This is a genomic window from Anaeromyxobacter oryzae (assembly GCF_023169945.1).
GTDB lineage: Bacteria > Myxococcota > Myxococcia > Myxococcales > Anaeromyxobacteraceae > Anaeromyxobacter > Anaeromyxobacter oryzae.
This window is the reverse complement of record NZ_AP025591.1, coordinates 3399417-3454757: the sequence shown is the minus strand read 5'-3', so window position 1 is coordinate 3454757 and position 55341 is coordinate 3399417. Positions and strand designations below refer to the sequence as shown.

General features: G+C 74.9%; 57 protein-coding genes (2 of these 57 running past the window's edge). 26 read left to right on the top strand and 31 right to left on the bottom strand.

The annotated features are described in order from the left end of the window. A protein-coding gene (locus AMOR_RS15030) for a DUF4442 domain-containing protein (RefSeq protein ID WP_248352368.1) crosses the window boundary here: on the bottom strand, positions 1-296 show its 5' portion. It extends 220 nt beyond the left edge of the window; the window shows 296 of its 516 coding nt (coding positions 1-296); it begins with the start codon at positions 294-296; its stop codon lies beyond the left edge, outside the window. Positions 297-391: 95 nt separating this feature from the next. Here AMOR_RS15030 and AMOR_RS15025 point away from each other — a divergent pair, with 95 nt between their 5' ends. Next, complete coding sequence (locus AMOR_RS15025) at positions 392-4684, top strand: DEAD/DEAH box helicase (RefSeq protein ID WP_248352367.1); 4293 nt, start codon at positions 392-394, stop codon at positions 4682-4684. Here the strand turns inward: AMOR_RS15025 and AMOR_RS15020 are convergent. The 4 genes from AMOR_RS15020 to AMOR_RS15005 all read right to left on the bottom strand — a co-directional run bounded on the left by AMOR_RS15020 (position 4681) and on the right by AMOR_RS15005 (position 8278). Continuing rightward, a complete protein-coding gene (locus tag AMOR_RS15020) occupies positions 4681-4920 on the bottom strand; it encodes a hypothetical protein (RefSeq protein ID WP_248352366.1) in 240 nt (79 codons plus the stop codon). The two genes, AMOR_RS15025 and AMOR_RS15020, sit on opposite strands and share 4 nt — an antisense overlap. Before the next feature lie 194 nt (positions 4921-5114). Next, on the bottom strand, positions 5115-6506 hold the full coding sequence (locus tag AMOR_RS15015; RefSeq protein ID WP_248352365.1) for a POT family MFS transporter: 1392 nt from the start codon (positions 6504-6506) through the stop codon (positions 5115-5117). 18 nt (positions 6507-6524) lie between these two features. Continuing rightward, complete coding sequence (locus tag AMOR_RS15010) at positions 6525-7850, bottom strand: POT-type proton-dependent oligopeptide transporter (protein ID WP_248352364.1); 1326 nt, start codon at positions 7848-7850, stop codon at positions 6525-6527. A gap of 47 nt (positions 7851-7897) precedes the next feature. Then, positions 7898-8278 (bottom strand): DUF423 domain-containing protein, encoded by a 381-nt coding sequence (locus AMOR_RS15005; RefSeq protein ID WP_248352363.1) that lies wholly within the window; start codon positions 8276-8278, stop codon positions 7898-7900. 87 nt (positions 8279-8365) lie between these two features. Between AMOR_RS15005 and AMOR_RS15000 the strand changes: the two genes are divergently transcribed. The 5 genes from AMOR_RS15000 to AMOR_RS14980 all read left to right on the top strand — a co-directional run bounded on the left by AMOR_RS15000 (position 8366) and on the right by AMOR_RS14980 (position 13512). Further along, positions 8366-8713, top strand: coding sequence for a 4a-hydroxytetrahydrobiopterin dehydratase (locus tag AMOR_RS15000; protein WP_248352362.1), 348 nt, complete (start codon positions 8366-8368; stop codon positions 8711-8713). Between the two features lie 67 nt (positions 8714-8780). After that, positions 8781-9182, top strand: coding sequence for a hypothetical protein (locus AMOR_RS14995; RefSeq protein ID WP_248352361.1), 402 nt, complete (start codon positions 8781-8783; stop codon positions 9180-9182). Positions 9183-9328: 146 nt separating this feature from the next. Continuing rightward, positions 9329-10531: a metallophosphoesterase gene (locus AMOR_RS14990; protein WP_248352360.1), complete on the top strand. Its 1203-nt coding sequence runs from the start codon at positions 9329-9331 to the stop codon at positions 10529-10531. Between the two features lie 97 nt (positions 10532-10628). After that, positions 10629-12935 carry a carboxypeptidase regulatory-like domain-containing protein gene (locus AMOR_RS14985; protein WP_248352359.1) on the top strand — a complete coding sequence of 769 codons (2307 nt, stop codon included), beginning with the start codon at positions 10629-10631 and terminating at the stop codon, positions 12933-12935. Positions 12936-12966: 31 nt separating this feature from the next. Further along, positions 12967-13512 (top strand): gamma-glutamylcyclotransferase, encoded by a 546-nt coding sequence (locus AMOR_RS14980; protein WP_248352358.1) that lies wholly within the window; start codon positions 12967-12969, stop codon positions 13510-13512. Here AMOR_RS14980 and AMOR_RS14975 read toward each other — a convergent pair. Both AMOR_RS14975 and AMOR_RS14970 read right to left on the bottom strand, forming a co-directional pair. Continuing rightward, the gene (locus tag AMOR_RS14975) at positions 13509-14336 is read right to left on the bottom strand and encodes an SIR2 family NAD-dependent protein deacylase (protein WP_248352357.1); all 828 of its coding nucleotides are present in this window, start codon (positions 14334-14336) and stop codon (positions 13509-13511) included. The two genes, AMOR_RS14980 and AMOR_RS14975, sit on opposite strands and share 4 nt — an antisense overlap. A gap of 17 nt (positions 14337-14353) precedes the next feature. Further along, the gene (locus tag AMOR_RS14970) at positions 14354-15211 is read right to left on the bottom strand and encodes a cobalamin-binding protein (protein ID WP_248352356.1); all 858 of its coding nucleotides are present in this window, start codon (positions 15209-15211) and stop codon (positions 14354-14356) included. 50 nt (positions 15212-15261) lie between these two features. Here AMOR_RS14970 and apaG point away from each other — a divergent pair, with 50 nt between their 5' ends. Further along, complete coding sequence (apaG, locus tag AMOR_RS14965) at positions 15262-15639, top strand: Co2+/Mg2+ efflux protein ApaG (protein ID WP_248352355.1); 378 nt, start codon at positions 15262-15264, stop codon at positions 15637-15639. A gap of 24 nt (positions 15640-15663) precedes the next feature. Here apaG and AMOR_RS14960 read toward each other — a convergent pair whose 3' ends face one another. From AMOR_RS14960 to AMOR_RS14920, 9 genes are all read right to left on the bottom strand, one after another. Continuing rightward, entirely contained in the window at positions 15664-16734 is a 1071-nt protein-coding gene (locus tag AMOR_RS14960; RefSeq protein WP_248352354.1) for a GspE/PulE/PilB domain-containing protein, read from the bottom strand. 77 nt (positions 16735-16811) lie between these two features. Beyond that, complete coding sequence (locus AMOR_RS14955) at positions 16812-17267, bottom strand: ExbD/TolR family protein (RefSeq protein WP_248352353.1); 456 nt, start codon at positions 17265-17267, stop codon at positions 16812-16814. A gap of 3 nt (positions 17268-17270) precedes the next feature. Next, positions 17271-17969, bottom strand: coding sequence for a MotA/TolQ/ExbB proton channel family protein (locus AMOR_RS14950; protein WP_248352352.1), 699 nt, complete (start codon positions 17967-17969; stop codon positions 17271-17273). Positions 17970-18066: 97 nt separating this feature from the next. Then, positions 18067-18963 carry a lipoprotein insertase outer membrane protein LolB gene (locus AMOR_RS14945; protein WP_248352351.1) on the bottom strand — a complete coding sequence of 299 codons (897 nt, stop codon included), beginning with the start codon at positions 18961-18963 and terminating at the stop codon, positions 18067-18069. Positions 18964-18984: 21 nt separating this feature from the next. Continuing rightward, the gene (locus tag AMOR_RS14940; protein ID WP_248352350.1) at positions 18985-19893 is read right to left on the bottom strand and encodes a TRAP transporter TatT component family protein; all 909 of its coding nucleotides are present in this window, start codon (positions 19891-19893) and stop codon (positions 18985-18987) included. Positions 19894-19937: 44 nt separating this feature from the next. Then, on the bottom strand, positions 19938-20963 hold the full coding sequence (locus AMOR_RS14935) for a MaoC/PaaZ C-terminal domain-containing protein (protein WP_248352349.1): 1026 nt from the start codon (positions 20961-20963) through the stop codon (positions 19938-19940). A gap of 10 nt (positions 20964-20973) precedes the next feature. After that, positions 20974-21408, bottom strand: coding sequence for a MaoC family dehydratase N-terminal domain-containing protein (locus AMOR_RS14930; RefSeq protein WP_248352348.1), 435 nt, complete (start codon positions 21406-21408; stop codon positions 20974-20976). Between the two features lie 10 nt (positions 21409-21418). After that, on the bottom strand, positions 21419-22405 hold the full coding sequence (locus AMOR_RS14925; RefSeq protein WP_248352347.1) for a dihydrodipicolinate reductase: 987 nt from the start codon (positions 22403-22405) through the stop codon (positions 21419-21421). A 220-nt stretch (positions 22406-22625) separates the two neighbouring features. After that, positions 22626-23252 carry a TlpA family protein disulfide reductase gene (locus AMOR_RS14920; protein WP_248352346.1) on the bottom strand — a complete coding sequence of 209 codons (627 nt, stop codon included), beginning with the start codon at positions 23250-23252 and terminating at the stop codon, positions 22626-22628. 71 nt (positions 23253-23323) lie between these two features. Between AMOR_RS14920 and AMOR_RS14915 the strand changes: the two genes are divergently transcribed. Continuing rightward, complete coding sequence (locus tag AMOR_RS14915) at positions 23324-24436, top strand: DUF4388 domain-containing protein (RefSeq protein ID WP_248352345.1); 1113 nt, start codon at positions 23324-23326, stop codon at positions 24434-24436. A 47-nt stretch (positions 24437-24483) separates the two neighbouring features. Here AMOR_RS14915 and AMOR_RS14910 read toward each other — a convergent pair whose 3' ends face one another. The 4 genes from AMOR_RS14910 to AMOR_RS14895 all read right to left on the bottom strand — a co-directional run bounded on the left by AMOR_RS14910 (position 24484) and on the right by AMOR_RS14895 (position 30323). Continuing rightward, entirely contained in the window at positions 24484-25743 is a 1260-nt protein-coding gene (locus tag AMOR_RS14910) for a penicillin-binding transpeptidase domain-containing protein (protein WP_248352344.1), read from the bottom strand. A 174-nt stretch (positions 25744-25917) separates the two neighbouring features. Further along, a complete protein-coding gene (ppdK, locus tag AMOR_RS14905; protein WP_248352343.1) occupies positions 25918-28806 on the bottom strand; it encodes a pyruvate, phosphate dikinase in 2889 nt (962 codons plus the stop codon). Positions 28807-28986: 180 nt separating this feature from the next. Continuing rightward, complete coding sequence (locus AMOR_RS14900; protein WP_248352342.1) at positions 28987-30042, bottom strand: asparagine synthase-related protein; 1056 nt, start codon at positions 30040-30042, stop codon at positions 28987-28989. A 26-nt stretch (positions 30043-30068) separates the two neighbouring features. After that, positions 30069-30323 carry a sulfurtransferase TusA family protein gene (locus AMOR_RS14895; protein ID WP_248352341.1) on the bottom strand — a complete coding sequence of 85 codons (255 nt, stop codon included), beginning with the start codon at positions 30321-30323 and terminating at the stop codon, positions 30069-30071. An 86-nt stretch (positions 30324-30409) separates the two neighbouring features. On the opposite strand from AMOR_RS14895, the gene AMOR_RS14890 reads away from it, so the two are divergent. The 11 genes from AMOR_RS14890 to trpA all read left to right on the top strand — a co-directional run bounded on the left by AMOR_RS14890 (position 30410) and on the right by trpA (position 41513). Beyond that, entirely contained in the window at positions 30410-30907 is a 498-nt protein-coding gene (locus AMOR_RS14890) for a hypothetical protein (protein WP_248352340.1), read from the top strand. Between the two features lie 68 nt (positions 30908-30975). After that, on the top strand, positions 30976-32037 hold the full coding sequence (locus AMOR_RS14885) for a hypothetical protein (protein WP_248352339.1): 1062 nt from the start codon (positions 30976-30978) through the stop codon (positions 32035-32037). A 149-nt stretch (positions 32038-32186) separates the two neighbouring features. Continuing rightward, the gene (locus tag AMOR_RS14880; RefSeq protein ID WP_248352338.1) at positions 32187-34232 is read left to right on the top strand and encodes a DsbA family protein; all 2046 of its coding nucleotides are present in this window, start codon (positions 32187-32189) and stop codon (positions 34230-34232) included. A gap of 77 nt (positions 34233-34309) precedes the next feature. Then, complete coding sequence (gene panD, locus AMOR_RS14875; protein ID WP_248352337.1) at positions 34310-34705, top strand: aspartate 1-decarboxylase; 396 nt, start codon at positions 34310-34312, stop codon at positions 34703-34705. A gap of 27 nt (positions 34706-34732) precedes the next feature. After that, a complete protein-coding gene (trpE, locus tag AMOR_RS14870; protein WP_248352336.1) occupies positions 34733-36313 on the top strand; it encodes an anthranilate synthase component I in 1581 nt (526 codons plus the stop codon). Next, the gene (locus AMOR_RS14865) at positions 36310-36897 is read left to right on the top strand and encodes an anthranilate synthase component II (RefSeq protein WP_248352335.1); all 588 of its coding nucleotides are present in this window, start codon (positions 36310-36312) and stop codon (positions 36895-36897) included. The genes trpE and AMOR_RS14865 overlap by 4 nt, the downstream gene beginning before the upstream one ends. Before the next feature lie 16 nt (positions 36898-36913). Beyond that, positions 36914-37927, top strand: coding sequence for an anthranilate phosphoribosyltransferase (gene trpD / locus AMOR_RS14860; protein WP_248352334.1), 1014 nt, complete (start codon positions 36914-36916; stop codon positions 37925-37927). Continuing rightward, positions 37924-38703 carry an indole-3-glycerol phosphate synthase TrpC gene (trpC, locus tag AMOR_RS14855; RefSeq protein ID WP_248352333.1) on the top strand — a complete coding sequence of 260 codons (780 nt, stop codon included), beginning with the start codon at positions 37924-37926 and terminating at the stop codon, positions 38701-38703. The genes trpD and trpC overlap by 4 nt, the downstream gene beginning before the upstream one ends. A gap of 10 nt (positions 38704-38713) precedes the next feature. Beyond that, positions 38714-39331, top strand: coding sequence for a phosphoribosylanthranilate isomerase (locus AMOR_RS14850; RefSeq protein WP_248352332.1), 618 nt, complete (start codon positions 38714-38716; stop codon positions 39329-39331). Beyond that, on the top strand, positions 39328-40659 hold the full coding sequence (gene trpB / locus AMOR_RS14845) for a tryptophan synthase subunit beta (protein WP_248352331.1): 1332 nt from the start codon (positions 39328-39330) through the stop codon (positions 40657-40659). The genes AMOR_RS14850 and trpB overlap by 4 nt, the downstream gene beginning before the upstream one ends. Next, entirely contained in the window at positions 40656-41513 is an 858-nt protein-coding gene (trpA, locus tag AMOR_RS14840) for a tryptophan synthase subunit alpha (protein ID WP_248352330.1), read from the top strand. Before trpB ends, trpA begins: the two co-directional genes overlap by 4 nt. A gap of 21 nt (positions 41514-41534) precedes the next feature. On the opposite strand, the gene AMOR_RS14835 is transcribed toward trpA, so the two are convergent. From AMOR_RS14835 to aroF, 3 genes are all read right to left on the bottom strand, one after another. Beyond that, positions 41535-43265, bottom strand: a complete 1731-nt coding sequence (locus AMOR_RS14835) for an Ig-like domain-containing protein (protein WP_248352329.1) — start codon at positions 43263-43265, stop codon at positions 41535-41537. A gap of 94 nt (positions 43266-43359) precedes the next feature. Then, positions 43360-43575, bottom strand: a complete 216-nt coding sequence (locus AMOR_RS14830) for a hypothetical protein (protein WP_248352328.1) — start codon at positions 43573-43575, stop codon at positions 43360-43362. A gap of 121 nt (positions 43576-43696) precedes the next feature. Beyond that, positions 43697-44710, bottom strand: a complete 1014-nt coding sequence (gene aroF / locus AMOR_RS14825; RefSeq protein WP_248352327.1) for a 3-deoxy-7-phosphoheptulonate synthase — start codon at positions 44708-44710, stop codon at positions 43697-43699. 91 nt (positions 44711-44801) lie between these two features. Between aroF and AMOR_RS14820 the strand changes: the two genes are divergently transcribed. The 3 genes from AMOR_RS14820 (at position 44802) to AMOR_RS14810 (ending at position 46974) form a co-directional block, all read left to right on the top strand. Next, positions 44802-45512 (top strand): glutamine amidotransferase-related protein, encoded by a 711-nt coding sequence (locus AMOR_RS14820; RefSeq protein ID WP_248352326.1) that lies wholly within the window; start codon positions 44802-44804, stop codon positions 45510-45512. Positions 45513-45653: 141 nt separating this feature from the next. Further along, positions 45654-46505 (top strand): esterase/lipase family protein, encoded by an 852-nt coding sequence (locus AMOR_RS14815; protein ID WP_248352325.1) that lies wholly within the window; start codon positions 45654-45656, stop codon positions 46503-46505. Positions 46506-46527: 22 nt separating this feature from the next. Next, entirely contained in the window at positions 46528-46974 is a 447-nt protein-coding gene (locus AMOR_RS14810) for a hypothetical protein (protein ID WP_248352324.1), read from the top strand. A gap of 10 nt (positions 46975-46984) precedes the next feature. Here AMOR_RS14810 and AMOR_RS14805 read toward each other — a convergent pair whose 3' ends face one another. From AMOR_RS14805 to fsa, 3 genes are all read right to left on the bottom strand, one after another. Beyond that, positions 46985-47233 carry a hypothetical protein gene (locus AMOR_RS14805; RefSeq protein ID WP_248352323.1) on the bottom strand — a complete coding sequence of 83 codons (249 nt, stop codon included), beginning with the start codon at positions 47231-47233 and terminating at the stop codon, positions 46985-46987. Further along, positions 47230-47454, bottom strand: a complete 225-nt coding sequence (locus AMOR_RS14800; protein WP_248352322.1) for a hypothetical protein — start codon at positions 47452-47454, stop codon at positions 47230-47232. The genes AMOR_RS14805 and AMOR_RS14800 overlap by 4 nt, the downstream gene beginning before the upstream one ends. A 142-nt stretch (positions 47455-47596) precedes the next feature. Further along, the gene (gene fsa, locus AMOR_RS14795; protein WP_248352321.1) at positions 47597-48250 is read right to left on the bottom strand and encodes a fructose-6-phosphate aldolase; all 654 of its coding nucleotides are present in this window, start codon (positions 48248-48250) and stop codon (positions 47597-47599) included. A gap of 107 nt (positions 48251-48357) precedes the next feature. Between fsa and AMOR_RS14790 the strand changes: the two genes are divergently transcribed. The 4 genes from AMOR_RS14790 to AMOR_RS14775 all read left to right on the top strand — a co-directional run bounded on the left by AMOR_RS14790 (position 48358) and on the right by AMOR_RS14775 (position 51051). After that, a complete protein-coding gene (locus AMOR_RS14790; RefSeq protein ID WP_248352320.1) occupies positions 48358-49392 on the top strand; it encodes a KpsF/GutQ family sugar-phosphate isomerase in 1035 nt (344 codons plus the stop codon). 8 nt (positions 49393-49400) lie between these two features. Beyond that, positions 49401-50069 carry a class II aldolase/adducin family protein gene (locus AMOR_RS14785; RefSeq protein WP_248352319.1) on the top strand — a complete coding sequence of 223 codons (669 nt, stop codon included), beginning with the start codon at positions 49401-49403 and terminating at the stop codon, positions 50067-50069. Continuing rightward, entirely contained in the window at positions 50066-50575 is a 510-nt protein-coding gene (locus AMOR_RS14780; protein ID WP_248352318.1) for a hypothetical protein, read from the top strand. The genes AMOR_RS14785 and AMOR_RS14780 overlap by 4 nt, the downstream gene beginning before the upstream one ends. Positions 50576-50658: 83 nt before the next feature. Beyond that, positions 50659-51051, top strand: a complete 393-nt coding sequence (locus tag AMOR_RS14775) for a VOC family protein (RefSeq protein ID WP_248352317.1) — start codon at positions 50659-50661, stop codon at positions 51049-51051. Positions 51052-51285: 234 nt separating this feature from the next. Here the strand turns inward: AMOR_RS14775 and folK are convergent, their stop codons facing one another. The 5 genes from folK to lysA form a co-directional block, all read right to left on the bottom strand. After that, positions 51286-51780 (bottom strand): 2-amino-4-hydroxy-6-hydroxymethyldihydropteridine diphosphokinase, encoded by a 495-nt coding sequence (folK, locus tag AMOR_RS14770; protein ID WP_248352316.1) that lies wholly within the window; start codon positions 51778-51780, stop codon positions 51286-51288. Between the two features lie 74 nt (positions 51781-51854). Further along, positions 51855-52607, bottom strand: a complete 753-nt coding sequence (locus AMOR_RS14765; protein WP_248352315.1) for a fumarylacetoacetate hydrolase family protein — start codon at positions 52605-52607, stop codon at positions 51855-51857. Then, on the bottom strand, positions 52604-53425 hold the full coding sequence (gene dapB / locus AMOR_RS14760; protein WP_248352314.1) for a 4-hydroxy-tetrahydrodipicolinate reductase: 822 nt from the start codon (positions 53423-53425) through the stop codon (positions 52604-52606). Before dapB ends, AMOR_RS14765 begins: the two co-directional genes overlap by 4 nt. Positions 53426-53442: 17 nt before the next feature. Further along, a complete protein-coding gene (dapA, locus tag AMOR_RS14755) occupies positions 53443-54333 on the bottom strand; it encodes a 4-hydroxy-tetrahydrodipicolinate synthase (protein ID WP_248352313.1) in 891 nt (296 codons plus the stop codon). A 35-nt stretch (positions 54334-54368) separates the two neighbouring features. Then, a protein-coding gene (gene lysA / locus AMOR_RS14750; RefSeq protein ID WP_248352312.1) for a diaminopimelate decarboxylase crosses the window boundary here: on the bottom strand, positions 54369-55341 show its 3' portion. Its footprint extends 317 nt past the window's final position; the window shows 973 of its 1290 coding nt (coding positions 318-1290); its start codon lies beyond the right edge, outside the window — the gene reads right to left on this strand; its stop codon occupies positions 54369-54371.

The following is a 55341-nucleotide window of genomic DNA, read 5'->3' as shown; positions in this document are numbered from 1 at the left end:
AGCACGTCGCCGTCGGCGCGCTTCAGGAACTCGGCCTTGAGGTCGGCGAAGATCAGGTTCACGCGGCGGTGACGCGTGTAGATGAGCCGCGCGGCGGCGAGGCCGCCCGCGAGATCGGCGCCGGCGCAGAGCGCGCCGAAGTACATCGAGCCGAGGTGGTTCCGGGAGCGCCAGCCGAGCGGGATCTTCACCGCGCACCGTTCGTCGTCGAGCTCGACCACTTGCGGCCCGAGGAAGAGCAGCACCGGGATCTTGAGCGTCATGAGGCGGACGAAGGCGGTTTCCTTGAGGAGCATCCGTCGATTCTCCAATCGATCGCGCCGCACCGCATCATAAGAGCCCCACCGGTCGCGAGCGTCGCCCCGCGGGGGTCGTTATCCCAGGGCTCCTGGTGACGCCCGCCTTCCATCCCGTCGTGTCGCGCTGGTTCGAGCGCCGCTTCGGCGCGCCGACGGAGCCGCAGGCGCTCGCCTGGCCGGCGATCGCGGAGGGGAAGGACGTGCTCGTCTCCGCGCCGACGGGCTCGGGGAAGACGCTCGCGGCGTTCCTCTCCGCGATCGACGGGCTCGTGTCCGACGCCGCGGCGGGCCCGCTCCCGGACGACACGCGCGTGCTGTACGTCTCGCCGCTCCGCGCGCTCTCGAACGACATCGAGAAGAACCTGCGCGGGCCGCTCGAGGAGCTCCGCGCCGCCGCCGGCGCCGGGGACCCGTTCCCGGAGCTCCGCGTCGCCGTCCGCACCGGCGACACGCCCGCCGCGCGCCGCCAGGCGCTCCTCCGGCGCCCGCCACACCTCCTCGTCACCACGCCGGAGTCTCTCTACCTCCTCCTCACCACCGGGCGCGGCCGCGCGGCGCTCGCCGGCGTCCGGACGGTGATCGTCGACGAGATCCACGCGCTCGCCGGGAACAAGCGCGGCGCGCACCTCGCGCTCTCGCTCGAGCGCCTCGAGGCGCTCGCGGCGAGGCGCCCGCAGCGGATCGGCCTCTCCGCGACGGTCCACCCGGTCGAGGAGGTCGCGCGCTTCCTGGTCGGGACCGAGCGCGTGTCGCGCGCGGGCGTCCCGCGCTGCGCCGTCGTGGAGGTCGGCCGGCGGCGCGCGCTCGACCTCGCCGTCGAGATCCCGAGGGACGAGCTCTCCGCCATCGCCTCCGGCGCGCTCTGGGCCGAGACGTACGACCACGTGGCCGATCTCGTCCGGGCGCACCGCGCCACGATCGTGTTCGTGAACACGCGCCGCCTCGCGGAGAGAGCCGCGCACGCCCTCGCGGAGCGGCTCGGCGACGGCGCGGTCGCGGCGCACCACGGCAGCCTCTCCCGGGAGCGGCGGCTCGACGCCGAGCAGCGCCTCAAGGCGGGCGCGCTCCGCGTCATCGTCGCGACCGCGTCCCTCGAGCTCGGCATCGACGTCGGCGCGGTGGACCTCGTCGTGCAGCTCGGGAGCCCCGGCGCGCTCCACGTCGGCCTCCAGCGCGCGGGCCGCGCCGGCCACGTGCTGGGCGGGACGCCGAAGGCGCGCCTCTTCCCGACGAGCCGCGACGAGCTCCTCGAGTGCGCCGCGCTCGTCCGCGGCCTCCGCCGCGGGCGGCTCGAGGCCGTGGCGAGCCTCGACGCCCCGCGCGACGTCCTCGCGCAGCAGCTCGTCGCGGAGGCGTCCTGCGGGCCGATCCACGAGGATCGGCTCTTCGGGCTCGTCCGGCGCGCGTGGCCCTACCGCGCCCTCCCCCGCGGCGTCTTCGACGCCGTGATCGAGATGCTCGCGGAGGGCGTCGCCGGGCGGGTCGGCCGGTCCGGCGCGCACCTCCACCGGGACGGGGTGAACGGGCGCGTCAGCGGCCGCCGCGGCGCGCGCCTCGCGGCGCTCACCGGCGCGGGCGCGATCCCGGACACCGCCCAGTACGCCGTGGTCGCCGAGCCCGAGGGCGTCACCGTCGGGCAGCTCGACGAGGACTTCGCCATCGAGAGCCTCGCGGGCGACATCTTCCTCCTCGGCAACACCTCGTGGCGGATCCGCCGCGTCGAGCCCGGGACGGTCCGCGTCGAGGACGCGCGCGGCGCGCCGCCGACGGTCCCGTTCTGGAACGGCGAGGCGCCGGGGCGGAGCGCGGCGCTGTCGGCGGAGGTGGCGGCGCTCCGCGAGGAGCTCGAGCCGCGGCTCGGCGATCCCGGCGGGGCGGCCGCCTGGCTCGCAGGCGCGTGCGCGCTGCCGCCGGACGGCGCGCGCCAGGCGGTCGCGTACCTCTCGGCGTCGCGCGCCGTCCTCGGGGCGCTGCCCACGCAGCGGACCCTCGTCGCGGAGCGGTTCTTCGACGAGGCGGGCGGGATGCAGCTCGTCGTCCACGCGCCGCTCGGCGCGCGGGTGAACCGCGCCTTCGGCCTCGCGCTCCGCAAGCGCTTCTGCCGGACGTTCGACTTCGAGCTGCAGGCCGCTGCGACCGACGAGGGCGTGCTCCTGTCCCTCGGCCCGCAGCACGCGTTCCCCCTCGAGTCGATCTTCGAGCTCCTCTCCGAGGCGACCATCGACGAGGTCCTCACGCAGGCGGCGCTCCAGGCGCCGATGTTCCAGGTCCGCTGGCGGTGGGCGGCGACGCGCGCGCTCGCGATCCCGCGCCTCTTCAAGGGCCGGCGCATGCCCCCCGCCATCGCGCGGATGCGGAGCGACGATCTCCTCGCGGCGGTGTTCCCGGCGCAGGTCGCCTGCCAGGACAACGCGCCGCCCGGGCCGATCGAGGTCCCAGATCACCCGCTCGTCGCCGAGGCGCTCCGGGACTGCCTCGAGGAGGCGATGGACGCGCCGGCGCTCCGGGCCCTCGTCCGCGACATGCGGAGCGGCGCCATCCGCCTCGTCGCGGTGGACACCCCCGAGCCGTCGCCCCTCGCTCACGAGATCCTCGGCGCGCGGCCGTGGGCCTACCTCGACGACGCGCCGCTCGAGGAGCGCCGCGCCCGGGCGGTGACGCTCCGGCGGGCGCTGCCGACCGTCGAGGCGACGGGCGACGGCGCGCTCGACCCCGCGGCGATCGCGACGGTCGAGGCGCAGCTCGCGCCCGACGTGCGCGATCCGGACGAGCTGCACGACCTCCTCCTCGACGTGGGGCTCCTCCCGGCCGCGGAGGCGGCCCGGCTCGAGCCGCTCGTCGCGCCGCTCCGGGCCGCCGGGCGCGTCGCCCGCCTCGCCGGACCGGGGGCCGGGGCGCTCGTCGCCGCCGAGCGCGCCGGGCTGGCCATCGCGCTCGCGCCGGCGCTCGCGGGCGGCGACACGCCCCGCCTCGATCCGCCGCTCGCGCCGCTCCCGTCGGAGCGCGTCCCTGCCGACGCCGACGACGCGGTGCTCGCCGTCGCCCGCGGGTGGCTCCCGCGGCTCGGGCCGACCACCGCGGAACGCCTCGCCGCGCGGCTCGGGCTGCTCCCGGACCGTGTCGCCCTCGCCCTCGTCCGGCTCGAGGGCGACGGCCGCGTCCTCCGCGGCGCGTTCCTGCCCGGCGTCCCCGCCCCGCCCGACGCGCCGCACTGGTGCGAGCGGACGGTCCTCGCCCGGATCCACCGGCTCACGCTCGACCGGCTCCGGCGCGAGATCGAGCCGGTCTCCGCGGCCGGCTTCCTTCGCTTCCTGCTCCGCTGGCAGCACGTGCTCCCCGGGACGCGGCTCCACGGCGAGCGCGGCGTCGCCGAGGTCGTCGGCCAGCTGCAGGGGTTCCACGCCGCCGCGGGCGCGTGGGAGCCGGAGCTGCTCGCCGCGCGGGTCGAGGGCTACCGGCCCGACCTGCTCGACCGGCTCTGCCTCTCCGGCGAGGTCGCGTTCGGCCGCCTCGCGCCGGCCTCCGGGGGCGCCGAGCCCGCTCCCGCCGCGGACGGCGGCCGGCGCGCTGCACCCACCCGCGCCTTCCCGATCACCTTGGCCCTCCGCGAGGACCTCTCCTGGCTCCTCGAGGCCGCGCCCGGCGCGCCGCGCTGCCCCGGCCTCGACGCCCGGGCCGTCGCGGGCGCCCTCTCGGCGCGCGGCGCCTCCTTCGCAGGCGAGCTCGCCGCCGCATGCGGCCGGCCCGCGGATGCCATCGCGCCGCTCCTCCTCGAGCTCGTCGGCGCGGGCCTCGCGACGTGCGACGGGTTCGCCGGCCTCCGCGCGCTCTGGGACCGCAGCGCCGGCCGGCGCGCTCGCCCGGGCGCCGCCGGGGGCCGCTGGTCGCTCCTCAGGCCGGTGCCGGAGCCGGCGGGGGCCGCCGGCGGCGGCACGCCGGGCCCGGAGCGCGATCCCGACGGGCCGCTCGTGGAGCGGCTCGCGCAGCAGTACCTGCGGCGCTACGGCGTCGTGTTCCGGGATCTGCTCGCGCGCGAGGACGCGCCACCCTGGCGCGCCCTCGTCCGCGTCTACCGGGCCCTGGAGGCCCGCGGGACGATCCGCGGCGGCCGCTTCGTGGCGGGCTTCACGGGCGAGCAGTTCGCGCTCGCGGAGGCGGTGGATGCGCTCCGGGCGGTGCGGCGGGCGCCGCGCGCGGCCAAGGAGCGCGTGGAGCTCTCCGCCGCCGATCCGCTGAACCTGGTGGGGATCCTCACGCCGGGGCCGCGGGTGTCCGCGGGGCTCGGCCGGCGCTTGGTCTACGTGGACGGCGTCCCCGCGGCGGCGGCGCCGGCCGGCGAGACGCCGGCGGGCGTGGGCGCGGGAGCGGCCGCGCCCCCGTCCTAGCGGGCGGAGCCGCCGGAGCCGGAGAGCGGCGACTCCTCCGGGCGGGCCTGGTAGCTCACCTGCGCCGTCCGCTTCTTCGGGACGCGCTCGGTGACCTGGACCTTCGGCACCACCGAGTAGGAGCGCGCGTCCCCCGTCGCGCCCGAGGACGCGCAGCCGGCGAGGAGGGACAGCGAGACGAGCGCGAGCAGGGCGGTTCGCTTCATGACGATCGTCTCCAGCAAGTCGGTTGCCATCCGCGAACGATGCGATCCCGGCGACTTCGGGCGCCCACCGCGGCACCCGGGGTTGCTGCCAACCTAGCACGCGGACCCGAGCGCCATCCGTCGGGCGGCGAGGGGACACCTGCAGTGTACGTCAAACGTGGGGTGAAGGCTTCACCCATCGTGCGTAGGCGACCGGAGGCGCCGATGTGGGCGCCTCTGCGCTCCTATGCGGCGAGCGCGCCTCGGCGATCGTCGTCGCGGTCGTAGCGCCGCGCGACCCCGCGGAACGCGAGCGCCGCCGCGAGCATGAGCGCCGCGAAGAACCAGAAATACGCGGCGCCCTCGAGCCGGACGAGCTTCGTGACGAGCGCGGTGAGCAGGTTCCCGAGCGCGACCGTGAGGAACCAGATGGACATGATCGTGCTCCGCATCGCCCGCGGCGCCTGGGTGTAGCTGAACTCGAGCCCCGTGACGGAGACGAGCACCTCGGCCACCGTGAGCAGCACGTACTGCGGGATCTGCCAGAGGACGCTCGGCCGCGCGGCGACGAGGGCGGCCGGCGTGGCCGCCGCGCGGTCCACCAGCGTCTGGACCAGGGCGGCCGCGGCGAACGAGAGCACCGCGATGAACATCCCGGCGGTCATCTTCCGGAGCGGCGAGAGGACGATCCCGCGGCGCGCGAGGAGCGGGAACACGCCCCAGGTGAACAGCGGGATGAGGGCCATGATGAGGAAGGGGTTCAGCGCCTGGAGCTGCGCCGGCGAGAGCTCGACGCCTCCGACGAGGAGGTCCATCTGCCGCGCCTGGATCACCCACGAAGACGCCTTCTGGTCGAAGAGCGCCCAGAAGAGCGTGACGGCCGCGAACACCCCGATGATCCGGACGACCGCCCGGGCGCCCGCGATCGCCTCCGGCGGGTGGCGGTCCGCCGCGCCGTCGAGCCAGTGCGCGCCGGGGCGGCCGGTCCCGAGCCGCCGCACGGCGCGGCCGACCACGCGGAGGAAGCCGTGCGGATCGGGGCCGCTCGGGGGCGCGCGCACGTAGTGGCGCGACCCCGCCCAGAAGACCGCGAGCGAGAGCGCCATCAGCACGCCCGGGACCGCGAACGCGACGGCGGGGCCGTGCCGCGAGAGGAGCCACGGCACGAGCGCGTTCGCCGAGGCGGAGCCGAGGTTCACCGACCAGTAGAACCACCCGTACACGCGATCGAAGAGGGTCCGCTGGTCCGGCCGGAACTGGTCGCCGACGAACGCGGAGACGCAGGGCTTGATGCCGCCCGCGCCCGCCGCGATGAGCGCGAGGCCGGCGAGCAGGCCCGCCGGCGTCTCCCAGATCGCGAGCACGGCGTGACCGGCGACGTACCCGAGGCTGATCCACAGGATCGTCCGGTAGCGGCCCCACCACCGGTCGGCGATCCACCCTCCGACGAGCGGCGTGAGGTACGTCGCCATGACGAACCAGTGGAAGTACGCCTTCGCGTCGCGCTCGGCGAACACGAGGAACTGCAGCATGTAGATGGTGAGGATCGAGCGCATCCCGTAGAACGAGAAGCGCTCGCAGGCCTCGTTGCCGACGATGTACTTGATCTGCGGCGGATAGCGGACGCGCCCGGTCATGGCCTCGTTCCCCGCGGGTCAGGCGGCGGCGCGGACGGCGGTCGCGCGCTGGTCCGGGTACCACCACGCCACGCCGGTGAAGACCACCGCCGCGATCACCATCAGCCCCGCGAAGAAGACGAAGTAGGGCACGCCCTGGAAGCGGTTCACCCAGGCGACGATGGCGGTGAGGAAGGTCCCCGCCCAGATCGTCAGGTACCAGCACGCCATCACCACCGACTTGAGGTGCCTCGGCGCCTGCGAGTACGCGAACTCGAGGGCGGTGACCGAGACGAGGACCTCGCCCACGGCGAGGAAGAAGTACTGCGGGATCTGCCAGGCGACGTGGACCGGGCCGCGGGCGAGGGCGGCCTCGACGAGCGCGGCCGCGACGAACGAGAGCACGGTCACGTACATCCCGACGGTCATCTTCCGCAGCGGCGTGACCCGGACGCCGCGCCGCTCCACCGCGGGGAACACCACGATGGCGAAGAGCGGGATGAGGGTCAGGACGAACGCGGCGTCGAGGGTCTGCACGTTGCCCGCCGCGAGCTGCCCCACGACCGGCAGGACCGGCCGGACCATCCGCTCGGCCTGGAGCGTCCACGAGGAGCCGTACTGGAAGAAGAGCGCCCAGAAGATCGAGATGGGCGCGAACACCGCGAGGATCCGCAGGACGACGCGGCCGGCGGGCGCGGCCGCGGGATCGGCGCCCGGCATCGCGCGCGCGACCGCGGCGGTCGCGGGCGCTGCGCGGTGGGAGGGCGGCACGTGCACGTAGCGCCCGCGGCCCGCCCAGAAGAGCGCGAGGGCCGCCGCCATCGCGAGGCCCGGCACGCCGAAGGCGACCCGCGGGCTCACCTTGTCGAGCAGCAGCGGGATCACGATCGTCGAGGCGGTCGAGCCCAGGTTGATCATCCAGTAGTAGAGGTCGTAGAGCCGCGCGACGAGGCCCTCGTCCTCGGGCGGGATCTGGTCGCCCGCGAACGCGGAGGCGCAGGGCTTCAGCCCGCCCGCGCCGACCGCGATGAGCGCGAGCCCGACCGCGAGCCCCGCCGCGCTCTCCCACAGCGCGAGCACCGCGTGCCCGGCGACGTAGCCGAGCGAGAGCCACAGGATCGTCCGGTACCTCCCCCAGTACCGGTCGGCGAGGAACGCGCCCGCGATGGGCGTCAGGTAGACGCCCGCCGTGAACAGCTGGTACGCGGCGATCGACTGGTTCTCGGCGAACCCGAGGTTCCGCACCATGTGCAGGACCAGGATCGAGGCCATCCCGTAGTACGAGAACCGCTCGGCGGCCTCGTTCCAGGCGAGGAACTTGATCGACGGCGGGAAGCGGCGGGCGCGGGCGGCGGTGTCCGGCATGCGAGCCGCACTCTGCCATGGCTCGGGAGGGTGCGCGAGACGCGGCGCTACGGCGCGCCGCGGAGCCGGAGCGCGGCGCCGGCGAGCGCGATCCAGCCCGCGATGAAGGCGACGCCGCCGAGCGGCGTCACGGCCCCGAGGGCGCGGACGCCCGTGAGCGTGAGCGCGTAGAGGCTCCCGGAGAACAGCACCGTCCCGGCGACGAACAGCCAGCCCGCCCACGTCGCCGCGCCTCCGGGCGCCCGCGCCGCCGCCCAGCCGGCCGCGAGGAGGGCGAGCGCGTGGTACATCTGGTAGCGCGCGCCGGTCTCGAAGATCGCGAGCAGGTCGGGCGGGAGCCGGGTCCTGAGCGCGTGCGCACCGAAGGCGCCTGCCGCGACCGAGATCGCCGCCGAGATCGCGCCGAGCGCGAAGAAGATCCGTTCCATGCGGAGGCAGTATGTCCGATCCCGGACCGGGCCGCCCCGTCCCGCCTTGGCCTTGCGGCCCGGGTGCGCGGGCGCCAGAGCGGGCCCATGGACTTCGCCGACCGGAAGTGCCTTCCGTGCGAGAAGGGGACCCCGCCGATGCCGGCGGCGGACGTCGACGCCGCGCTCGGCGCGCTCGACGGGTGGGCGGCGCGCGAGGAGCGCACGCGGATCCACAAGCAGTACCGGTTCAAGGACTTCGTCGAGGCGATGCGGTTCGTGAACGCGCTCGCCGGGCTCGCGGAGGCCGAGGGGCACCATCCGGACTTCACCGTCCACTGGAACACGGTGGACGTGACGCTGTGGACGCACACGGTGGGCGGGCTGTCGGACAACGACTTCATCGTGGCCGCGAAGCTCGATCGGCTGCCCGCCGCGGCCGCCGCGCGGCGCTGACGGGTCGCTGAATATCGGCGCGGCCGGCGCGTCCCTCCGGCGGAGGGAAGCCACACCGGAGGAAGCCATGAAGACCGCGCTCAGGAACCTCGTCGTCACCGCCGCCGTCGCCGCCGCCGTCCCCACCGCCGTGTTCGCCCGGCCCTGCGACGAGGATCGGGCGGCGGCGGTCCCCGCGCCCGTGGAGTACGCGCAGTACGGGGGCGCCTGGCAGGGGCGCGAGGGCTGGCGGGACCGCGACGACCGCTGGCGCCACGAGCGGAACGAGCGGCGCGAGGCGTGGCGCGAGCAGGAGCGCGCCCGGATCCGCGGCGAGTACGCGCGCCTCGATCAGGCCCGCGCCGACTTCTACGCGGCACCGTGGCGCCGAAACCCGTGGCGCGCGGAGCGGTTCGAGCGGTGGTACGCGTCGCAGCGCGCCGAGCTCGACCGTCAGTGGAACGCGCTGAGCTGGTACGCGTCGCGGTAGCCCCGAAGCTCCCGCGAGGCGTTCCTCCCCCGCCGGCGCGGCGCCCCGCCCCCGGGCCCGCGCCGGCGGGGCGTTCGGCGCCGCGCGGGGGCCAGGCCGCGCGCCCCGAACTGGCGACCCACCCGCGCCGGCGTTAAACGAGAGCGGTGAGCCGTCCGGTCACCTCCTTCGCGATCTTCGTCCTGGTGAGCCTCGCCATCCTCGGCGGGATGCACGCGTACCTCTGGGTCCGGCTCGTACGGGACCCGGGCCTCCCCGAGCCCTGGCGGAGAACCGCGACGGTGCTCCTGGCGCTCCTCGCGCTGGCGGTGCCGGTCGGCATGTTCGCGGTCCGGCTCGGCTCGGGCTGGGTGGCGCGCGTCCTGCCCATCGCGGCGTTCACGTGGCTCGGCGCGGCGTTCCTCCTGTTCTGCGCGGTCGCCGCGCTCGACCTCGCCCGGCTCGCCGCGCAGGGGCTCGCGCTCGTGGTCGAGTGGATGCGCGCGACGCCGGACCCGCCGGACCCGGAACGTCGCGCGTTCATCGCGCGCGCCGTGGCAGGCGGCGCGGTGCTCGCGGCCGGTGGCGCGACAGGGCTCTCGTTCCGCACCGCGACGGGCCCCGCGGAGATCACCGAGGTGCCGATCCGGATCGAGCGCCTCCCGCGCGCGCTCTCCGGGCTCACCATCGCGCAGATCACGGATCTCCACGTCGGGCCGATCATCCGCGAGCGCGAGGTGCGGCGCGTCGTGGAGCAGACGAACGCGCTCCACCCCGACGTCATCGCCATCACCGGCGATCTCGTCGACGGCTCCGTCCGCGAGCTCGGCGCGGTGGTGAGCCACCTCGCGGCGCTCCGGGCCCGGCACGGCGTCTACTTCGTGACCGGCAACCACGAGTACTACTCCGGCGTCGCCCCGTGGGTGGAGGAGCTCCGGCGGCTCGGGATCCGCGTCCTCCGGAACGAGCGGGTGGCGATCGGCGACGCGGGCGCGTCGCTCGATCTCGCGGGAGTGGACGACTGGAGCGCGGGGCGGTTCGGCGGCGGGCACGGCGTCGATCTCCCGCGCGCGCTCGCCGGGCGGGATCCGGAGCGGAGCCTCGTGCTCCTCGCGCACCAGCCGCGCGGCGTCCCGGAGGCGGTGCGCTCGGGCGTCGAGCTGCAGGTCTCGGGGCACACCCACGGCGGGCAGCTGTTCCCGTTCAACTTCCTGGTGTCGGCGGCGTACCCGTACGTGAAGGGGCTCTACGCCCACGAGGAGGCGGGGCGGCGCGGGTACGTCTACGTCTCGCGCGGCACCGGCTACTGGGGTCCCCCGATGCGCCTCGGCTCGCCGCCGGAGATCGCGAAGATCGTCCTCACGACGTGAGCGGGGCGATTGACGGAAGGTGAGGACGGGCGGCCCGCCCGGGGTCCTGTCCGCGCGCCGGCTCTGGTCTACGCTTCGCGGTCCAGGGAGGCTCTCCATGCGCGTCCGGCCGATCGTGGTCCTGGGCGGCGTCCTCGTCGCCGCCGTGCTCGCCGCGGTGTTCGTCGTCGTGCAGCTGCCGCGCGAGGGGCAGGTGAGCCCGCTCGCGGCGGCGCCCGCGCCCGCGGCGCCGCCGTCGAGCCTCGCCGATCCGCCCGCCGCCGCCGGCGAGGGCGTCGCCGTGGTGCGGGTCACCGCGGGCGGCGAGCCGCAGGGGACCGCCGACGTCCGGCTCTACCGCGCGATCGGAGGCGAGGACCCCGGCTGGCGCCGGGCCGGCTCGGGCCGGACCGGCGCGGATGGGCTCGCGCGCGTGCCCTCCCGGCCCGGCGCGTACCTCGTGGCGGTCCGCGCGCCGGGGCTCGCGACCGGAGTCGCGGAGCTCATCCGCGCCCCGGGCGCCGAGGCGACGCACGTCGAGGTGGCGCTCGCGCCGCCGGCCGCCCTCGACGGCGTCGTCCGCGTGCGCGGCGCGGGGACGCCCGTGGCGGCCCGCGTGACGCTCGTCCCCGCCGGCGCCCGCGTCCTGACCGCGCTCGACGCGCCCCCCGAGGAGTCCGTGTCCGTCGTCGCGGACGGCGACGGCCGGTTCAGCGCCGAGGGCCTCGCGCCCGGCACGTGGACCGTGCTCGTCGGCGCGCCCGGTCTCCACCCGGTCCGCGTCGAGCGGGTGGCCGTGCCGCGGGCCGCGCCGCTCGCCGTCGAGCTCGAGCCGCTCGCGACCCTCTCCGGAGAGGTGGCGCTCGCGAGCGGGCGGCCCGCAACGGGCGCGACCGTCCGCGCCGTCTCCCGTGCCCACGCGGCGAGCGCGATCGCGGACGCGTCGGGGCGGTTCGTGCTGGCGGTGCCCGCGGGCGAGTACGCGCTGCTCGCGGCCGCTCCGGGGGAGGCAGGCGCGCTCGACGCGGCCGTCGCCGTCGGGCCGGGCGGGACGGCGCGCGGCCTCGCGCTCCGGCTCGGGCCGGCGGCAGTCCTCGACGGCGTCGCCGTCCGCGCCGACGGCGCGCCGGCCGCGGGCGCGGACGTCGTGCTGCTCCGCCACGACGCGGGCGGGCGCGTCGCCCGGACGGCGGCGGGCGCGGACGGGCGCTTCACGCTGCGCGACGTCGCCCCGGGCGCGTACGACCTGTCGGTCTCGGCCGCCGGCGCGAGCCCGGCGCGCCTCGGCGGCGTCACGCTCGCCGCCGGCCAGCGGTTCCCCGTGACCGCGACGCTCGCCGCGACGGGCGCCATCGAGGGCGCGGTCGCGGATCCTGCCGGCCATCCGCTCTCGGGCGCCCGCGTCCGGGTGGTGTCGCGCGGCGACGGGCTCGAGCGCACCCTCCCGCTCGAGGTGCGGAGCGACTTCGACGGCCGCTACCGGATCGACGGCCTCGAGGCCGGGCGGGCGGAGCTGGTCGCGTCGGAGGAGGGCGCGCTGGTCGGCGACGCGCGGGCGGTGCGCGTCGCGCCCGGCCGGGCGGTGCGGATGGACTTCTTCGTGGCGCCCGCGGGCGTCCTCGCCGGCCGCGTCGTGGCGGACGGGAAGCGGCCGCCGCTCGGGACGGCGGTCGTCGCCGTGCCGCTCCGGGCCGGGCTCGGCACCTCGCAGGTGGCGCGCACGCTCGCCGACGCCTCGGGCAACTATGGCCTCGTGGTCCCCGCCGGCGAGTACCGCGTCCACGCTGCGCCCTCGGAGGCCGCCTCCGCGGACCTCCGCGTCCCGCCGGCGTTCGTGCGCGTCGAGCCGCGGCTCACGACCCGCCTGGACCTCACGCTCGCGGCCGCGCCGGTGGAGGAGGGCACCGAGATCTCGATCGTGGAGCCCGGCGGAGCGCCTTCCGCTGGCGCCATCGTGACGGTATCCCGTCCCGACGACCCGAGGATCGCGCTCGCGCTCACCGCCGGCGAGGACGGCCGGGTGCGGCTCGCGCCCGGCCTGGGCCTCGGCGACCGGCCGGTGACGCTCCGGGCCCGGAACGGCGGCCGGGCCGGCGCCTACACCGGCCCCATCCCGGCCTCGGGCGAGGTCGTCGTGACGCTCGCGCCCGGCGCCGCCGTCGACGGCGTGGTCCGCGCGGGTGGGCGCGCCGTGAAGGGATTCACGCTGGAGGTGACTTCCCAGCCCACCCCGGAGGGCTGGCGCACCGTGGACGTCCACCGGTTCACCGGCGACCGCTTCGCCCTCGGCGACCTCCCGGGCGAGCCGCTGCGGCTGTCGGTGGTCGCCGACGACGGCCGGCGCGGCGAGGCGCTGGTCCGTCTGGCCGCGGGCGAGAGCCGCGGCCTCGAGATCGTCCTCTCGGGGAGCCCCGCCGGGCGGTGACGCGCGACCCGGACGGTGTTACTGAGAGCGCATGGCGCTCCCCGTGTTCGGCAAGGCGCACGAGGCCCCGGCCGGACCAGGGTTCGTGTGGTTCGTGTACGGCTCGTCGCTAGATGGCGAGGCGTTCTCGGCCTGGGCCCGCGAGCACGGCTACGACACCCCCGACCTCGGGCGCGGGCGGCCGGCGCGCCTCGCCGGGTTCCGCCTCGCGTTCGACGTGGTCTCGCGCCACTGGGGCGGCGCGGTGGCGAGCCTCGCCGAGGCGCCCGGCGAGGTCGTCGAGGGGCTCGCGGTGCCGATGCCGGGCGGCGCCCGCGGCCTCGTCGATCACAAGGAGGGCGCCCTCTCCGGCCTCTACGAACCGGTGCCGGTGAAGGTGCGGACCACGGACGGGACCGAGGTGGACGCCGTCGCGTACCGCGCCGCGACCTCCCGCCGGCTCGCGTCGGACGGGGTCCCGGCCCCGGCCTACCTCGACGCGCTCGTCCGCGGCGCCCGCGCCGCCGGGCTCTCCGCGAGCTGGATCGCACGCCTCGAGGCGTTCCGCGGCGACGCCGGCGCGGACGTCCGCGGCTAGGCGCTCGAGGACGTCGCCCCGAGCGCCGCGACGATCTCCGGCAGCCGCTCGCAGGCGCTGCCGCGCGCGAAGTGACCGAGCGGCGATCGCTCGGCCAGCTCGGAGAACGGGTTCTCCTCGGGGTTCACGTCCACCATCGCCGCGCCGCGCATGAACACCAGCTGGCCGATCTGCATCGGGAGGTTCGTGGCCCCGCTCGTCCCGACCACGAGGAGGAGATCGGCGGCGCCGGCGGCGCGCAGCGCGCTGTCCATCCGGTAGTTGGCCTCGTCGTAGCACTCGTCGAACCAGAGCACGTGCGGGCGGAGCCACCCGCCGCAGCGCGGGCAGGTGAGCTTCCGGCGCTCGTCCCCGGTGAAGGGCTGGTCCTTCGTGCGGGGCGGGAACGGAGGCAGGTCGAGGAGGCCCACGCCGCAGTCGGCCGCGCACCGGACCCAGGCCGCGTCGCCGTGGATGCAGAAGACGCGCCGCGAGCCGGCGCGCCGGTGCAGCCCGTCGATGTTCTGGGTCACGAGCGTGAAGCGATCGCCGAGGGCGCTCTCGAGGCGAACGAGCGCGTGGTGCCCCGCGTTCGGCGACGCGTCCTTGCACACGCCGAACCGGTACAGGTACCAGCGCCAGACCTCCTCCGGTGCCTCGTCGAACATCGCCCGGGTCGCCATCTCCTGCGGCATGTAGTTCCGCGACCCGACCACCCAGTACCCCTCCACGCCGCGGAAGGTGGGGATCCCGCTCTCGGCCGAGATCCCCGCGCCGGTGAGCACGACCACGCGCCCCTGCCGGCGGCGGATCTCGGAGAGGATGCCCGCGAGCTTCTCGTCCATGGGGTGGAGCATAACCTTCACGCGCCCCGGAGATCGCCGGCGCGGCGGGCCGGCAGCCGCTCGCCCCGGGCCACCGCGGCCACGATCCGGGCGAGCGCGCGGGCGCCGTCCTCGAGCGCCGCGGGGCCCGGCTGCAGGATGATCGCGCTCTTCACCTCGTACAGCTGATCGTCCCTCACCGCCCGGACCGCCGCGAACCCGGGACGGCCCGCGATGACCTCGCGCCGCGCCTTCTTCCCGCACCAGCTCGCCACGACGACGTCCGGGTCGCGCCGCGCCACCTCGAGCGGGTCCTGGATGCGGCCCCTCGCGGCGTGCGACGCGCGGCTGTCGGCGCAGACGTCCTCGCCCCCCACGAGCTCGACCAGCTCCGAGACCCAGCGGATGCCGGCGATGAGCGGATCCGGCCACTCCTCGAAGAACACGCGGGGCCGGCGGGGCAGCGCAGCCGCGCCGTCCGCGAATTCGGCGAGACCGGCGGCGAGCCGGTCCGCGAGCGCGGCCCCCTCGGCGCCCCGGCCGACCGCGGCCGTGACGAGCCGGATCGTCTGGAGGATCTCCGCGATCGAGCGCTGGTTCGTGACGAGCACCGCGACGCCGCGGCGGACGAGGTCGCGCGCGATGTCCGCCTGCAGGTCCGAGAACCCCACCACGAGGTCCGGGCGGAGCGCGACGATGGCCTCGAGGTCCGCGGACAGGAAGGACGAGACGTGCGGCTTCCGGCGCGCCTCCGGTGGACGGACTGTGAACCCGGAGACGCCCACGACGAGGTCGTCCGCCCCGATCCGGTACAGCGTCTCGGTGGTCTCCTCCGTCAGGCAGACCACGCGGCGCGGGTGCGGCGGGGCGGACGCGATCAGGGCAGGCACATCCACGGTGGGCGCTCGACGGGCGGGAGGGTGCGCGCGCGTTATAACCCCCGTGCGTGTCGAGCGCCGTGACCCAGGGGATCCGCGTCCAGGTGCGGAGCGCGTACCGGCCGGACCGGTCCGAGCCCGGCAAGTACCTCTTCACGTACACGGTGAAGATCGCCAACGACGGCGAGGCGGCCGCGCGGCTCGTGGCGCGGCACTGGATCGTCACCGACGCCAACGGCGAGCTCGAGGAGGTCGCGGGCGAGGGCGTCGTCGGCCACCAGCCCTACCTGACCGCCGGCGAGGAGTTCGAGTACACGAGCTTCTGCATCCTCGAGACGCCGCACGGCTCGATGCACGGGACCTACCGGATGGTGCGCGACGACGGGAGCTCGTTCGACGCCGAGATCGCGCCGTTTCCGCTGGTGGTGCCGGGCGCGCTCAACTGAGCGTGACGCACCGTCCCGCGGCGGTCACCTCCGCAGCAGCTCGTCCAGGAACTCCTGCTCGGTGACGAACCCGCGGCGGATCAGCAGCCGGATCATCGCCGCCATCGCCTGGGCGGGCTTCACGATGTCGGGCTCGGCGGGGGCGCCGCCGGCGAGACGGTCGAGCGCGTCGAGGATCTCGCGCTCCGCCTCGGTGAGCGGGCGCGCGGAGGGATCGCCCTCGGCGGGCTCGTCCGCGGGGGCGAGGTCGGTCGCGAGCACTGCGTCGCCCTCGAGCTCGGCCTGGAGCTCGGCCTCGAACGGATACGGCGTCAGCTCCGGCGGCTCTTCCGCAGCGACGGGCGCGGGCGGAGCGACGGGCGCCGCGGGCGCTCGGGCGGGTCGCGCCTCGACGGGCTCCGGGCGAACGGGAGCGGGAGACGGCGCGGGCGCGGCCCACGTCGCAGGCGCCGGTCCGGCGGTTCGCTCCTCGACCGGGTCGGCGCGAACGGGGGCGCGGGCGGGGGCCGGCGCGGTCGGCGCCAGCGCAGGGCCACTGCCGAAGAACGCCTCGAACGCCTCGTTCGAGCCGCCTCCGAAGGCATCCAGCACCGGCTCGCCGCCGAGATCGTCGACGTCGAGGTCGAGCGCGATGGCCTCCACCGCGCCGCCGGCCGTGGGGTAGTGCAGCTGCAGGGCCGCGGCGATCTCGCGATCTCCGCCGATGCAGACGCTCACGCGCCGTCCGGTCCGGAACCGCAGCTCGTCGACGACCGCGAGGTTCGTCGGGTCCGACATCGCCACCCGGATCGAGCTCGTGTCCGCGCCCATCGGGAACACGTTGTTGCGCGTCGCGAACTCGCGGGGGACGAGCTTCAGCGCCTGCTCGAACGCGTACGGCTCGAGCGCGTCGAGCCGGGCGACCTCGAACCCGAACTTCTTCGCGAGCGCCTCCACGATGTCGGCCTCGGTCGCGAGCTTCAGGTCGACGAGCGCCTGACCGATGCGGACGCCCCACTGGCGCTGATGGCCGAGGGCCGCCTGGAGCTGCGTCGCGTCGATGATGCCGGACTCGAGGAGGATCTCACCGAGCCGCTTCTTCGGGGCGGCGGTCATGGCGGGGCGATCCTACCTCCGCGCCGCGGACGCCGTCGAGCGACACCGGGTGCGCGCCCGAGGGGACGCGCAGGCGGTCACTGCCCGGCGCGGGTCGCGATGGCGAGGCGGGAGAGGCCGACGCCGCGCGCGAGCTCCATCACCTGCACGACCCGCCCGTGCGGGACGCCCGCGTCCGCCTGCACGAGGACGACCGTCTCCGCGTTCCGGCCGTGCGTCTCACCGAACACGCCCTTCAGCGAGTCGTCGTCGAGCACCTTCCCGCCGACCACCGCGCGGCCGTCGGCGAGGATCGCCACGGCGAGATCCTGCGGGACCGGGGCGACCTCGCCCTTCCCGCCCTTCGGCAGGTTGACCTTGAACCCACCCTTCTCCTGGCCGGCCTCCGCGATCGCGGTGGTCGTCACCATGAAGATGATGAGGAGGACGAGGAAGATGTCGGTGAGCGGGGTGATGTTGATGTCGGCGAAGATGCCGCCGCCACCGCCCTCGTCGTCGCCGCCCACGTCGCCGTTCGGACCGCCGATCGCCACGGGCTAACCCTCCTTCGCCGGCCGGAGCGGCGGCGACGCGTCGGCACCGGCGGTGCGGAGCGTCGGGAGCACCTCCTTCAGGATCTCGAGGTACTCCTCCGTGAGGAGCCGCAGCTGCAGCGCGAGCTTCTGCACGTGGACGTTCAGGAAGTTGAAGATCACGACGGCCTCGATGGCGACCGCGATGCCGCCCGCGGTCGTGACGAGGGCCTCGGAGATGCCCGCCGCGACCACCGCGAACCCGCCCTGCCCGGTCGACGCCATCTGCCGGAACGCGTGCATGATGCCGACCACGGTGCCGAAGAGGCCGACGAACGGCGCGGTGGCGCCGACGGTGCCGAGGATCCAGAGGTTCCGGCGGAGCTTCAGGTTCACCTGCTGCCGCTCGCGCTCCACCGCCGCGACGATCTTCTCGACGGGTGGCGGGCCGCGGCCCGCGCGGGGCGCGGCGGCGACGAGGCCGGCGAGGAACACGTCCGCGGCGGAGGACCCGGAGCGTTCGCACTGGGCGCGCCCGTCCTCGAGGTCACCCCGGTAGAGCGCCCGCGTCACGGCGTCGGCGAGGCTCTTCGCCCGCGCGGTGAAGCCGAACAGCGCGATCGCGCGCTCGACGGCGACGGCGAGCGCGATGACCGAGCACGCCACGATGATCCACATCGAGGCGCTCCCGGTCTTGAGGAGCGAGCTGTAGCTGAATTCCACTTGGTGTTCTCCCGGTCGAACCCGGCGAGAGGAGTGTAACGGCCGCCCGGCGAGCGCGGGGGGCCCATCGACGGCGCGAACGTACGGACGGCCGAGGTCATTCCCGGCCGGGCGGGCCACCGCCCGCCGGCGCGCTCCCGGCGGGGTCGGCGCCGGCCGGCGGAAGGAAGGGGTTCGGCGGCGTGCCGGGGAGGACCTCGTCGCCCCCGAGATCCACCACGCGGGCGCCGCGCGGGGGCTCGAGACGGAAGAGCTTCGGGTCGATCTCCCCGTTCACCTCGGCGTCCTTCCAGGCGAGGTCGAGCTTCACCTTGGGCGAATCCGCCCGGAGCGCGACCTGCCGGGGGAACCAGACGCCCGCCCGCTGCTGGAAGATCTCGAACCGGAGGTCGTAGGTCCCCGGTCCGGGCCCTCCCGCGACCCGCCGCGACGAGCGCTCCACGACGGCGTCGGACCCGACCCGGAGCGCCTGCGTGAGGGCACCCCGCGCGAGCTCGAGGGTGACGAACCCGGCGCCCGGGACGGCCGCCGTCGGCGTGCCGTCGACGAGCGGCGCCGTGCCGAGGAGGATCGCGACGAGGTCCTCGGCCGGGATCGGGACCGGGAGCAGCCGCGCGAGGTTCTCCGGCGTGGCGGCCCCGCGGTACAGCACCTTCTCGCGCGCGTCGTAGAGCGCGAAGCGCCCCTCGCCCGCCACGAGGACGACCGTCACGTTGCCGAAGAAGTCGAGCACCTCGAGGTGCACCCGATCCGGCCGCTCCGCCGCGACGAACTGCGAGACGGTGCCGGACCCCCCGGGCGCGTCGACGCCGACGCGCGCCGTCCCCGACACGCTCCGGAGGCGCGCCTGGGAGCGGAGGACCTGGTCCCGGAGCGCCGCGGCGTCGAGCGACAGATCCGGCGGCGGCGTCCGCGGCGGGCGGCAGGCAGCGAGCGCCAGCGCCGCCGCGAGGGCGAGGCGCGCGGGCGCGCGGAGGGGGCGGACGTTGGGCAAGGTCGGTCTCGGTCCCGGCGCCTAGAACAGGCGCGCCTTCCGCTCGAGGAGCTCCTGCGCGGACCGGCGAGCGATCCGGTTCTCCGGCGCGCGGCCGGGGTCGCGGGCCGGATCCGCAGCGAGGACGTCCGCGAGGAGCCGGTCGAAGAGCGCCTCGTCCTGCACCAGCACCGCGTACGTCTCCGCCTCGGCCACCGGCCCGAGGAGATCGTCCGGCGCGAGGGCGCGGGCGCGCTCGAAGTGGGCGCGGCTCGCCGCCGCGCCGCCGCCCGCGGCGACCGGGAGCGCGGCCCGCCACGCGCCGAGGGCGCGGTGCGGCCCGGCGGCGTCGACCCGCTCGTCCAGCTCCGCCGCGCGCGTCATCATCCCGAGCGCCGCGTCCTTCACCGCGAGCACCGCCGCGTACCCGGTCGCCTGCGCCGCGCGCATCGTGCCGAGCGCGAGCCAGTAGAGGGCCTCGGCCCCTCCGGCGTCGACCCGCGCCGCCGCGGCCGCGGGATCCTCGCCCGCGTCGATCGCCTTCGCCCAGCCCGGCGCGAGCGTCCGGAGGGCGCGCTCGGCGGCCCGGGCCGACGCTTCCCAGCCCTCGCGGGCGCGGCCCGGATCCGCCGCGGCGCGCCCGCGGAACGCCTCGGCGCGCGCGATCCGCAGCTCGATGGCGGGATCGCCGGGTCGAAGCCCCGCGGCGCGCCCGTACGCGGCGAGCGCCGCCACCACTCGACCGGGATCTCCGCGCTCGAGGAACGCCCGATCGCCCTCGGCGACGGCGGCGTCGGCCTGCACCACGGCCGGCGCGCGCGCCGGCTCCGCGAGCGCGGTCGGACCGTCCGCCGCGCGGCGGCAGCCCGGCGCCGCGAGCGCGAGCGCGAGCGCGAGCGGCGCGAGCGGGCCGGGCGCGAGGAGCGGGTGCGGAGCGCGTCTCGGGGACAAGGGGGTGCGGGACCGGCGCCGGGAGACCGGCGACCGCCCGCCTCCTACCGCCGCTTCTTCCCGGTGGGCTTCTTCGCCGCGCCGCGGGCGCGGGCGCGGGCGGCCTTGTCGCTCCGCGTCGGCCGCTTCGCCGGATGCGGGCGCGCGGCCTTGGCCTTTCCTGCGCCCGCGTGCTTCGGGGCAGGGCGCGCCGCCTTCGCCGGGCGCGCCGGGTGCGCCGGACGGGCGGGCGCTGCGGCCTTCGCGGCGGGACGGGCGGGCGCGGCCGCCGGCCGGGCCGGAGCGGCGGCCTTCGTCGCCGGGACCGGGGGCGCGGGAGGCCGCGCGGCGGCGGGCGCCGCGACCGGGCGAGCAGGCGGAGCGGCGGGCCGCGCCGGCGGGACGGCGGCGGCGGGCCGGGGCGCCGCGCCAGGCGGCGTGACCGCGGGGCGAGCGCCGGGCGGCTGAGGCGCACCGGGCCGCGCCGGCGCGGGTGGCGGCGCGAGCGGCCGCGGCGGCGCGAGGGGGCGGCCGGCGGCGACGGCGGGCCGGGGCGGCTGCGCGCGCGACAGCTTGGCGAGGCGCGCCTCCTCCTCCTCCTTCGTCACGACGAGCGGCCCGTGGCCGGCCCGCTGGCGGGCCTCGTCCTCGGCGCTGTAGTAAAGCTGGAACGTGGCGAGGCCGCGGACCACGAGCTCGCCGCGCTGGTTCTCCGCCCAGACCTCGATGTCGATCCCGTACTTCCCGCCCTCCTCGAAGCGGCGGTCGGACACGCGGCCGCGCGCGGTGAGGACGTCGCCGGGCCAGACGATCTTCACGAAGCGGGCCTGGAACTTCCGGAGGCGCGCGCCCCGGACCCACTCGACGACGAGCTCGCCGACGAAGCCCATCGCGATCATCCCGGGCGCGAGGGCGCTCGGGAACCCCGAGTTCTTCGCGAAGGGCTCGTCGATGAAGAGCGGGTTCCAGTCCTGCGCCGCGCCGACGTACCGGGCGATCTGCAGGCGATCCACGGGCGGCTTCACGAGCGGGGGCAGCTCGTCCCCCACCTTCACCGCCTCGAAGTAGAGCTGGCGTGCCGTGAGCGTCATCGTCCCCTCATCAGCGACGCAGGATGAGCGTCGCGCGCGAGCGGAACAGAAGCTCGCCCTTGTCGTCCCGGCCCTCGTCCTCGATCACGATCACGTCCGTCGGCCCGCTCGCGCCGGGGCGCTCGAGCACGTCGGCCACGCGGCTCGTCACGGTCACGCGGTCGCCCGCGACGAGCGCGCGTCCGTACTCGAACTGCTGCTCGCCGTGCAGGATCGAGCGCGTCCCGAGGTCGAGCGAATGCCGGAACCGCTCGTTCGTGGCGAGCACGATGGGGAACGTCGGCGGGGCGACGATCCCCGGGAGCCCGGCCGCGCGCGCCGCCACCTCGTCCTGGTAGATCGGGTTCGGATCGCCGAGCGCGTCCGCGAAGCGCCGGATCGCGCCCTTCTCCACGTCGTGGACGACGGGCTCGCTCTCTCGGCCGATGAGGGATCTGTCGAGCATGGTCCTCTCTTCAATGCCCCGCGGGCAGATCGAGCACGGTGACGAGCCCGCGCAGCTCCGTCACCGCGGGTACCGCGTTCACGACCGCGGCCGCGGTGGCCGCGTCGCCGGAGATGCCCCCCGGCACCACGAGCCGGAGCGGCGGGTCGGCGTCGAGCTCCACCTCGTCGCGCGGGTCCTCCGCGCCGATGGCGATCGTGAGCTCGAGCCGGACGACCTCGCGCTCGTCCGCGAACACGCGCGCGACCTGGGAGACCCCCGCGACCTGCCCGCGCCGGACCGGGATGGGGCCGTCCCAGTCCTCCTCGGCCACGAGCGGCGCCACCTCGTCGTCCACCTCGTCGATGGCGAGCCCGAGGCCGACCGCCGCGAGCGCCGCGGACTCGAGGAGGCCGAGGTGCCCCACCTCGCCCCGCTCGGCGGCGTCGTGGAACGCGTCCTCGGTCAGCCCGGCGCCGATCTTCCGCTGCAGCGCCGCGCGCCGGCGCGACGCGTCGACCACCCGGACCGCGCGCACGTGCCGGACGGGTCCGGTGACCTGGCCGAGCAGAGCGGGGAGGCGATCGAGGACGAACCCGGGGTTCACGCCGGTCCCCAGCACCGCGACGTTCCGGCTCTCCGCGAGCCGGTCGAGCGCGTTCGCCTCCTCCTCGTGCTGGAGGAAGGGGTAGGCGAGCTCCTCGCACGTGGAGACGACCGAGAGACCGGCCTTCACCACGCGCTCGAGGTCCGGGAGGAGCTCGGCGAAGCGGCTCCCGGTCGCGAGCAGGACCACCCCGCCGGCGGCGGACGCGAGCGCTCCGCGCAGATCGGGTGCGACCAGGAGATCCGGTGCGGGTGCGCCGATCACCTCGGCGAGCGAGCGGCCGGCCTTCGCGCGATCGGCATCGACCGCGGCCACCACCTGCAGGTCCGGACGTGCGAGGGCAGCTCGGGCGATGGCTCGACCGATCTCACCGAGCCCGACGAGCACGACGGGGATGCCGCTGTCTGCCACGCGCCCCTCCGGGGCGATCGCGTAAACGGGCCGACCGCCGAATCTCCGAAGATTCCCGGGCCTTTATAGTGCACGGCCTTTGCCCCTATCAAGAAAACCGGGGGCGGGGACCCGATCGACGGGACGCAACGCGCACGCGTCCACCGCTTCGACGCGGAGCGTCAAGTTAATGATATTGCGCAGGATCCGGTGGTCTGGACCCCTTTCGAGGACGCCGGCGCTAGGAGCGGATGAGCTGCTCGATATAAGCGCGGGCCACGGGGCTCGACCAGTCGAGCGGGCCCTCGAAGAACCCGACGATGCGGCCGTCCTTCGCGACGATGTAGCTCTCCGGGAACATGATCTTCGGGCACGCCCCGCGCGCGGTACAGAAGTAGGAAGCGACCGCGGTCTTACCCTCCGAGGGATCGAGCGCCACCGTGATCCCCTGCGTCGAGCCGAGGTAGGGCGGCGCGCCGAAGAACTCCTTCACGGGGCCCCACCCGTCGTCGGCGGAGACGGCGACCATCTTGAACTTGCCGGGGTAGCGCGCCTCGAGGTCCCGTCCGAGCGCGAGCATCGACGGCATCTCGTCGCGGCAGGGTGGGCACCACGTCGCCCAGAAGTTCACGAAGACGACCTGCCCCTTCACGCTGTCGAGGCTGAACCGCTTCCCGTCGAGGGTCGGCAGGTCGAGCGTGGGCGCCGGCGCGGCGGAGCTCCGGAAGATCGGGATGGAGCGGACATCCACGGGGTGCGCGGGCAGCGGCGCGGCCTGGACCGGCTTGTCGTCGCGCTGGCAGCCGGCGGCGGCGAGGGCGAGGGCGGCCGCGACGGGCGCGGCGCGGCGGAGCGTGGCGACGGTCATGGCGGCGATCTTCTTACACGACGCCCCGGCTTGCCGCCAGCGCGCGGTCCGGGGGAGACTCGCGCTCCGGAATGCGCGGCCTCATGGGCAGCTTCGCGGTGCTCCCGCTCGGCGATCTCGTCGAGCTGCTCGCGCGCCGCAGGATGTCCGGCACGCTCACGTGCGAGCGCGGCACGATCCGCAAGACGCTCCACCTCGACCAGGGCGACGCCGTCGCCGCCGCCTCCAACGACCCGCGGGAGTTCCTCGGGCAGCTCCTCATCAACTTCGGCCACCTCACCGAGGACCAGCTCTCGAAGGCGTTCCAGACGCAGGAGGAGACGAAGGTCCGCCTCGGCAAGGTCCTCACCATGGTCGGGCTCGTCCCGGTGGAGACGATCCGCGAGGTCCTCGCCATCAAGATCCGCGAGACGCTCCTCGACGCCTTCCTCTGGGACGCCGGCCTGTTCTCGTTCGACGACGGCCCGCCGCCCGCGGTGGACGAGACCGACGCGCGCGTCCCGCTCGCGGACATCGCCCGCGAGGCGGAGTTCCGGGCGACGGCCTGGGGCGCGTTCCGCGCCCAGTTCCCCGCCGGCGGCGCGACCCTCGAGATCGACGAGGCGAAGGTCCCGCCCGGCCAGGACCCGACCACCGTCGACGGCCGCCTCGTCGCGCTCGCCCGCGACGGGAAGACCATCGACGAGATCGGGCTCGCGCTGCACGCCACCGACTTCCACCTGTACCAGCGGCTCTACGCGCTCGCGCGCCAGGGCGTCGTCCGCGCGGCGCCGCCGTCCGACGCGGCCGTCGCGGCGGCGGACGCGGTACCCGCGGACCTCCTCGAGCGTGCCCGCGGGCTGCTCGCCGACGGCCGCGCCGACGACGCCGAGCTCGTCGCGGCGCGCGCGGTCGAGCTCGCGCCCGCGTCGGGCGCGGCGCGGGCGCTCCTCGCCGAGGCGGAGCGCCTCCTCGCGGACCGCCTCCGCGGCGAGCTCCTCGCCACGACGCGGACCCCGCGGCTCCGCGTGCCGGCCGCCGAGCTGGCGCGGATGCGCCTCTCCTCCGCGGACAAGTACCTGCTCTCCCGCTGCGACGGGCGGCGGAGCGTGCTGGACCTCTCGCGGATCGCGCCGCTGCGCGAGCTCGACGTGCTGAAGTCGATCCGCCGCTTCGCGGAGTCCGAGCTGGTGGAGCTCTGCTAGACGGCGCGGTTCGCGACACCGAAGGTGATCGCGCGTCGCGCTGTCGTTCAGGGCGCTGGCGCCTTCGCGGTCCGGAGCCCCGGCGCCGGTCGGGCCGGGCCCTCCGCGACGCGCACCGCGAAGAACGCCTCGAGCGCGTCCTTCGCCACCGCGGAGGCGCGGGTCCGCCAGACCGTGCCGTTCGCGATCACCGTCGCGACCGCGATCTCGGGGTGGTCCGCCGGCGCGTAGCCGACGAACCAGGAGTAGTCGCGGAACGGGGCGCGGTCGGCGAGGGAGCCGGTCTTCCCGGCCACCGCGACGCCGCGGAGCGGCCCGCGCGCGCCGTGGAACGCGCGCCGCGCGGTCCCCTCGCTGCAGGTCGACCGCATCATCTCGCCGAGCGTGCCGGCCACGGCCTCGTCCACCACGCGCCAGGGCGCGGCGGGCACCGGCGCGTCCACGCCCTCGGTCTCGTCGACGATGACGGGCGGCACGAAGACCCCGCCGTTCGCGACGATGGCGGCGAGGAGCGCGCCGTGCAGCGGCGAGAGCCGCACCGGGCCGAAGCCGGCGGCGGTGTTCGCGAGCTCGAAGCCGGAGTCCGCGATGTCCGCCTTCGAGACGTCCACCGCGCGCGGGAACGGGATCGCGTCGTTGAAGAGGAAGCGCTTCGCCTCGGCCCGGAGGAGCGCGGCGTCGAGCCCGCGGTCGGCGAGCTTCGCGAACACCACGTTCGTCGAGTGGCCGAAGGCGCGCTCGAGGGTGGCGCAGCTCCGGTCGCGGCGCGGATCGTCGGAGAGGAGCGCCGGCTGCAGCCGCCGCATCCCGCCGTGGTAGCAGACCTCCTCGTCGGGGCGGATGCCCTGCTCGAGGAGCGCCGCCGCGGTCACGATCTTGAAGATGCTCGCGGCGGGCGCGAAGGCGGTGAGCGCGAGGCCGCGGCGGCCCGGCTCCGCCTGCGAGTGCTCCGCCATGGCGAGGATCCGGCCGGTGGCGGGCTCGATGAGCACGGTCACGCCCCAGGGCACGGCGAACGACTGCAGCGTGCGCTCGAGACGCGCCTGCAGGCGCGGATCGAGGGTGAGCACCGCGCGCCCCGTCCCGAGCGGCGCCACGTAGCGGCCCAGGGCGGGATCGAGGCGGAACTCGCCCAGGACCGGCGCGGGCGCGGGCGGCGGGGCGGGTGCGCCCGCGGCGGCGTCGACGGCGACGTGCGCGGGCGCGGTGCTCGCGGACGGGACGTCGTCCGCGCGGGGAACGGCGATGCCCGCGAGGAGCAGCGCAGTCGCGGGAACGAGGAGAGCGGAGATCGGCGGGAGCTTCATCGCGCTGGGAACGTGGGACTTGACGCAGTGTGCCCGAGGAAACGTTCGGCGTCAAAGTACGCCACGCGATCCGTACGGGCACCGCCTGCGAGGGGCGCGCGACCCTCCGAAGCGCTGCGGCACAGCGACCCGAGGCCCCGCCGCGGGCGCGGCGCGCGGCCTCGGTGTGATCGATCAGGCGCGGACCTGCGCGCGCCGTCCACCGCGCTTCTTGGCGGGGCTCGCGACGGCGACGTCGCGCGTCTTCCCGTTTCGCGCGGCCTTCGCGTCGCGCGCGATCCTGCCCTCGCGCGCGCGCTTGCCGTTCGCGCCCGCCCGGCGCTTCGAGGCGGCCTCGCGCGCCTCGCGCAGCGCGGCCTGCGCCGCCGCGAGCCGCGCGATCGGGAGCCGGTACGGCGAGCAGGAGACGTAGTCGAGCCCGAGCCGGTGGCAGAAGCCGACCGACGCCGGATCGCCGCCGTGCTCGCCGCAGATCCCGATCTTGAGCTCGGGGCGCGTGGCGCGCCCGCCCGCGACCCCGAGCCGCATGAGCGCGCCCACGCCGTCCTGGTCGATGGACACGAACGGGTCGACGGCGAGGATCTCCTCCTCGAGGTAGCGCGCGAGCACGGGGCCCACGTCGTCGCGCGACAGCCCGAAGGTGGTCTGGGTGAGATCGTTCGTCCCGAACGAGAAGAACTCCGCGGTCCGGGCGATCTCCGCCGCGGTGACGGCGCCCCGCGGCACCTCGATCATGGTCCCGACGAGGTACCGCACCTTCCGGCCGCGCGCCGCGAAGACCTCCTGCGCGACGCGCCGGACCACGGCGGCCTGGTGATCCAGCTCCTTCGCCATGCCGACGAGCGGGATCATCACCTCCGGCTCGACCCGGGCGCCCGCCTCGGCCGCGTCGATCGCGGCCTCGAAGATGGCCCGGACCTGCATCTCCGTGATCTCCGGGTAGGCGATCCCGAGGCGGCAGCCGCGGTTGCCGAGCATCGGGTTCGACTCCGCGAGCTCCTCGATGCGCTCCTCCACGTGGACGACGCTCTTCCCGGTCGCCTCCGCGAGCGCGCGCATCCCCTCCTCGTCGTGCGGGAGGAACTCGTGGAGCGGCGGATCGAGCGTCCGGATCGTCACCGGCCGCCCCGCCATCTCCACGAAGAGGCCACGGAAATCCTCCCGCTGGAGCGGGAGCAGCTTCGCGAGCGCGGCGCGCCGCTCCTCCGGCGTCGCAGCGACGATCATCTCCCGCATCGGCCCGATCTTCCCCTCGCCGAAGAACATGTGCTCGGTGCGGCAGAGGCCGATGCCCTGCGCGCCGAAGGCGACGGCGACGCGCGCCTGGTCGGGCTGGTCGGCGTTGGCGCGGACCTTCAGGCGGCGCGCGCCGTCCGCCCAGGAGAGGAGCTTCGCGAAGCGCTGGTAGGTGGGTGCGCTCCGCGCGTCGCGGGTCTTCTCGACCAGCACCTCGACGACCTCGGACGGCCGCGTCTCGAGCCGGCCGTCGATCACCTCGCCCGCGAGGCCGTCAATGGAGATCCAGTGGCCCTCCTTGAGGACCACGTCGCCGCCCGCGCGCCGGGTCACGGTCATGGTCCGCGCGTGGTAGTCGAACGAGAGCGCGTCGCAGCCGACGATGGCGACCTTCCCCATCTGCCGCGCGACGAGCGCCGCGTGCGAGGTCATCCCGCCGAAGGCCGTGAGGAAGCCCTCCGCCGCGGCCATGCCGCGGATGTCCTCGGGGCTCGTCTCGTGCCGCGCGAGGACCACCTGCTCGCCCTTCGCCCGCCACGCGGCCGCGTCCTCGGCGAAGAACACGAGCCGGCCGCTCGCGGCGCCCGGCCCCGCCGGCAGCCCCTTCGCGAGGAGGCGCCCTTCCTTCACGGCGGCGGCCTTCTTGGCCTCGTCGAACACCGGCCGGAGGAGGTGGTTCAGCGCCTCCGCGTCCACCCGCAGGATCGCGTCCTCGCGCGAGATGAGCCGCTGCTCCGCCATCTCGACGGCGATGCGCACGGCGGCGAGGCCGGTGCGCTTGCCGCTGCGCGTCTGGAGCAGGTAGAGCCGGCCGCGCTCGATGGTGAACTCGATGTCCTGCATGTCGCGGTAGTGGTGCTCGAGCTTCTCGCGCGCGGCGAGGAGCTGCCGCGACACGTCCGCCCACTTCGCCTGCAGCTCGCCGATCTTCTGCGGCGTCCGGATGCCGGCCACCACGTCCTCGCCCTGCGCGTTCACGAGGAACTCGCCGTAGAACTCGTCCTCGCCGGTGGCGGGGTTGCGCGTGAAGGCGACGCCGGTGCCGGAGTCGTCGCCCATGTTGCCGAACACCATCGCCTGGACGCTCACGGCGGTGCCCCACTCGGCGGGGATGCCGTTCAGCTGGCGGTAGGCGATGGCGCGGTCGTTGTCCCAGGAGCGGAACACCGCGCCCACCGCGGCGAGGAGCTGGTCGAACGGCTCCTCGGGGAACGCGACCTTCTTCCGCCGCGAGATCTCCGCCTTGAACTCGGAGACGAGCTCCCGGAGCGCCTCGACCGGGAGGTCCGCGTCGTGAGCGGCGCCGAACGCCTCCTTCTTGGCGGTGAGGATCACCTCGAACGGATCCCGGTCCTCCTTGGTCTCCGGCTTCATCCCGAGCACGACGTCGCCGAACATCGCGACGAAGCGGCGGTAGCTGTCCCACGCGAAGCGCGGGTTCCCGCTCCGCGCCGCGAGCCCCTCGACGGTGCGGTCGTTCAGCCCGAGGTTCAGGACCGTGTCCATCATCCCCGGCATCGAGACGCGCGCACCCGAGCGGACGGACACGAGGAGCGGATCGCCGGCGTCGCCGAACCCCTTCCCGGTGAGGGCCTCGACCTTCCGGAGCGCCGCGCGGAGCTCCGGCTCGAGGGAGCGGGGCAGCTTCTTGCCGGCGCGGTAGTACTCGGTGCAGACGTCGGTCGTGATGGTGAAGCCGGGCGGGACCGGGATCCCGATGTTCGACATCTCGGCGAGCCCGGCGCCCTTCCCGCCGAGGACGTCCTTCATGTCCTTGTTGCCGTCGGCCTTGCCTCCGCCGAACGAGTAGATGCGCTTCGTGGCCATGGTCGCCTCCCGCCGAAGACGGCTCCTGTAGGTCGCCCGGTAACCGGATGGTTACATCGTCGCTCCAACGCGGACGGGCGACAACAGCCGTGACGAGGGCAGCCCACCTTCGCGGCGGGTGCGCTCCGCGCCAGGGCGGCGGGCCGAGGCGCGCGCGCGAATCTGGACCGGACCGGCCCGCTAGACGCGCAGCGCCTCGATCTTCGCCTCGTCGCGCTCGGGCTCGACCTCGTAGACCTCGACGAGGTCCCCCTCGCGCCACTCGACCTGGACCTTCGGCGCGTCCTTCGCCTTGCCGTAGCGGGCGACGATGGCGGCCGCGAGCACGCGCTCTTCCCAGGTCGGCTGCCCCTCCACGAGCGCCAGCGGGCCGAGCACGTCCCTCGCCTCGACCCGGGCGCGCCCCTCGACGTGGTGCTCGAGGAGCGCGTTCTCGACCTCGGTCCGGCCGACGATGAGCTTCGCCTTCGGGGAGAGCCGGAAGTGGCGGCCGGTCGAGAGGAGCAGGACGTCCTCGCGATCGATCCGCCGCTCCTCGCCCCGCGCCTCGCGGGCGTCGAGGACGTCGAAGAACTTCCGCGCGAAAGCCTCGTCGGTGAGGTAGCAGCACCCGCCGGCGGGCTGCGGGTACTCGGCGATGCCGAGCTGCTCCGCGAGCTTCATCTGCCGGTGGCGCGAGCGGCCGCTGATGTCCTCGAGCAGCGCCCGGTCGACGAGCCCTTCGTTCTCCGGGATCGTGGGCGGGAGGAGCTTCGCCGAGAGCGGGCGCAGCAGCCGGCCGTCGAGGCCGCTCTCGCGCTCGATGATGCGGAGGGTGTCGCGGCGCTGGCTCTTCGGGCGCTGCCCGAGCACCTCGCCGGTGAAGACGAAGTCGGCGCCCTCCGCCTCCATGATCTCCTTCGCCTTCCGCATCATGAAGACGCGGCAGTCGACGCACGGGTTCGCGTTCGCGCCGTAGCCCCAGCGCGGGTTCACGAGCATGTCGAAGTAGCCGCGCCCCGAGATGTCGACGTACTCGATGTCCACCTCGAGGTCCGCCGCGGCGCGGAGCGCCTCGTTCTGCGGCACCGTCCCGTCCGGGCGGCCGCCCTTCCGCCGCTGCGTCTCGGTGATGCAGAACCCGGTGTAGAAGTTGATGGCCTTCACCTCGACGCCCTGCCGGCGCACGAGCGCCAGCGCGAGCGTCGAGTCGAGCCCGCCGGAGATCATCGCGATCGCCTTCGCCTGCCGCTTCATGTCGGACCTTCTTCTCGCGTGTGCCGTCAGCGGGGGCGCTTCCGGACGAAGCTCTTCCAGGCGGCGCCGTCGCGGAACGTGCCGAGGTGCTCGTTGCGCGTCGCCTTGCACCACATCGGCATGTCGGTGGCGATGCCTGGATCGGTGGCGATGACGAGGAGCACCGCGCCGGCGTCGAGCCCCTTCACGATCTTCGCGGTCTCGACGATCGGGAAGGGGCAGAGCTGCCCCGAGGTGTCGAGGGTCCGCGAGGGTGGGGGCATGTGCTCGAGCGGCGTCACCGGGCTCTCCCTTTAGCCGCTCCCCCGCGCGGCGGCAACGGCCGGTGCCTTGCCCGCCGGTCCGGACGTGCCGTACCCTCCCCCGGATGCCCCGCCTCCATGCGCTCGTCCTCTCCGCCGCCGCGCTGGCGCTCGCCGGCGGCCGTGCCACCGCCCAGGAGGGCGGCCACCCCACCCTGTTCACCGCGTCCGCCTCGATCGCCGGCGGGTCCGAGCTGGGGCTCGACCACGGCAAGCCTGGCCTCGGCGAGGCAGAGGTCGCGGCCGGGCTCGAGTCCGCGGACCTCGGCCTCCGCGGCGAGCTCGCCGCCACGCTCGGCTTCGCGCCGGACTCGCACGTCGCGCTCCGCCCCGGCATCCGCTACCGGCTCCCCGGCATGCCGATCCAGCTCCGCGCCGCGCTCGACGCCGCGGACTCGCGCGGCCACGGCTTCCGCTGGCGGTGGCTCCTCGTCGGCGTCGCGACCGAGCTGCGCGTGACGAGCCTCATGGGGCTGTACGCCGAGCTGGACACCGGCGCGCCCCTCAACGCCGACGCCGGGCTGCCGCTCCTGTTCCGCGCCGGCGCGTCGTTCCGGTTCTGACCCGCGGTGGCCCCCCACCGCACGCCTCGCCGCGCGCTCGCGGCCGGCCCTCGCCCGGAGGTCTCCGCATGAGACGCCTCGCCCTCGTCCTCGCCGTCGCGCTCGCCCTCCCCGCGGCCGCGCAGGACGCGCTGCCACCGCCGCCTCCGCCGCCCTCCGATGACGTGCCGCTCCCGCCGCCGCCGACCGGCACGACCCGGCTCCCCGCCTCGTCGGACATGCCGGCGGGCCGCACGATGCCGCCCTACGTCCCGGGCCGCACGGAGCGGCCGGCGAGCTTCGGCCTGACGCCGGTGCCCATCGTCCGCCGCGCGGGGACCATCGGCGACGGGCCCGTGGCGTTCGCCGGCGACGCCGGTGCGCCGCTCCACCCCGACGAGGCGTACTCGCACTGGCGGATGAGCCTCGCGTCAGGCGTGCTCGGCCGGTTCGGCGGCCACCAGATCTCGGATCGCCGCGAGAACCCCTCGACGCTCATCTACCTCGGCGGCCAGGCCGACGGGCTCTGGACCGAGGGGTACGGCCAGTCGGTCCGGCTGCGGGCGAAGCTCATGACCGGCGGCGAGGACGAGATCTTCATCCCCTCCGACGGCGAGGTCGAGGCGGCGTACATGATCGGCCGGCCCGAGTTCCGGTTCGTGATCGGCCGGGTCGAGGTGGCGCGTTACCCGGGCCTCGCGCTGCAGGTGCTCGGTCAGCTCGCGACGCTGCCGTCGGTGGAGGGGTCCATCCCGCTCGCCGGCGATCGCATGCGCCTCTACTACTACGTGTCGCCCGTCGAGATGGCGTACGCGTACTACTACGGCGACGCGCACATCCGGAAGGTCGACCCGGCGCCCTCCGAGACCGACGGCCCCGCCGCCGCGACCGCCGGGCGGCTCCGCTACACGACGCTCCTCCCGCCCGCGGTGCTCTTCTCCCTGGAGGGCGACGTCCTGAAGATGTGGAAGAAGAACGACCTCATGCTCTCGGGCGAGGGCAGCCTCGGCTACTCGGTCCTCGACGGCTCGGTCATGTTCAACGTGGCGGTCCGCTGGACCAGCTACACCCGGCGGGACCGGTCCGCCGTCGACGCGACCGCCAACGCGAGCGACCTCAAGCTGATGGCCGTCGCGACGCTCGCCTTCTGATTCCACGCGGGGTCCGAGGGAATCTCCGCGGATCCCCGCTGTTCGCCCTGCGGGTGCCGGGCCGCGTCCAGGCACCCAAGTGTTTGTCAGGATTCGGACATCCTGCTACATGCCGGATGCCGTTCTCACCGGAAGGGAAGCGAGGAGCCATGAAGCACGTCTCTTGGGTGTTGGCGCTCGTCGTCGGATACGCGCTCGGCGCGGCCACCATCGGCGCGCTGAAGGGCCCGCCGCTCATCGGCATCGGCCGCGGACCCGCCGTCGCCGCCCCCGCCCCGGGCGCGCCCCAGCAGGCGCGCCCGGCGCGGCCGGTCGAGGACCCGAAGGCGGTCTACAAGGTCCCGCTGGACGGGTCGCCGGTGCGCGGCCCCGCGGACGCCCTCGTCACGATCGTCGAGTCGTCCGACTTCCAGTGTCCGTACTGCAAGCGCGGCGCGGCGACCATCCAGGAGCTCGAGAAGATCTACGCGGGCAAGGTCCGCGTCGCCTTCAAGCACAACCCGCTCCCGTTCCACCCGAACGCGGCCCCGGCCGCGAACGCCGCCGAGGAGGCGCGCGCGGAGGGCGGTGACGCCCGGTTCTGGGCGCTCCACGACAAGCTCTTCGAGATCGCGCCCGCGCTCGACGCGGCGAGCCTCGAGAAGGCCGCCGCCGACGTCGGCGTCGACGCCGCGAAGGTGAAGGCGGCCGTCGAGTCGCAGCGGTACCACGAGCGGATCGAGCGCGACCAGAAGCTCGTCCAGGGCCTCGGCGCGATGGGGACGCCCACCTACTTCGTGAACGGCCGCAAGCTCGTGGGCGCCCAGCCGATCGAGCGCTTCCGCGCGGTCATCGACGAGGAGCTCCAGAAGGCGGACGCCCTCGTCCGGAGCGGCACGCCCGCCTCGCAGGTGTACGCGAAGGTGCTCGAGGGCGCCGCGACGCAGCCCGTCTTCGTCCCCGGCAGCGCGCCGGGCGCCCCCGGCGGCGAGGCGGTCGCGCCGGCCGCCCCCCAGGCGGCGCCGGCCGCGCTCTACCGGAAGGTCCCGGTCCGCGCCGATGATCCGGCCCGCGGCGCGAAGGACGCGAAGCTCACGATCGTCCTCTTCTCCGACTTCCAGTGCCCGTACTGCGGCCGCGTCGAGCCGTCCCTGAAGCAGCTGGAGGACGCGTTCGCCGGTCAGCTCCGGATCGTCTGGAAGCACCAGCCGCTGCCGTTCCACCCGAACGCGATGCCGGCGGCGCTCGCCGCCGAGGCGGCCCGCGAGCAGGGCAAGTTCTGGCCGATGCACGATCGGCTGTTCGCGAACCAGCAGGCGCTCTCCGCGGACGACCTCGCGAAGGCCGCCCAGGCGATCGGCCTCGACCCGAAGCGGTACCGCGCGAGCGTCGACGCGAAGAAGGGCGCCGACCGGATCGCCGAGGACCAGAAGCTCGCGGCCGAGGTGGGCGCGCAGGGCACGCCAACGATGTTCTTCAACTGCCGCCAGGTGGTGGGCGCCCGGCCGTTCGAGCAGCTGCAGCAGGTCGCGAAGGAGGAGCTCGCGAAGGCCGACGCGCTCCTCAAGGGCGGCCGCCCCGGCGCCGACTTCTACGAGAAGGCCTGCGCCGCGAACCTCGCCCTCCCCGCCGCGCAGGCGGCGCCCTCGCCGACGGTCGTCCCGACCGCGGCGCCCGCCGGCCCCGCCCTCCCGGTCCAGGGCCTCACGGTCCGCGCCGACGATCCCGTGAAGGGCGGCGCGCGCGCCCCGGTGACGATCGTCCTCTTCTCCGACTTCCAGTGCCCGTTCTGCAGCCGCGTCGAGCCGACGCTCGCGCAGGTGCAGCAGACGTACGGGGACAAGGTCCGGATCGTCTGGAAGCACCAGCCGCTCTCGTTCCACCCGAACGCGCTGCCCGCCGCCCTCGCCGCCGAGGCGGCCCGCGAGCAGGGCAAGTTCTGGCCGATGCACGACCGGCTGTTCGAGAACCAGCGGCTCCTCTCGGATCAGCTCTACGCGCAGACCGCCCGCGAGCTCGGGCTGGACGTCGCCCGGTTCGAGGAGGCGCGCCGCGCCCCCCGCGCGAAGGCGCGCATCGCCGAGGACCAGGCGCTCGCGGCCAAGGTCGGCGCGCAGGCCACCCCGACCCTGTTCGTGAACGGCGTCAAGATCGAGGGCGCGGTGCCGTTCGAGATGATCAAGGCAGAGATCGACCGGCAGCTCACGGCGCGGTAGCGACCGCGCGGAGCTGCCGCCCTCCGCCGGGGAGCCTTGCGCACATCGTCCCGAGAAGGTAAGAGATCCGTTCCCTTATGCGCCGGACTCTGTTCAAGTCCAAGATCCACCGCGCCACGGTCACCCACGCCGACCTGGAGTACGAGGGGTCCGTCTCGATCGACGAGGACCTCATGGAGGCGGCGGAGATCCTCGAGTACGAGGCGATCCACATCTGGAACATCACGCGCGGCACGCGCCTCCAGACGTACGCCATCAAGGGGCAGCGCGGCTCCGGGATCATCTGCATCAACGGCGCCGCGGCCCACCTCAACAAGCCCGGCGACATGGTGATCCTCGCGACGTTCGCGGAGTTCGAGGAGTCCGAGGCGCGCAGCTACAAGCCGACCGTGGTCCTCGTGGACAAGGCGAACAAGATCGTGGCCAAGGACGCCGTCGAGGTGGCCGGGCCCGCACGACGGGTGATGGCATGACGGTGTTTCTTTGGCTCCGCCGCTGACGTGCGGCCCCAGCCCGATCTCGAGACGTTTCTCTCCCTCTGCAAGCCCGGCCAAGCGGTCCCGGTGCGCGTCGAGGTCGACGCCGACACCGAGACGCCGGTCTCGGCGTTCCTGAAGCTCTCCCGCGGCGAGGACCGCGCCTTCCTCCTAGAGTCCGTCGAGGGCGGGGAGCGGAGCGCGAGGTTCTCCTTCCTCGGCGCGCGGCCGCGCTCGGTCCTCCGCTGGAAGCTCGGCGACGCGGGCGATCCGATCGCCGCGGTCCGCGGCGCCCTCGCGACCCACCGCGCCGTCCGCGTCCCGGGGACCCCGCCGTTCTCCGGCGGCCTCGTCGGCCACGTCGCCTACGACGCAGTCCGGCTCTTCGAGCCGCGCGTCCCCATCGCGAACGACGACGAGCTCGGGTTCCCCGACGTCCTCCTCATGGACTTCGACGAGGTGGTCGCGTTCGACAACCTCCGCCACTCGCTCCACGTCATCTGCGAGGTCCGCTGCGACGCGGGCGACGATCCGCGCAAGCTGTACGAGCAGGCCGTGCGGCGCATCCGCGCGCGGCTCCGGACGCTCGCCCGCCCGCTCGTCGATCGCCGCGCCCGCCGCGCCGCGCGGCCGGCCGAGCTCGTGCCACGCGTGGCGAAGCCGGACTACCTCGCGGCGGTCGAGCGGGCGAAGGAGTACATCAAGGCCGGCGACTGCCAGCAGATCGTCCTCGCGCAGCGGTTCGACGCGGAGGTCTCGGTCCCGCCCTTCGAGATCTACCGCGCGCTGCGCCGGGTGAACCCGTCGCCCTACCTCTTCTTCGTGAAGGACGGCGACCGCGCGCTCGTCGGCAGCTCGCCCGAGACCCTCATCAAGCTCCGCGACGGAGAGGTGACGCTCCGCCCCATCGCCGGGACCCGGCCGCGCGGCAAGGATCCCGTCCACGACCAGGCGCTCGAGGCGGAGCTCCGCGCCGACCCCAAGGAGAACGCCGAGCACGTGATGCTCGTCGACCTCGGCCGGAACGACGTCGGGCGCGTCTCCGCCATCGGCTCGGTGAAGGTCACCCAGCTCAAGATCGTGGAGCGCTACTCGCACGTGATGCACCTCGTGTCGGAGGTGAAGGGGCGCCTCCGCGACGGGCTCGGCGCGGTGGACGTGCTCCGGGCCGGGTTTCCGGCGGGCACCGTCTCCGGGTCGCCGAAGGTCCGCGCCATGGAGATCATCGACGAGCTCGAGCCGGCGCGGCGCGGGCCCTACGCGGGCGCGGTGGGCTACTTCGATCGCAGCGGCGACATGGAGATGTGCATCGCGATCCGCACGCTCATGGCGAGCGGCCGGCGCGTGTCGGTCCAGGCCGGCGGCGGGCTCGTCTACGACTCCGTGCCGGAGACCGAGTACCAGGAGACGCTGAACAAGGCGCGCGCGGTGTTCACGGCGGTCGCGCAGGCGGAGTCGCGGCTCCTCGACGCGGTGGCGCGTCCTCCCCGCGCCGCCGAGGCGGCGACGGCGCCGGGCCGGATGCCGAAGCCCCGGCCGGCGCCCCGCGGGAAGGTCGCCGCGCGGCGGCCGCGGCCGGCGCGCGCGCGCGGGGGGCGCTCATGACTCCGCGGCTGCTGCTCGTCGACAACTACGACTCGTTCACCTTCAACCTCGTCCAGTACCTCGGCGAGCTCGGGGCGGACGTGACCGTCCACCGCAACGACGAGATCGACGTCGCCGGGATCCGCGCCCACCGGCCGGACGGCCTCGTGCTCTCGCCGGGCCCGTGCACGCCGGACGAGGCGGGCGTGACCCTCGCCGCGATCCGCGAGCTCGCCGGCGCGCTGCCGATCCTCGGCGTCTGCCTCGGCCACCAGGCCATCGGCCAGGCGTTCGGCGGCAAGGTGATCCGGAACGCCCGGATCGTCCACGGCAAGGCGAGCCCGGTGAACCACCGCGGCGAGGGGCTCTACGCCGGCCTCTCCGCGCCGTTCCAGGCGGGCCGCTACCACTCGCTCGTCGTCGAGCGCGAGTCGCTCCCCGCCGACCTCGAGGTGACGAGCTGGACGGACGAGGGGGAGATCATGGGCCTCCGCCACCGGACCCTCGAGGTGGAGGGCGTCCAGTTCCACCCGGAGTCCATCCTGACCGTCGAGGGGAAGAAGCTCCTCGGCAACTGGCTCGCGCGGCTCGGCCGCGGCGCGTGACGGAGGCTCGAACGCCGTGATCCAGCCCGCGATCGCGAAGCTCCTCGACCACAGGGACCTCACCCGCGACGAGATGGTCGAGGTGATGAACGAGATCGCCGACGGCGGCGCGACGCCGGCGCAGGTCGGCGCGTTCCTCGCGGCGCTCCGGGTGAAGGGCGAGACCGTCGACGAGATCGCCGGCGCCGCCCAGGTGATGCGCGCCCGCGTCGACCCGGTCCGGGTGGACCGCGAGGTGTTCGTGGACACCTGCGGCACCGGCGGCGACGGGCGCAACACCTTCAACATCTCCACGACCGCGGCGTTCGTCGTCGCCGGGGCGGGCGTGTGCGTCGCGAAGCACGGCAACCGCGCGGTCTCGTCCCGCTCGGGATCGGCCGACGTGCTCGCCGCCCTGGGCGTCGACGTGGACGCGACGAAGGACGTGGTGGAGCGCTGCATCGCGGACGTGGGGATCGGGTTCCTCTTCGCGCCCCGGCTGCACCCCGCCTTCAAGGCCGTCGCCGGCATCCGGCGCGAGCTCGGCGTGCGGACGGTGTTCAACCTGCTCGGCCCCCTCGCGAACCCTGCCGGCGCGCGGCACCAGGTGCTCGGGGTGTACGAGCCGCGCTGGGTGCCGGTGCTCGGCGGCGTGCTGGCCGCCCTCGGCGCCGTCCACGCGTTCGTGGTGCACGGCGAGGGCCTCGACGAGATCGCGGTGACCGGGATGACCCACGTGTGCGAGGTGAAGGGCGGCAAGCTCGAGCGGTACGCGATGCGCCCCGAGGACATCGGGCTCGCGCGGCACGAGGAGCGCGAGATCGCCGGCGGCGACGCGGAGCGGAACGCGCGCATCCTGCGGGACGTGCTCGAGGGCCAGAAGGGCGCGCCGCGCGACGCCGTGCTCGCCAACGCCGCCGCGGCGCTCGTCTGCACCGGCGCGGCGAAGGACCTGCCGGAGGGCGTCCGGGTCGCGGCGCGGGCCATCGACGGCGGCGCCGCCCGGGAGAAGCTCTCGCTCCTCGTCGCCGCCTCGGCGGTGAAGGCATGAGCGTCCTCGGGCAGATCCTCGCGCGGAAGGTGACGGAGGTCGCGGAGCGCCGGCGGGCGCTCCCGGACGCGGAGCTGGCGGCGCGGGCGAAGGACGCCCCGGCGCTCCGCGGGTTCGAGGCGGCGCTCTCGCCGCCAGGCGGGCCGACGCGGATCATCGCCGAGGTGAAGCGGGCGAGCCCGTCCGCCGGCGCGATCGACGCGACGCTGGACGCGCCGGCCCAGGCGCGCCGCTACGCGGAGGCGGGCGCGGCGGCGATCTCGGTGCTCACCGACGGGCCCGGGTTCGGCGGGTCGCTCGACGACCTCCGGGCGGTGCGCGCGGCGGTGGAGACGCCGCTCCTCCGGAAGGACTTCGTGGTCGACGCCTACCAGCTCCTCGAGGCGCGCGCCGCCGGCGCCGACGCCGCCCTCCTGATCGTCGCGGCGCTGTCGGAGGACGGGCTCCGCCGCCTCCTCGACCGGTGCGGCGAGCTCGGGCTCGCGGCGCTCGTCGAGGTCCACGACGAGCTCGACGCCGACGTGGCCCTCCGCTCCGGCGCGCGGATCATCGGCGTGAACAACCGGAACCTCAAGACGATGACGGTGAACCTCGCGACGTCCGAGCGGATCCTGCCGCTCCTGCCCGAGGGCGTGAAGGGCGTCGCGGAGAGCGGCATCCGCACGCCGGACGACGCGCGCCGGCTGCGCCGGGCGGGCGCCGTGAACCTGCTCGTGGGCGAGGCGCTGGTCCGCGCCGCCGATCCCGGCGCGCTCGTGCGGGAGCTGTGCGGGTGAGAGGCGGGCCGTGGCGGTCCTGATCAAGATCTGCGGGTTCACGCGCCTCGAGGACGCGCTCGACGCGGTCGCGCTCGGCGCCGATGCGCTCGGCTTCAACTTCTGGCCGCGGTCGAAGCGGTACATCGCGCCGGTGGCCGCGCGCGCCATCATCGATCGGCTCCCGCCCGGCACCCGGACGTTCGGCGTCTTCGTGAACCCGACGCGCGAGGAGCTCCTCGCGGCGATCGCGGCGTCGGGGGTCGGCACGGTCCAGCTCCACGGCGACGAGCCGCCCGCGCTCTGCCAGGGGCTGCCGGTGCCGGTGGTGAAGGCGATCCGCGTGAGGGACGCGCACTCGCTCGCCGCGCTCGCCTCCTACGAGGTGTCGGGGTTCCTCCTCGACTCGTCGACCGCGGGCTACGGCGGCAGCGGCGCGGCGTTCGACTGGTCGCTCGCGGCGGAGGCCGCGGCGGACCTGCCGGTCTGGCTCGCGGGCGGGCTCACCCCCGAGAACGTCGCCGACGCCATCCAGCTCGTCCGCCCGCTCGGCGTGGACGTCGCGAGCGGCGTCGAGTCTTCGCCCGGCGTGAAGGACTACGACAAGATGAAGCGGTTCATCGAGGCCGCGAGGGGAGCGAAGACATGACGGTGTTGCCCGACGCCCGGGGACGCTTCGGCGACTACGGCGGACGGTTCGTGCCCGAGACCCTCGTCCCGGCCCTCGAGGAGCTCGAGGCCGCCTGGCGCGAGGCGCGGCAGGACCCCGCCTTCCAGGCGGAGCTCGCCGAGCTGCTCGAGCGCTACGCCGGGCGGGAGACGCCCGTCTCCGAGGCGCGCCGGATGAGCGCGGACGTGGGCGGCTGCCGGATCCTCCTGAAGCGCGAGGACCTCTGCCACACCGGCTCGCACAAGCTCAACAACACCCTCGGCCAGATCCTGCTCGCCCGCCGGATGGGCAAGAAGCGGATCATCGCCGAGACCGGGGCCGGCCAGCACGGCGTCGCCACCGCGACGGCGGCGGCGCTCTTCGGGCTCCCGTGCGAGGTGTACCAGGGCGCGCTCGACGTCGAGCGGCAGGCGCTGAACGTCTTCCGGATGCAGCTCCTCGGCGCGCGGGTGATCCCGGTCGAGGCCGGCTCGCGCACGCTCAAGGACGCGATGAACGAGGCGCTCCGCGACTGGGTGACCAACGTCCGGGACACGCACTACATCATCGGCTCCGTGGCGGGCCCGCACCCCTACCCCGCCCTCGTCCGCGACTTCCAGTCGGTGATCGGGCGCGAGGCGCGCCGGCAGGTGCAGGACCTCGCCGGGCGCCTCCCGGACGCGGTCGTCGCGTGCGTCGGCGGCGGCTCGAACGCCATGGGCATCTTCAGCGCGTTCGTGGACGACGAGGGCGTGGACCTCGTGGCGGCGGAGGCGGCCGGCCACGGCATCGCCACGGGACGCCACGGCGCGTCCCTCGCCGAGGGGCGCCCGGGCGTGCTGCACGGGTCGCGGAGCTACGTCCTCCAGGACGCGGACGGGCAGATCGCCGAGGCGCACTCCGTCTCCGCGGGCCTCGACTACCCCGGCGTCGGGCCGGAGCTCGCGTACCTCCGCGATCAGGGGCGGCTCACGCTCATGCCGCAGACCGACGCCGAGGCGCTCGACGCGTTCCAGTACCTCGCGCGCCTCGAGGGGATCATCCCGGCGCTCGAGAGCGCGCACGCCGTCTCGGCCGCGCGGAAGCTCGCGCGACAGATCGGCCCGGGCGGCCTCGTGCTGGTGAACGTCTCGGGGCGCGGGGACAAGGACGTGGACCAGGTCCGGAAGATGCTCGCGGGCGACGCCGGGTGGAAGAAGCCGTCCGCCGCCACCGCGGCGCCGCGGCGGAAGGCGAGGACCTCCGCGCGCGGGCAGGCGAAGGCAGCGGCGAGGAGGCCGGCGAGGAAGAGCGCGGCGCGTTCCGCGCGGAAGGGGAGCCGCCGATGACCGCCCGTCCCGCCCGCAAGGCCCCGGCCCGGGCCGCCGCGCCCGAGGCGGCGCCCGCCGACCGGATCGCCGCCGCCTTCGCGCGCTGCCGCGACGCGGGCGAGGCGGCGCTCGTCACCTACGTGATGGGCGGCGACCCGGACCTCGCCACCTCGAAGGCGATGGCGCTCGCCTGCGTCGAGGGCGGCGCCGACCTCCTCGAGATCGGCGTGCCGTTCTCCGACCCCATCGCCGACGGCCCGACGATCCAGGGCGCCGCCGAGCGCGCCCTCGCCGCCGGAGCCACGGTGGCCGGCGTGCTCGAGGTCGCCCGCGCGGTGCGGGCCCGCTCGCAGGTGCCGATCGCGCTCATGGGCTACCTGAACCCGATGCTCGCGCGCGGCGCGGAGACGTTCGCGAAGGCGTGCGCCGAGGCGGGCGTGGACGCGCTCATCGTCCCCGACCTCCTGCCGGAGGAGGCGGAGGTGCTCGCCGCGCCGGCGGCGGCGCACGGCGTGAAGATCGTCTACCTGCTCGCGCCCACGTCGAACCCGGCCCGCGTGGAGGCCGCTGCGCGCGCCGCCACCGGCTTCCTCTACTTCGTCTCGGTGACGGGCGTCACCGGCGCGAAGAAGGCGGTGCCCGCCGAGATCGGCGCGCAGGTCGCCGCGGTCCGGGAGAAGAGCCCGGTCCCGGTCGTGATCGGCTTCGGCGTCTCGACCCCGGAGGACGCGCGCGCCCTCGCGCCGCTCGCGGACGGCGTGGTGGTCGGGAGCGCCATCGTGAAGCGGATCGCGGAGGGCGGGAGCCGGGCGGCGCGCGCGGAGCGCGTCCGAAAGCTGGTCGCGTCGCTCAAGCGGGCGCTGCGGCGGTAGCGGGCCGGGCCCGCTACCGCCTCACTCGGCGAGCCGCAGCATCGACACCTCGAGCCAGTCCGCGTCGGCGCCGCGCTCGACGTGCGCGACGCGGTAGAGGCCGTCCCCGTCCGCCGCGATCGCGGGCCACACCTGGCGCGCGTCCGCGAGGGCCGGCGTGTTCCAGACCTGCCAGTAGCCGCCCGGCAGCCGGAAGTCCATCCGCAGCGCGCCGGCGTCCGTCCGGACGACCACGGCGTCGGCGGGCCCGGGCGCGACCGCCACGGGGACCTCCCACCGCCCGTCCCAGAGGGCGGAGTCGACCGAGTGCGCGAGCGCCGTCACCTCGCTCCACGCCGCGGCCGGCTCCCGCGTGAAGACACGGACCGCGCCGGTGGTGGGTGTGTAGGACGGCGTGATCACGGCGACGGAGAGGACGGCGCGGCCGCCGGCGGCGCTCAGGGCGGGGAGGCCCTTGAGCCCGGTCTCGAGCGCGGGCTGCCACGCGGAACCGTCCCAGGACCGGAGCACCACGGAAGCGGAGGGGCCATCGGAGCCGGGCTTCGGTCCCTCGTTGCACGCGAGGTACGGCACGCCGTCGACGAGCGCCACCGAGGGTCCGTCGTACGCCTGCCGGCCGTCCGGGTGGAAACCGGGGAGGACCTGCCACGTCCCGCCGGAAAGGCGCGCCGCGCTCGCGGTCCACCAGTAGTTGCTGCTGGCGACGTCGACCACGACGAGTGACATCCACGAGACGACCGGCGCGCCGGAAGCGTCGAGGACCACGCGCGGACTGCCGTTGTTCGTGTCGGCCGTGCCGGGGAGCGGACCGCCGCCGAGCGCCACCCAGGCCGAGCCGCTCCAGCGAAACACCGACACGGCGCCCCACCCCGCGGTCGCGATGGTCGGGTTGCCCGCCACGTCGGTCGCGACGTCCACCCCGCCGTCGCCCGTGTACATGGGATCGAGCGCCGTCACGGCGCCGGACGACGAGACGCTCCAGACGTGCGTGGTGTACCCCGTGACCGCCGCGACGACCGCGCCGCCGTGCGGCGCCGGCGCGACCCGCACGCTGGAGAACCGGATCCCTGCGCCGAGCTCGCGAGGTCCCGCGACGATCGAGGCCGCGACGGGCCAGCTCACGGCGTACGGCTCGTTCATGGCGTTGCCGGCGAGGTCGCGCACCCCGGTGACCACGACCTCGACCGGATCGGCCCAGAACGCCGGGACGATCCGCAGCGTCGTGCCGCTCTCGCTCTCGCTCACGCTCACGGCCGGCGCGGCGTCCACGCCCGCAGCGAGGACGGCCACCGCGCCCGCGACGCTCGCGACGTCGATCGCCTCGTCGAAGGCGATCTCGATCGTCGGATACGGTGAGTACTGGAGCGTCCCGGCGGACGGCGACGCCGACACGACCTTCGGCTTCACTCGGTCGACGACCACGGTCACCGGCGCGCTCAGCACCTGCTCGGTGCCGCGCCGGGCGCGGGCGACGAACCGGTACGTGCCGTCCGCCACGTCGGCGGTCCGCCAGAGGAACGGCTCGGGCGGCACCAGCTCCGCGACGACCGCGCCATCACGCGCGAGGTCGACCGCCTCGTACGCGCCGTCCACCTCGACGGCGATCCGGACCTCGCCGCCGTTCGTGTACGCCGTCAGCGCCGGCGAAACGATCCGGACGGCGAAGGGCTTCGCCGGGTCGCCTCCGCCGGAGCAGCCGATCAGGACGAGAGCGAGCGCCCAGCCGGCGCGCAGGGAAGCATGAAGGCTCATGTGGGACCCCCCAGGTGGGACGGTCCCTCAACCCGCGCTTCCAGTCAAATGGACAAGCGGTCGCGCCCTCGGCGGGGGCGTTTGAGACCGGCGGTCAGGCCAGCAGGCCCGCGGGGTGGATCACGTGGACGGCCCCGTCCTCGCGCTTCATGTGCGGGCGGGAGATCCAGTGGCACCGCGTGCAGACGCTGGCGGCGCTGCCGGCCGAGAGCCGCACGTCGAGATCCCCGCCGCAGAGGATGCAGCCCCCGGGGAGGGAGATGTCGCGGGTGTCGGTGTCCTCGACGGTGGTATCGAGCTCGGCCTTCATGGACTTGAGGTAAGGCCTCCCGGGCGCAAGGCAAGCGGCCGCGTCCCTGGAAGGGGAGGACCGCCTCCCCGGAGGCCCGTGGCTGGAGCCGGAGGCGCGAGCGCTCGCTCGCCCGTCGTCCCTACACCGCTCGACCGATCGCCCCCGCAATCACGCGGACCTGGCGCATCAGCTCGTCGAACTCGGCGGGGGTGAGCGACTGCTGCCCGTCGGAGAGCGCCTTCTCGGGGCGCGGGTGCACCTCGACGATGATCCCGTCCGCGCCGGCGGCGACCCCGGCGCGCGCCATCGCCGCGACGTGGGCGCGGAGCCCTATGCCGTGCGACGGGTCCACGATCACGGGCAGGTGCGTCAGCGCCTTGAGGAGCGGGACCGCGTTCAGGTCGAGCGTGTTGCGGGTCATCGTCTCGAACGTGCGGATGCCGCGCTCGCAGAGCGCCACCTGGTAGTTGCCCCGCGAGACGATGTACTCGGCGGCCATCAGCCACTCCTTGATCGTCGCGGACGGGCCGCGCTTCAGGAGGATGGGCTTGCGGATCGTGCCGAGGTACTTGAGCAGCGAGTAGTTCTGCATGTTGCGGGCGCCGATCTGCAGGACGTCCGCGTAGTCGGCGACCATCGGCAGCGTCTCGACGTCCATCACCTCCGTCACGACCTTGAGCCCGGTCTCCTCGCGCGCGAGGGCGAGGAGCTTCAGCGCCTCCTCGCCGAGGCCCTGGAACTCGTACGGGCTCGTCCGCGGCTTGAACGCGCCGCCCCGGAGGAAGCGCGCGCCGGTCTTCTTCACGGCGTGCGCCGCCGCGAGGAGCTGCTCCTTCGACTCGACCGAGCAGGGGCCGGCCATCACCGTGAGCGCGCTCCCGCCGAGGGGGACGCCGCCGACGTCGATGACGGTGTCCTCCTCCTTCACCTCGCGCGAGACGAGCTTGAACGGCTGCGAGACCCGGATCGCGTCGGCGACGCCGGGCAGGGTCGTGAACAGCTCCGGCTCGAGGCCGCCCTTGTTGCCCGTGATCCCGATGGCGACGCGCTGCGCGCCCGGGATCGGGTGCGCCATGAGGCCGAGCGACCGGATCTTCTCCACGACGGCTTCGATCTCGGGCTCCGTGGCGTGCGGCTTCATGACGACGAGCATCGTTCGGCCTCCAGGGGCCCTTACTCCTAGCGCGGGCCGCCCTTCCGCTCAAGCGCGGGTCCGTGCGCGGCGGCGGCGTTATCATGCGGCCGTGCCTCGCGTCCTCGTGATCCGCACCGGCTCCGCCCCCGACGACGTTCGCGCCGCCCACGGAGACTTCACCGAGTGGTTCGCCGCGCTGCTCGCGCCCGCCGCCGTCGTCGCCGCCGACGCCGAGCCCGCGGGCGCGCTCCCCGACGCGCGCGGGCTCGACGGCGTGGTCGTCACCGGCTCGCTCGCGAGCGTCACGCGCCCCGAGCCGTGGATGGACGCGCTCGGAGGCTGGCTCCTCGCGGCGGCGGAGCAGATCCCGGTGCTCGGGGTCTGCTTCGGCCACCAGCTGCTCGGCCACGCGCTCGGCGTCCGCGTGGAGCGGAACCCGCGAGGCCCCGAGGCGGGAACGCGCGAGGTCACGCTCACCCGGGCCGGTCGCGCGGACCCGCTCTTCCAGGGGCTGCCGGAACGCCTCGCCGTCCAGCAGAGCCACTCGGATCACGTGCCCGCGCTGCCGCCCGGCGCGGTCCTCCTCGCGGGGAACGGGCACGCGCCGGTGCAGGCGTTCGGGCACGGTCCGCGGATCCGGGCCGTGCAGTTCCACCCGGAGTTCGACGCGGCCCGCACCCGGGCGCTGTGCGAGAGCGAGCGGGAGCTGCTCGACGCGGCGCGTCCCGGGCTCGCGGTGGAGGCGCTGTCGTCGATCCGCGAGACCCCGGAGGCCGCGCGCATCCTCGCGAACTGGCGCGCCGGGCTCGGGGGTGCCTGAACGGCGGGCACCGGCGCGAGATCCGCGACACGCACGTCGTGGTTTCGACTCTCCGTCCTGGCGTCACGGTACACACAAACCCTTCCCGACCCCCTGCACGGCCGGTGATCGGTCGCTAGATTGCCCGTCAGGAGGCGGGCGATGCGGGTGGTACGGGCGATCCGCAGGGTGGCGAGGCAAGTCGAGGAGGTCGCCGCGATCTTCGACGGCCGGATCCGGTCGAACCGGGTCGAGAAGCGGACCGACTTCTCCCGCTGCCCGAGGCCGGTCCTCCTCCTGCACGGCTTCTTCACGTCGCGACGGACGTTCGACGTGCTCGAGCGCCGCCTGCGCCGCGACGGGTACGGCGTGTTCACGCTCGACCTCGGCGGCCTCGGGCGCACCCTCAACACGCGCGGCATCGACGATCTCGCGGACCTCGTGCGGGCGAAGATCGAGCGGATCTACGCGCGCAATCCGACGCTCGGGCCGCTCACGATCGTCGGCCACTCCAAGGGCGGCCTCATCGCGGCGTACTACGTGAAGAAGCTCGGGGGCTGGCGGCGCACCCGCGCCGTGGTGACGCTCGGGACGCCTCACCATGGGACGCCGCTCGCGTTCCTCGGGCTGCCGGTCGGGTTCTTCGCGCGCTCGCTGTGGCAGCTCTTCCCGGGCAGCCCGTTCCTGCGACGGCTCCACGACGGCGCCTGGCCCGGGCACGTGCGGCTCGCGTCCGTCTGGTCGAAGCGGGACGACGCCGCGCCGTACCCGTCGGGTGTCATCGAGACGCACGGGCTTCCGCACCTCTCGAACGTCGAGGTGGACTCGACGCACCACGGCTTCCTCTCCCGCAAGCGGATCTACGACGTGATCCTCCGCGAGATCCGCGCCGCGGAGACGGACGCGCCCGTGCGCCGCGGAGTCCTCACCGCGATGCGGGGCGGGCGGAGCCGGACGGCGCCCGCCGCGGCGCCGGCGGGCGCTCGCGCGGCGGCCGGCACCGACGCGGCGTAGCGCGGCCGGGTACAATCGGCCGGTGCGGGACCGACGGTTCGACCACCTCTACGACCGGCAGAAGCAGCCGGTGAAGAGCTACGTCCTCGAGCGGTTCGCCGAGGAGCTCGCGGCGGAGCTCGCGGCGTGGCCGCCCCCGTTCGTCGACTGGGTGACCGAGGAGCTCCGCGCGCGCTGGGCGGCGGGGGCCGCCGAGCGGCCGCGCGAGGACGTGCTCCGGTTCGCGCTCGAGGTCGCGCGGCTCGACCTGCTCCGCGACTTCGAGGAGATCGACCGGCGCCTCGCCTCGGAAGCGCACCGGCTGCAGACGCCGGCCGAGGCGGCGGCCCTTCACCTCCTCGTGCGGCTCGTCACCGAGAAGTGTCTGGGCCTCAAGGAGTACGCCGAGGGGGCGCGGATCCGGCGCGAGGACCTGGTGGAGATGCTCGGGTGGGTCGAGCGCCGGCTGTTCCGCGTGACGCTCGCGTGAGCCGGGGCGGCTAGGTCCGGTGGCGGGCGGCCCCGGGCGGACGATCCGGCGAGCGCGGGGCCGGGCCGCGGACGATCCAGAGGACGAAGAGGAAGATCCCCACGATCGCCACGCCGACGAAGAGCGCGAACACCCAGGGCAGGATGCCGGTCGTCCCCGGAGTCGGATCGTAGGCGCTCGTCTGCGCCGCCGCCGCGAACGCGAGCACGAGCGCCGTGACGGCGAGGGCGAGTCCGGCGGTGCGGGCGAGCGGGGTCATGGGGCCTTGGGTGGCGCGGGCCGGTCGGGCCGCCCGAAGAACATCCTGAACAGAGCCGCGATGACGAGCACCGCCGCGACGATCCACAGCCATGCGAAGTTCCGGCTGCCGGACTCGGGGTCCGAGCCCCCGGCGGACTGCGCGAGCGCGGCGGCCGGGAGCAGGGCCAGGGCACCGGCCGCACACGTCCACGGCACGGCGAGCCGAGCGAGCCACCTCATGGAGACGCCTCCCCCGCGCCCCGGGACCCGGGGCGCTCCTCAAAGGTGCGCCGGGGCGAGGGCGCGGGGAAGCGGGGCCCCGAGGAGGCGGACACCGCGCACGCTCGGACGCTCGCTGGTGGTCCGGACGGCCCGGCGATCGCTACTTCGGCGCCTTCGGCACCTTCTCCCAGTCGGCGAGGAACTTCTTCAGGCCGACGTCGGTGAGGGGGTGCTTCGCGAGCTGCTCGATGACGGAGTACGGGATGGTCGCGACGTCGGCGCCGAGCTTGGCCGCCTGGAGCACGTGGATCGGGTGGCGGACGCTCGCGACGAGCACCTGCGTCTTGAAGCCGTAGTTCCGGTAGATCTGGATGATGTCGGCGACCATCGACATGCCGTCCTCGGACACGTCGTCGAGCCGCCCCACGAACGGCGAGATGTAGGTCGCGCCTGCCTTGGCGGCGAGGAGCGCCTGGACCGGCGAGAAGCAGAGGGTGACGTTCGTCTTGATCCCCTCGTCCGCGAACGTCTTCGCCGCGCGGAGCCCCTCGACGATGAGCGGCACCTTGATGACGACCTGCTTGCCGAACTTGGCGTAGTGCCGCCCCTCCGCGAGCATGCCCTCGGCGTCGGTGGCGGTGACCTCGGCCGAGATCGGCCCGGGGACGAGCCCGACGATCTCCTTCAGCACGTCCTCGAAGGCGCGGCCGGTCTTCGCGACCAGCGAAGGATTGGTCGTCACGCCGTCGCACAGCCCGAGCGCCAGGGCCTTCTTGATCTCGCCGACGTCCGCCGTATCGATGAAGAACTTCATGTGACCTCCGATGGCCCTGGCGCGCGAAAGGGTCCTGGGCGGCGGGTTGCATAGCCTACCCGCGCGCCCTGCCGCAAGCCTGGCGAAAGTGCTATATCCGCGCGAACATGGCCAGCCGCACGAAAGCTCGCGTGGTCCGCCTCTCCCGCAGCCGCGCCAAGACCCCGACCCGCCCGCGGGTCCGCGACCTCGTCGAGCACGGCCGCACCGTCGTCGCCGCCGAGGCGCGTGCCATCGCCGCGGTGCGCCTCGACGAGAGCTTCGCCGAGGCGGTCCGCTGGATCCTCGACTGCAAGGGCCGCGTGGTGGTGACGGGCATGGGCAAGCCCGGCTTCGTCGCCCAGAAGATCTCCGCGACCCTCGCCTCGACCGGCACGCCCTCGCTCTACGTCCACCCGGCCGAGGCCGCCCACGGCGACCTCGGGAGGATCGCGAAGGACGACGTCGTCATCGCTCTCTCGAACTCGGGCGAGACGGAGGAGATCCTGCGGCTCCTCCCCGCGCTCAAGAAGATCGGCGCGCGGATCGTGGCGGTGACCCGGGACCGCGTGAACCCGCTCGCGCGCGGCGCGGACCTCGTGCTCGCGATCGGCAACGTCGAGGAGGCGTGCCCCCTCAAGCTCGCGCCGACCGCGTCGACCGCGGTCCTGCTCGCGATCGGCGACGCGATCGCGATGACCGTGCTCGCGAGCCGCCCCTTCGATCGCGAGGAGTACGCGCTCTTCCACCCGGGCGGGAAGCTCGGCCGCGGGCTCATGAAGGTGCACGAGCTCATGCGCGGCGCCGAGTCGAACCCCGTGGTGCGGGAGGACCAGCCGCTCTCCGCCGCCGTCGCGGTGATGACCGAGACGCCGGGGCGGCCGGGCGCCACCGCGGTCGTCGACGCGGCCGGGAAGCTCGTCGGGATCTTCACCGACGGCGACCTCCGCCGCCTCGTGGAGCACGGTGAGACCGACTTCGCGCGCCCGGTCTCGTCCGCGATGGGCCGGAACCCGCGGACGGTCCGCCCCGACGCGCTCGTCGGCGACGCCGCCCGCGTGCTCCGGCAGGCCCGCATCGACCAGGTGCCCGTGGTCGACGCCGAGGGCCGGCCGGTGGGGCTCCTCGACGTGCAGGACCTCCTCGCCGCGAAGATCCTGTGAGGCGGGCGGTGACGCGGAAGAGCACCGCCCGTTCCGACCGCGGCGCGCGCGCCGAGCTCGTCGAGACCTGCCGTCGCCTCCACGCCCGTGACCTCATCGGTGCGGGCGAGGGCAACGTCTCCGTCCGGCTCGGGCCGGATCGCTTCCTCGTCACGCCGTCGGGCGTGAACAAGGGCTACCTCGCGCCGGGAGCGCTCGTCGTCGTCGACCGGACGGGCGCGGTCGTCGCGGGCGAGGGCCGCGCCTCGACCGAGCTCCGGATGCACCTCGCCGCCTACGCGGCGCGCCCGGACGTCCTCGCCATCGTGCACGCGCACCCGCTCACCGCCGTCGCGCTCACCGTGGCCGGCGTGCCCCCGCCCGACGACCTCGTCCCCGAGGCCGCGGTGACGCTCGGCCCCATCGGGCTCGCGCCGTTCGCGACGCCCGGCACGGACGAGCTCCCCGCCGCGCTCGCGCCGCTCCTGCCCCACCACGACGTGCTCCTCCTCGCGCGTCACGGCGCGCTCGCCCTCGGGCGCACGCTCGCCGAGGCGTTCGATCGGATGGAGACGCTCGAGCGCGTCGCCCGCATCGCGCTGGCGGCGCGCCTCGCCGGCTCGTGCGAGCCGCTCCCCGCCGCCGCGGTGGACCGGGTGCTCGCGGCGGCGGGCCGCCCGCCGCGGAGGCCGAGGTGAGCGGCACCGGCGCCGGGCTGTACCTCCGGCCGCCGGGCGAGTCCGAGCGGCTCGTCGTCGTCGCCCCGGATCCGGCCGGCGTCCTGGGCGCGCTCGCCGGCGTCCTCGCGGAGCCGCTCGCGCTCGTGTACGTGCTCCTCCGCTCCGGCACGTTCCGCCCGGAGGGGAGGTACCAGACGTCGCGCCCGCTCGCCCGCGCCGCCGTGGAGGCGCTCCTCGCGCGCTTCGGCCCGTTCCTCTCGGGCGACGGCCGGCACGGGCTCGCCGTGCTCTCGATGGTGGAGGCCGCGGCGGTCACGCTCGACCGCCGCGGCGTCGTCGAGGTGCACGGGCCGGTGGAGCGCGCCGTGCCGGTCCTCCGCACCTGCGGCCTCGTCGAGGGCACGCCGGCGGAGCCCGCGCCGCGTCCCGTGGCGCCCGCGCACGACGCGGACGAGCAGGCGCTCCTCGCGGCGACGGACTGGACCTGGTTCCCGCTCGAGCCGGGCGACGCGCTGCTCGACTGACGCCCCACTCCCGTCGACCCCCGCACGAGACGAGCGTCCCGGGCGCTGCGCCGGCACACGGCGCCGGTGAAAGGAGCGACGTCATGCTGACCCAGAGCCGGATGGTCACGATCCTGCCCGTCGTGGATCTCGAGCGGGCGCGGAAGTTCTACGAGGAGAAGCTCGGGCTCGAGGCCGGGGAGACCCAGGCCGACGGCTCGGTCGTGTTCCGCGGGACCGAGGGCGAGTTCGCGCTGTCGCCGCGCCCCGAGCCCGCCCACAATCCGTACACGGCGATGGGGTTCGAGGTCGAGGACGTCGCCCGCGAGGTGAAGGATCTCGAGCGGCGCGGAGTCGCGTTCGAGGACTACGACACGCCCGAGCTGAAGACCGTCGGGCACATCGCGGTGCTGGGCGCCGAGAAGGCGGCGTGGTTCAAGGATCCCGACGGCAACATCCTCTGCGTGCACGAGAACGCCTCGCGCGCGAGGCATTGAGCATTCCGGACGCGATGCGGTCGAGGAACCCCCGCGCCTACTAGACGGGGTGAAGGAACTCCCGCGATCCGACCGGGGTGGAGGGACCCCGCCGCAGGCGGGGGGAGGGGCGGAGCCCCTCCGCGCGGGGACCTCGCGCGATCCTCGCGAAGCGAGGCGCGCGAGGTCACGGGCCCCGCGCAGCAGGGGTGGGGCCCCGACGGCTCCGCCGGCGGGGCGGGGGCGCAGCCCCCGCTAGATCGTATACAGCCCGGCGCACGCGACGTCGCCGGGCGGCGCGCGGGAGAGGAGCTGCGCCACCGTCTGCCCGGTGCCGGGCACGACGCGCTCGGGGCAGAGCTCCGCGAGCGGCGCGAGGACGAAGCGGCGGTTCGGGATCTCCGGGTGCGGCACGATCAGCGCCGGCGGCCGGCGGATGACCTCGTCCCCGAAGAGGAGCAGGTCGAGGTCGAGCGTCCTCGCCGCCCACTTGACGCCGGTCCGCTTCCGCCCCGCGGCGTTCTCCGCCATCTGGAGCACCGCGAAGAACGCCTGCGCCGGCAGCGCGGTCTCGACCTCGAGCACCGCGTTCAGGTACCTGGGCTGCGGCGGGCCCACCGGCGCGGTGTCGTAGACCCGCGAGGCGCGGACCAGGGCGACGCGCGGCTCCGCCTTGAGGGTGCGCGCCGCGAGCGTGAGGTTTCCCCACCGATCCCCGAGGTTCGTGCCGACGCCGACGTACGCGAGCATGCCGGTCCCGAGTTAACGCGGATCGCCGCGGCGCGCCAGGCGAGGCGGTCGAGCCCAGCGCTCCGCCACGGGGGTCACGTGACGGGGTTACGGAGGACGCCGATCCCCGGCACCTCGACCTCGACCCAGTCGCCGCGGCGGATGGGCCCGACGCCCTCGGGCGTGCCCGTCGCGACGACGTCGCCCGGGAGGAGCGTCATCACGCCGGAGATGAAGGCGAGCAGCGCGTAGACGTCGAAGGCCATGTCGCGCGTGTACCCACGCTGGCGCTCGTCGCCGTTCACCCGGCAGACCACCGAGGCGTCGAGCGGATCGAACGCGGTCTCCACCACCGGCCCGACCGGGCAGAACGTGTCGAAGCCCTTCGCGCGCGTGAACTGCTTCTCCTCGCGCTGGATGTCGCGGGCGGTGACGTCGTTCAGGCAGGTGTAGCCGAACACGGCCTCGCGGGCCTCGGCGGCGGTGGCGCGGGTGAGCGTCCGCCCGAGCACGACGCCGAGCTCGCCCTCGTGGTGAACCTCCCGCGACTGCTCGGGGCAGCGGATCGCGTCCTGCGGGCCGACCACCGAGGTCGAGGGCTTGAGGAAGATGAGCGGGATCTTCGGGACCTCGTTCCCGAGCTCCTTCGCGTGCGCGACGTAGTTCCGGCCGACGCAGACGACCTTCGTGGGCTCGACCGGCGCGAGCAGCGTGACCTCCGCGAGGGGGACGGGCGCGCCGTCGGCGAGGCCCCCCGCCCAGGGCGCGGCGGACAGCGGGCGGACCGAGGTGCCCTCGATCGCGCCGTAGCGTTCGACGCCGCTCCGGCGGAAGCGGCAGATCCTCAAGGGCGGCCCCCGCCGCGGAGCCCGAGCACGTCGGCCATGTCGTAGAGGCCGGCCGGCTTCCCCGCGAGCCACTGCGCCGCGCGGATCGCGCCGCGGGCGAACTGCTCGCGGGACGTCGCGCGGTGCGTGATCTCGACCCGCTCGCCCTCTCCGCAGAAGAACACGGTGTGCTCGCCGACGACGTCGCCGCCCCGGAGGGTCTGCACTCCGATCTGCCAGGGCGGCCGCTCGCCGAGGATGCCCTGGCGCGAGTAGCAGAGCGCCTCGGCGGGATCGCGGCCGAGCGCCTCCGCCGCGACCTCGCCGAGCCGGACCGCGGTGCCGGACGGCGCGTCGCGCTTCTTCTTGTGGTGCATCTCGACGATCTCGACGTCGTAGTCCTCGCCGAGCACCTTCGCGGCCTGGCGCACCAGCTCGAACACGACGTTCACCCCGACGCTCATGTTCGGAGAGAACACGACCGGGATCTTCCGCGCCGCCGCGGCGACGCGCGCCTTCTCCTCGGCGCCGAGACCGGTCGAGCCGATGACGAGGGCGACGCCCTTCTCCGCGCAGAGCTCCGCGTGGCGCGCCGACGCGTCGTGGCTCGTGAAGTCGATCACCACGTCGGCGCCTGCGAGCGCCTTCGCGAGGTCGTCGCCGACCACGACGCCCGCGGGCGGCAGCGCCGCGAGCACCGCCGCGTCCTGGCCGAGCGCGGGGCTCCCGGGCCGGTCGACCGCTCCGTGGAGCGCGAGCCCCGGCCCGTGCGTCACCATCCGGACGATCTGCGTCCCCATCCGACCGGCCGCGCCGGTCACCACCACCTTCGTCGTCATGTCCGTCCTCGGTGTGGTCAGGCGAGCTTCATGAGCCCGAACCGGACCATCGCGTCGCGGATCTTCGCGAGGTTCGCGTCGGAGACCGGCGCGAGCGGGAGGCGCAGCTCCGGAGCGGCCTTGCCGAGGAGCGCGACGCCGGCCTTCACCGGGCCCGGGTTCGTCTCCACGAACATCATCCGGTTCAGCTCGCCGAGCGCGACCTGCTTCTCGAGCGCCACCGAGAACCGCCCGCCGCGGGCCGCGACGACGAGCTCCTTCATCGCGCGCGGCGCGATGTTCCCGACCACCGAGATGACGCCGTGGCCGCCGCACGCGATGTACGGCAGCACGGTGAAGTCGTCGCCGGAGAGCCAGGCCAGGCCGTCCTTCCCGACCTTCTCCACGAGCTGGACCTGGCGGTCCATGTTCGCGGTCGCCTCCTTCAGGCCCACGATCGCGCCCGCCTTCGCGAGCCGCGCGACCGTCTCCGGGAGGAGGTCCACCGCGGTGCGGCTCGGCACGTTGTACGCGACGACCGGGAAGCGGACCGCCTCGTGGATCGCCGTGTAGTGCCGGTAGAGCCCCTCCTGCGTGGGCTTGTTGTAGTAGGGGGTGACGACGAGGGCGGCGTCGGCCTTGAGCTCCTTCGCCATCTTCACCGACTCGATCGCCTCGTGCGTGGCGTTCGAGCCGGCGCCGGCGATCACCGCCGCGCGGCCGCGGACCGCCTCGACGGTGGTGCGGATCACCTCCGCGCGCTCGGCCGCGGTGAGGGTCGCGCCCTCCCCGGTCGTGCCGCAGGGGACGATGCCGTCGGTTCCCTCGGCGAGCTGCCACTCGACGAGCTCCCGGAGCGATTTGAGGTCCACCGCGCCGTTCTTGAGCGGCGTGACGATGGCCACCATCGATCCTTCGAGTCGCGGCATGGACGGTCTCCGTGTGGGGAAGGGTGGTCGAAACTCTAGCTCATTCGCCGGACGCGGTGAACCGCTCCGGGCTCCGGGAGCGGCTGCTCTCCCCGGACGAGGTCGGCGTACGTCTCCCGCTTCCGCGCGACGAGCGCCCGGTCGCCGTCGACGAGGACCTCGGCGGCGCGGGGGCGCGCGTTGTAGTTGGACGACATCGCGAAGCCGTAAGCGCCCGCCGACCGCACGACGAGCAGATCGCCCGGGCGGGGCTCGGGGAGCCGGCGCTTCTGCGCGAGGAAGTCGGAGGACTCGCAGATCGGCCCGACCACGTCGCAGACGAGCTCGCGCGCGTCCTTCCGGGGTGCGCCGGCGAGCTCGATGCCATGGTACGCGCCGTAGTAGCTCGGCCGCACGAGGTCGTTCATCGCGGCGTCCACCACCACGAAGGTCTTCCGGCCGCTCTTCTTCACGTAGAGCACGCGGGTGACGAGGACGCCGGCGTTCCCGACGAGCACGCGCCCGGGCTCGAGGAAGACCTCTCCGTCCCAGCCCGTGAGCGCCTTCTTGATGGCGGCGCCGTACGCGTCCGGGTGCGGCGGCTCCTCGTCGCGGTAGGTGATGCCGAGGCCGCCCCCGACGTCGAGGTGACCGAGCCGGATCCCCTGGGTCGCGAGGTCCTTCGCGAGCGCGCGGACGCGGGCGATGGCGTCGAGGAACGGGCGGAGGTCGGTGATCTGCGAGCCGATGTGGCAGGCGATCCCGCGGATCTCGAGGGCGGGGTCGGTGGCGGCGAGCGCGTAGAGCCGCCGCGCCTCGGCGATCGACACGCCGAACTTGTTCTCGCGGAGCCCGGTCGAGATGTACGGGTGCGTCTTCGGGTCCACGTCGGGGTTCACGCGGAGCGCGATGGGGGCCCGGACGCCCATCCGCCGCGCGACGATGGAGACCCGCGCCAGCTCCGGCGCGCTCTCGACGTTCAGGACCCGAACGCCCGACTCGAGCGCGAACGCGATCTCGTCATCCCGC

Bases quoted from the DNA above. Each gene is read 5' to 3' on its own strand.
- AMOR_RS15015 (WP_248352365.1), bottom strand. From the start codon at position 6,506: ATGACCGGGCGCGTCCGCTATCCGCCGCAGATCAAGTACATCGTCGGC.
- AMOR_RS14800 (WP_248352322.1), bottom strand. From the start codon at position 47,454: ATGAGGTGGCTCGCTCGGCTCGCCGTGCCGTGGACGTGTGCGGCCGGT.
- AMOR_RS14975 (WP_248352357.1), bottom strand. From the start codon at position 14,336: ATGGACGAGAAGCTCGCGGGCATCCTCTCCGAGATCCGCCGCCGGCAG.
- AMOR_RS14890 (WP_248352340.1), top strand. From the start codon at position 30,410: ATGCCCCGCCTCCATGCGCTCGTCCTCTCCGCCGCCGCGCTGGCGCTC.
- AMOR_RS14790 (WP_248352320.1), top strand. From the start codon at position 48,358: ATGGCCAGCCGCACGAAAGCTCGCGTGGTCCGCCTCTCCCGCAGCCGC.
- panD (WP_248352337.1), top strand. From the start codon at position 34,310: ATGCGCCGGACTCTGTTCAAGTCCAAGATCCACCGCGCCACGGTCACC.
- AMOR_RS14900 (WP_248352342.1), bottom strand. From the start codon at position 30,042: ATGAAGCGGCAGGCGAAGGCGATCGCGATGATCTCCGGCGGGCTCGAC.
- AMOR_RS14885 (WP_248352339.1), top strand. From the start codon at position 30,976: ATGAGACGCCTCGCCCTCGTCCTCGCCGTCGCGCTCGCCCTCCCCGCG.
- AMOR_RS14880 (WP_248352338.1), top strand. From the start codon at position 32,187: ATGAAGCACGTCTCTTGGGTGTTGGCGCTCGTCGTCGGATACGCGCTC.
- AMOR_RS14830 (WP_248352328.1), bottom strand. From the start codon at position 43,575: ATGAAGGCCGAGCTCGATACCACCGTCGAGGACACCGACACCCGCGAC.
- trpB (WP_248352331.1), top strand. From the start codon at position 39,328: ATGACGGTGTTGCCCGACGCCCGGGGACGCTTCGGCGACTACGGCGGA.
- folK (WP_248352316.1), bottom strand. From the start codon at position 51,780: ATGCTCGCGTACGTCGGCGTCGGCACGAACCTCGGGGATCGGTGGGGA.
- AMOR_RS14935 (WP_248352349.1), bottom strand. From the start codon at position 20,963: ATGACGCTCACGGCACGCCAGCTCTACTTCGAGGCGGTGAAGGTGGGG.
- AMOR_RS14865 (WP_248352335.1), top strand. From the start codon at position 36,310: ATGACTCCGCGGCTGCTGCTCGTCGACAACTACGACTCGTTCACCTTC.
- ppdK (WP_248352343.1), bottom strand. From the start codon at position 28,806: ATGGCCACGAAGCGCATCTACTCGTTCGGCGGAGGCAAGGCCGACGGC.
- AMOR_RS15010 (WP_248352364.1), bottom strand. From the start codon at position 7,850: ATGCCGGACACCGCCGCCCGCGCCCGCCGCTTCCCGCCGTCGATCAAG.
- AMOR_RS14995 (WP_248352361.1), top strand. From the start codon at position 8,781: ATGAAGACCGCGCTCAGGAACCTCGTCGTCACCGCCGCCGTCGCCGCC.
- AMOR_RS14985 (WP_248352359.1), top strand. From the start codon at position 10,629: ATGCGCGTCCGGCCGATCGTGGTCCTGGGCGGCGTCCTCGTCGCCGCC.
- dapA (WP_248352313.1), bottom strand. From the start codon at position 54,333: ATGCCGCGACTCGAAGGATCGATGGTGGCCATCGTCACGCCGCTCAAG.
- fsa (WP_248352321.1), bottom strand. From the start codon at position 48,250: ATGAAGTTCTTCATCGATACGGCGGACGTCGGCGAGATCAAGAAGGCC.
- AMOR_RS14910 (WP_248352344.1), bottom strand. From the start codon at position 25,743: ATGAAGCTCCCGCCGATCTCCGCTCTCCTCGTTCCCGCGACTGCGCTG.
- AMOR_RS14930 (WP_248352348.1), bottom strand. From the start codon at position 21,408: ATGCTCGACAGATCCCTCATCGGCCGAGAGAGCGAGCCCGTCGTCCAC.
- aroF (WP_248352327.1), bottom strand. From the start codon at position 44,710: ATGCTCGTCGTCATGAAGCCGCACGCCACGGAGCCCGAGATCGAAGCC.
- trpA (WP_248352330.1), top strand. From the start codon at position 40,656: ATGACCGCCCGTCCCGCCCGCAAGGCCCCGGCCCGGGCCGCCGCGCCC.
- AMOR_RS14960 (WP_248352354.1), bottom strand. From the start codon at position 16,734: ATGACCGCCGCCCCGAAGAAGCGGCTCGGTGAGATCCTCCTCGAGTCC.
- dapB (WP_248352314.1), bottom strand. From the start codon at position 53,425: ATGACGACGAAGGTGGTGGTGACCGGCGCGGCCGGTCGGATGGGGACG.
- AMOR_RS15020 (WP_248352366.1), bottom strand. From the start codon at position 4,920: ATGGCAACCGACTTGCTGGAGACGATCGTCATGAAGCGAACCGCCCTG.
- AMOR_RS15005 (WP_248352363.1), bottom strand. From the start codon at position 8,278: ATGGAACGGATCTTCTTCGCGCTCGGCGCGATCTCGGCGGCGATCTCG.
- AMOR_RS14915 (WP_248352345.1), top strand. From the start codon at position 23,324: ATGCGCGGCCTCATGGGCAGCTTCGCGGTGCTCCCGCTCGGCGATCTC.
- AMOR_RS14835 (WP_248352329.1), bottom strand. From the start codon at position 43,265: ATGAGCCTTCATGCTTCCCTGCGCGCCGGCTGGGCGCTCGCTCTCGTC.
- trpC (WP_248352333.1), top strand. From the start codon at position 37,924: ATGAGCGTCCTCGGGCAGATCCTCGCGCGGAAGGTGACGGAGGTCGCG.
- AMOR_RS14805 (WP_248352323.1), bottom strand. From the start codon at position 47,233: ATGACCCCGCTCGCCCGCACCGCCGGACTCGCCCTCGCCGTCACGGCG.
- AMOR_RS15000 (WP_248352362.1), top strand. From the start codon at position 8,366: ATGGACTTCGCCGACCGGAAGTGCCTTCCGTGCGAGAAGGGGACCCCG.
- AMOR_RS14980 (WP_248352358.1), top strand. From the start codon at position 12,967: ATGGCGCTCCCCGTGTTCGGCAAGGCGCACGAGGCCCCGGCCGGACCA.
- AMOR_RS14775 (WP_248352317.1), top strand. From the start codon at position 50,659: ATGCTGACCCAGAGCCGGATGGTCACGATCCTGCCCGTCGTGGATCTC.
- AMOR_RS14815 (WP_248352325.1), top strand. From the start codon at position 45,654: ATGCGGGTGGTACGGGCGATCCGCAGGGTGGCGAGGCAAGTCGAGGAG.
- AMOR_RS14920 (WP_248352346.1), bottom strand. From the start codon at position 23,252: ATGACCGTCGCCACGCTCCGCCGCGCCGCGCCCGTCGCGGCCGCCCTC.